Consider the following 45015-nt stretch of genomic DNA (forward strand, 5'->3'; position numbering starts at 1 on the left):
CCCCCGCGCCGCTGCCCCCCCCCCGCCCCCGCGCCGGCGGCCCCCGGCCCCCCCGCGACGGTCGGCCACCCCGCGGCCTGGCCGACCGGGCCGAGACCATCGGCGGCTCCCTGAGCGCGTTTCCCCAGCCCGACGGGGGGACAGTCATCGTCGCCACACTTCCCATGGAGACGTCCATCTCATGAAGGTCATCATTGTCGAGGACGAACGGCTCTACCTCGACGCGCTCGCCGAGACACTGCACAGCAGGTCCATCGAGGTCGCGGGGCGGGCGTCGACCTTCGACGACGCGCTGCGGGTCGTCAACGAAAGCGCCTGCGACGTGGCCCTGCTTGACGTCCGGTTGTCGAAGCAGGAGGCCGACGGGGGGCTTCGCATCGCGGCGGAGCTGCGCCGCCTCTACCCTGACGTCGGCCTGCTCGTCCTGTCGGGGTTCGACGAGGTGGCCTACGTCGAGCGGTTGATGAACCTGGAGGGCGGGCAGGGTTCCGTCGGCTACCTGCTCAAGGAGCGGGTCGGTGACGTTGACGAGCTCGCCGGCGCCCTGGCGCGGGTGGCCGCGGGCGAGGTGGTGATCGATCCGTACCTCATCCGGCGCCTCATGGCCCGCCCGCGGCGACGGGATCCACTGGACGCGCTGAGCCCCTATGAGACCCGGGTGCTGTCGCTGGTCGCCGAGGGCCGGTCGAACCTGCGGATCGCCCAGGAACTCGACATCAAGATCAGTACGGTGGAGAAGCACCTGTCCGCGATCACCAGCAAACTCGGGCTGCGCCCGACCGACGGGCTTGAGCGCCGCAGCGTCAACGTCCGGGTGCTGGCGGCGATGAAGTTCCTGCGCCGCGGCAGCGCGGGCCCGGGCGCCCCCCAGAACCCGCCGCACTGACGATCCCGCCGGGCCGCCATCCGCCCAGCCTCGAAACCGTCCTCACGCTGCGCGACGACCGCGTCTGACGTCTCATGGGTCGACGCCGAGCCCCGTGCGGGTCCCACACCCGCACGGGGGCCGACCGGCGGTGCATCCGGGGCAGGGGTCGGATCAGACCGGTGGCGCGGTGGCGTGGGTAGCGGAGGCGGAGGCTGGCCCGAAGAGCAGGGCAACCTGTTCACCGACAGGCTCGAAGCCGAGCCGCTGATACACGCCGTTGCTGGTCGGATTGGCCAGATCGGCGAACAGCAACACGTCGTGCGCTCCCGCGTCCAGTGCCATCCGGCATACCGCTGCCGTCACGGCCCCGGCGTAGCCGCGACGCCGGCAGACCACGGGCGTATGGACAGGCGCCACCCGGACCATCCCGGCCGCCGGGCGGGTGAGCCCGGCCATCGACACCGGCTCCCCGTCACGTTCCCACAGGGTGCAGCCGCCGTACGCCAGGCGGTCGTCCACGCGCCGGGCCGCGGTGCCGGCGACCTCACCGATCTCCCTTTCGAACGCGGTGAACCAGCGCACCAGCAGGTCGCGGTCGGTCGGGTCCGCCACGCGCGGCCGGCCGGCCGGTGCGGGCCTGGGAGGAACCAGGGTTCCGAGCCGGTACAGCCGTTCCCGCAGCCACAGGCGGGACGACGTGCCGGTCCGTCGCCGCCAGGCCGAGGCGAACGCGCCGGCGACGTCCTCCGGCGCGGCCACCCCGGACAGCGCTCGCTCGCGCGGCCAGGACTCCGCCAACAGTTCCGCTGCCCGCGGCGGAACCGCCGTCAGGAGAACTCCTTTCGGCGGGGTCTGCAGAAACGCGCCCGCGACCGACCCGGAGGCCGACAGCCACCAGCCGAACAGCGGGGCAGCCTCACCGAACGCCGTCAGGCCTCGCTCGCGCAGCGTCTCGACGATGGTCACCAACACGGTGTTCTCCGTCGGCCGCGAGCGGAGAAACTCGCCTGCCGCCGCGAGATACTCCTCCAGGCTCTCCGTCATGAACCACACCATGCTTCATGATCCGGGTAGGTCCGCTTCCGTGCACCTCCTTTTTCGGCGCCGCGCCTCCACCCGCGCGCCGATTACCTGCCCACCTGCCAAGGCGGCCTGACACGATCGGTTTCCGCCTCATCGGCCAGGAACGGGAGACAGGCATGGACTCGGTGCGCCAGGCTGACCTCGACCAGCGAGCCCGGTGGAACGGCCTCGCCGGCCGCGCCTGGGTCGACGCGCGAGAGGTGCTGGACGCGATGTTCCGGACCTTCGCGGACCTGCTCGTCGACTCGGTCACCGTCCGACGGGAGAGCGTCGTGCTCGATGTCGGCTGCGGCACGGGCGGTACGACGCTGGCCGTCGCGCGCCGGCTCGCCCCGCCGGGACGGTGCACCGGCATCGACATCTCCGAGCCGATGATCGCCGCCGCGCGGGAACGCGCCGAGCAGGCACCGGCACCGGTCGACTTCATCTGCGCCGACGTCCAGGATCACCCGTTCGCGCCCGGAACCTTCGACGTGATCTTCTCGCGGTTCGGCGTCATGTTCTTCGACGCGCCGGTGCGGGCCTTCACCGCCCTGCGGCGCATCGCGAGGGACGGCGCCGAACTCAGGTTCGTCTCCTGGCGTCACCCGGACGCCAACCCGTTCATGACGACGGCCGAACGGGCGGCGGCGCCCTACCTGTCGCACCTGCCCACCCGCGAGCCGGACGCGCCGGGACAGTTCGCGTTCGCCGACCGGCACCGGGTCGGCCGCATTCTGGCGCAGAGCGGATGGGCGGACGTCGACATCAGGCCCGTCGACGCGGAATGCGTCTTTCCCGAGCGGGCCCTGGTCGACTACTTCACCAGGTTCGGCCCGCTCGGGTCCGTCTTCGGCCAGCTCGACGAGAACGACCGGGCGGCGGTCGTGGAGACCGTCCGGGCCGCTTTCGACGGCTTCGTGCGTGACGCGGAGGTCCGTTTCACGGCGGCCTGCTGGCTGGTGGTGGCCCGGGCGCCCGCCGCGTCCGACATACCCGAGCAGTGAGGTCGATCCGCCGGCGGAGCGTCCCGCCTGTTCCTGGCGGGTGTCGTGGTCGCTGCGGGCGGCCAGGACCTCGCCCGTCCGCGACTCGGCCCGCTCCCGGACGGAGGCGACCAGTCCGTGGCCCCACCGGGCCTCAGGAGCCGCCGTAGCCGAAAAGGTAGAAGCCCCCGTCGCCAGCCGCGGCGAGCAGGCGGTCGTTCGGATGCCAGCGGCAGGCGCTGAGCGGCTGGGCGGTACGCAGCGCACCGATGCAGGAACGGGACGCGGTCTCCCAGATGCGGATGATGCCGTCGTCCCCGACGCTGGAGATCAGCTCGCCGTCGGCGGAGAAGGCGCAGGAGCGGAACCACCCGGGCTGGCCGTGAATGATTTCCGACTCGTCGGCGAGGAGATCCCACAGGCGGAGTGTGCCGTCGTTTCCAACGCTCGCCATCCTGGTTCCGTCGGGCGCGAAGACACAGCTCCAGACAGCACCGACGTGTCCAGTGAGCGTTGACTGGGGAGCGCCGGTGGTGGTGTCCCAGAACCGAATGTTCCCGTCGTTTCCAGCGCTGGCGATCCGGTCGCCGTCCGGCGAGAACGAACAGGCCCAGACGGCACCTCTGTGTCCGGTGAGATGGAGCGGCCGCTGCTCGGACCCGATGCGCGAGAGCTGGATTCTTGCGTCGTCGCCGGCGGTGGCGAGCAGGGTTCCGTCAGGGGAGATGGCGCAACTGTAGACCGGGCCCTGGTGGCGGGTCCCATGTCGGTGCAGTGAGCCGTCGTGGGTGTTCCAGATGCGTGTCGTCCCATCGCCGCCGGCGGTGACGAGGTGCTGCCCGGAAGGCGAGAAGGCGCAGCACCAGGACTTCACGTTGTGGCCGGCCCAGGTTCGTTCGAGTCGACCTGACGATGTCCACAGGGCAATGGTTCCGTCGTCGCATGAGCCGGCCAGCAGTGTGCCATCGGCGGAAATCGCACAGTGCCGCATTCCACTGGTTCTGCCGGTGGTGACGTAGGTGGTGGAGGGGACGCCGGCGCCGGTGTCCCAGATGCGGATGGTGCCGTCCTCCCCGGTGCTGGCGAGGAATGTTCCGTCGGGTGAGTAGGTGCAGCTCCAGACGGAGTCGGTGTGGCCCGCGAAGATGGCGAGCGGTTCCCCGGTGAAGGTGTTCCAAAGGCGGACGGTACCGTCCCGATGGGTGCTGGCAATGGATTTTCCGTCGGGCGAGTATGCACAGTGATGGGCTTTGGAGTCGGCGGTGAGGATGGCTGTGGTGCGGCCCGTGACGGTCCACCGGCGAACCGTGCCGTCATTTCCGGCGGTCGCGAGCTGACGTCCGTCCGGCGAAAAGGCGCAGCTCCAGACCGAGCCGACGTGACCCGTGAGCGAGGCGGTCTGTTCGGCGGTGGCCGGATTCCACAGCCCCACGGTGGCGTCGGCGCTGGCGGTGGCGAGCAGGCGTCCGGTGGGGGAGAAGGCGCACGCGCGGACGGCGCCGGTATGACCGCGCAGCGTCGCGATGTGCTGCCCGCCGGGCAGATCCCACAGGCGAACGGTGCGATCAAGGCTGGCCGTGGCGAGGAGCCGGCCATCGGGAGAGAAGGCGCAGCTGGTGACCGTGCCGGTGTGTCCGGTCAGGGTGTCGGTCGGCTGCGGCGAGGTCAGATCCCACAGGCGTACGGTCCCATCACCGCTGCCGGTTGCCAGCACTTTGCCGTCGGGAGCGATGGCGCATGCCCAGGCGCCGCCGGAATGGTCAGGCAGGATCGCCTGGGGCTGGCCTGTGAGAACGTTCCAGGTGCGGACGGTTCCGTCGAGGGACGCGGTGGCCAGAAGACGGCCGTCTGGCGAGAGGCTGGAGTCGTGCACCCAGGAGCCGTGGCCGGTCAGCGCGCGTAAGCAGGCGGGATCCGGCGTGTCCGACAACGGCCAGACCGGCCGCAGTGTGCGGCCGGGGAGATGCCGCTGGTAGGCGGCGAGGGTGGCTTCCAGGCCGGGGAGCCGGTCGAGTCGGCTGGCCAGGGTCGGCCCGAGGGAGGTCTGCGGGCTGATGGTGGTGAGCAGGTGAGCGGACTGGCCGAGGGTTCGTCGGAGCATGCGCGCGATGGCGGAGTTGACGAGGGCGAGGTCGGCTTCCGCGGAGACCGTCGTTCCGGTGTGCGTGATCTTTCCTTCGATCCAGCGAAGGTCGGTGACGAGGTCGGCGTGATGGTCGGGGAGGTTGGCCTCTCGAAGGTGATAGGGCAGGGTCCGCCACAGGTAGTCGGAGGTCGCGGGCAGCGACCACCAGGGCGGCATGGCGGTGGAGGCCGAGTGAACGGGGAGCAGGGACCGGGCGTGCGCGATGAAGACCCCGTGGCGGGCGGTCAGGCCAGCGGGGCCCAGTTGGTGCCGGAGGTAGGAACGCAGCACGTCATGTACTCGGACCGCGGGTCGGTTCGCGGCCCAGTGGCCGACGAGCAGGCGTAACCGCACCAGGCGGGTCCTGAGCCGCAGAACGGCTCGGGTGTCCAGACCGCCGGTTCCTTCCCACAGGACTTCGAGGGCGTCCAGGGGAATGTCGACGTCCTCGGGGAAGATCGCGAGGTCGCGGTATCGGTCGCGTTCGTCGGGGGTCAGCATCTCGAGGCTGGCGAGAACCGTGGCCGCCACCGCCTGGTCCCGGCTGTCGGCATCCTCGACGTCGAGCGCGGTCGGACCGTCCGCTTTCAATCGGCCGTAAATCCAGTCAGCCGCCTGTTCGGCGGTGGCGCCGTCGGCCAGATGGTCCACCAGCGCGGCGTTGACCAACCCGAGCAGAACCGGCCAGCGGCCGGTGATGGTGGCGAGGCGATCCTGTGTCTGCTCCCGCATACCGCTGACCCGGGCCGTCAACGCCTGGCGGGCCTCCGCCAGTGTCATTTGATCGACCTGAATCGAGTCGCTGTAGCGGGGAACCACTCCCACATTGCGGGTGGTCACCAGTCGGCCGCTGCGATCCCCACCGAGCAGAAACGGGGCGAGCTGATCGCCGTACCACACGTCGTCGATCACGATGAGAGTCGGCGGACGCTCATCCAGGAGTTTCCCCAGTACATCCCCGGCGATCACGGGATCAGCCGAGGTCACCTTCGTGTCCGACAGCTCCGCACACAGCAGCGCGATGATTCTGGCGAGCTCCGCACCGCGGGCCTGTTCCCCGAGCGCCACCCAGAGCGTGCCGCCGGGATAGCGATCCTCCACCTCGGGACGGCGGCAGACCAGCGCGGCGAGCGTTGTCTTTCCGACGCCGCCCGCACCTTCCAGCCCCGTGACCAGCTCCACGGGTCCGGATCCTGGAGCGGTCAGCCGGCCGAGGAGTTCCGCGGAGATGCCAGGGCGGTCGACGACCGGTCCCAACAGTGCTGGAACCATCCGCGGTGGCCGGGCGCCGGCCTGCCCCGCGCGGCCCGGATTCGCGGGGTCGAGGGTGACAAGCGCGTGAAAGACTGCCGCCCCGAGGTCCGCACAGCTGGAGAATGTCTTGACGATCACGCCGGAGCGCCGGAGGTTCTCCCGGAACTGTTCGATTCGGGTGCGGTCTGCATCAACCAGGATGGGTGGGTGCGGCGTGGTGTCGTCGAGGAGAAACAGCAGTCGGGGCATGCCCGCGGTCGATGCGGTGCGGAACTCCAGCTCGGTGAAGGAGACGTCGTCGCCGGGCACCATCGATCCGTACCGCAGACCGATCAGGCCGACGTAGATGTCACACTCGCGGACTCGTCGTTGACAGTAGGCGGCGGGGTCCTCGCTCCTGGCCGCGAAGTGCTCCATGTCGAGCGGCTGGCTCTCGGCTTTAAGAACCGCCTGGATCGCGGTGTCAACGAACGACTGGTTCGGTGGATATGCCGCCATGTCTGAGGTGTGACTGACGAATACCGAGCCCCGTGGGTGCATAGCCCGGCAAGATAGCCGGTCTGGCGCTGATCTCAGGTTCCGGGCATGTCGGACGGTGCCACCATGACGCCACGTGTCTCCGGGGGGTGCGGGTGACGGCCTCGGCTTCGCGAGTGGCCTCCCGTATATCCGCTGGTAGATGGCATGTCATGTACTGTTCACGGGAATATGGCTGTGCATGTGCAACGCCATCAGATCCCCCGACGGGGTCGTCGTTGTGATAGCGGCAGCGGTCGGTGACGAGGCCGGGTTGGTGGACGACCGTCGCGACCGGACCGGGCGGCGGCGGCATGCTGTCACCACGTTGATCGGCCGCGTCGTCGGTCGAGAGCTCGCAGGCGGGCACCGCGAGGCCTGGCCGCCTGTGTCCAGCCGTGCCATGGGAACGTAATGCGGTCCTTACCTGTCGTGAATACCTGCTGGTGACCATCGTGGGATGGCAGGTCTCGAGTTCCGGTTGCTCGGCCGCGTCGAGGTGTACCGGGACGGAGTACCGGTGGACGTCGGCGGCCCGAAGCACCGTGCCGTGCTCGCCTCGCTGCTGCTGCGGGTCCGCCGGGTCGTGTCGGTCGAGCAGCTCATCGACGACCTGTGGCCGCAGCAGCCCCCGGTGCGGGCGGCGGCCACGGTGCAGGTCTTCGTCTCCCAGCTGCGCCGGGCCCTCGAACCGGGGCGTTGCCGCGGTGAGGCGGCGACCGTGCTGGTCACGGCCTCCCCGGGCTACCTGCTCGACGTCGATCCCGACACCGTGGACGCGCACGCGTTCGCCGACCTGGTCGTGCGCGGCCGGGAGGCGCTCGACGCCGGGCAGCCCGAGCAGGCCGCCCAGGAGCTGCGCCGGGCCGAGGAGATGCTGCTCGGCCCGGCCCTCGCCGACGTCCCGTCCACCCCGTTCGTCGCCGCGGCGGCGGCCCGGCTGACGGAGCTGCACCTCGGGGCGATCGAGGACCGGATCGACGCGGAACTCGCCCTGGGCCGGCACGCCGCGCTCGTCGCCGAGCTGGAACAGCGGGTGCGCCGCCACCCGCTGCGGGAGCGGCTGCGGGCGCAGCTGATGCTCGGGCTGTACCGGTGCGGGCGGCAGGTCGACGCCCTCGCGACCTATCGCCGGACCCGCCGGGTGCTGCGCGAGGAGCTCGGGCTCGAACCAGGCGTCCGGCTGCGTGAACTGGAACAGGCCGTACTGTGCCAGGATCCCGCGCTGGTGTGGCGGCCGTCCGTGCCGGCGCCCACAGCGCCCACCGGGATGACGCCGGGCCATGATTCACCGTCGGCGGAGCGTCCGGGCCGGATTCTGGTTGTCGATGACACGGCCATCAACCGCAGGCTCCTGGCGGCCGCGGTGACCGAGCTCGGTCACGAGGTGGAGACGGCGGAGAACGGCCACCGGGCGCTGGAGGTGCTGCGGGCCGCCGACGACGGTCCGGGTGGGTTCGACCTCGTCCTGCTGGACCTGCTCATGCCGGTCCTGGACGGGTACGCGACCCTCGCCGAGATCAAGGACGACCCCGCGCTCGCCGCCGTCGGAGTGATCATGGTGTCGGCGGTGCCGGAACTGGAGAGCGTGGTGCGCTGCATCGAACTGGGCGCGATCGACTACCTGCCCAAGCCGTACAGCTCGACGATGCTCCGGGCCCGACTGCGCGCCTCCCTGCAGGCCAGACGCTCGGCCGCCGACCGGGAGTCCGCCCTGCGCACGGAGATCGCCACGCTGCGCGCGGAGGTCTGCCGGGCCCAGACCGCCACCAGGCCCGAACACCGGTGAACCGCCGGCCGATGTCCCTGCGCGGCCTGGTCCGGTGCGGCATCGGCATCGGCCTGGTGCTGCTGGCCGCACTGCTGCTCGTCAGCCTGAAGGCGGAGAGCAGCACGCGGCGGGCGGCCGGCGCCGAGGCCCGGCGCTCCCAGTCGCTGCGGCTGGCCTACGAGCTGCGGCAGACCTCCGACGACCTGACCCGGATGGCGCGCACCTACGTCGTCACCGGCCTGCCGCGCTACCGCGGCTGGTTCCAGGAGATCCTGGCGATCCGGGACGGCACGGCGCCGCGACCGGAGAACTACGACAACATCTACTGGGACGTGGTGACCGACACCGGCCGCCGGCCCACGCCGTCCGGTGACCCGGTCGCCTTCGCCACCCTGGCCGCGCGGGCCGGCTTCACCGGCCAGGAGCTGGACCTGCTCGCCACGGCCAAGGCGCGCTCGGACGCCCTCGCCACCGTCGAGAAACAGGCGTTCGCCCTGGCCGCGGCCGGCGGAACGACCAACCGCCAGTGGGCGACGGACATGCTCTTCGACGCGTCCTACCTGCGGGCCAAGGACGCCATCATGGCGCCGATCGGACAGGTGCTGACCCTCGTCGACGCCCGCACGGCCCAGGAGACGGCGCGGGCGACGGACCACGCGCGGGCCTGGTCCGCGGCGGCGATCTCGGCGGCGCTGCTGCTCCTCGCGGGGATGGCGGTGTTCGCCGTCGTGACGCGGCGGGCGGTCCTGCGCCCGGTCGCGGAACTCGACGCCGCGACCGCCCGGATCGCCGCCGGCGAGGCCGACGTGCGGGCCCGGGTCGCCGGCGTCGGCGAGCTGCGGTCCCTGGCCGGGCGGTACAACGAGATGGCCGAACGGGTCCAGGGCCGCTCCGCCGAGCTGCGGCTGCTGCACCGGGTGACCGTCGCGGCGCACCGGGCCGTCGACCTCGCCGCGGCCGCCGCCGACGTGGTCGACCTGGTCCGCGCGCACACCGGCTGGCCGGTCGGCCGGATCCACCATCGCCGCGGCGACCGGCTGGTGCCACTGACGGCGCCCGCCGACCCGCGTGACGGCGCCGACCCGCGCGAGCGCGACGCCTGCGGCGAACCGTCCGCGCTGCCGGGCCGGGTCCTCACGACCGGGCAGGCGGTCTGGCTGCCCGACCTGTCCGGCGAGCACGGGACGGGTCGGGGGACAGGCGCGGGCATTGCCGTCCCCGTCCGCACCGGCCGGGGCGAAACCGCGCGGGTGATCGCGGTGATGGAGTTCCGCACCGCCGAACCCACCGAGCCGGACGCCGCGCTGCTCGCGCTGCTCTCGGACGTGGCGGCCCAGCTCGGGCAGGTCGCCGACCGGGTCCGCGCCGCCGACGCCCTGCGCGCGGCCGCGTTGGCCGCGCAGACCGCCAACGACGCGAAGAGCGCGTTCCTGGCGACCATGAGCCACGAGATCCGGACCCCGATGAACGCGGTCATCGGCATGTCCGGACTGCTGCTGGACGGCCGTCTCGACGCCGACCAGCGGCACCTCACCGAAGTCGTGCACGACAGCGCCCACTCACTGCTCCTGCTGATCAACGACATCCTCGACTTCTCCAAGATCGAGGCCGGTCGGCTCAGCCTGGAACGAGTGCCGTTCCACGTCGCCGAATGCGTGGAGGCCGCGATCGATCTCGTCTGCGCCGACGCCGGCGCGAAGGACATCGAGCTGGCCTGCGAGATCGAGCCCGGCAGCCCGCAGGCCATGGTCGGCGATCCGACGCGGATCCGGCAGATCCTGCTCAACCTGCTGAGCAACGCGGTGAAGTTCACCGAGCGAGGCGAGGTGACCGTCACCGTCGGGGCGTTACCGGTGGGCGACGACGGGACGTACGCGTGGCGCTTCACAGTGCGCGACACCGGTATCGGCATCCCACCCGAGCACCTGGAGACGATCTTCGACTCGTTCACCCAGGTCGACACGTCCACCTCGCGGCGTTACGGCGGCACCGGCCTGGGCCTGGCCATCTGCCGCCGGCTGTGCACCCTGATGGGCGGGACGATCACCGCCGCCGGCTCGCCCGGAGTCGGCACCGCCATGACCGTCACGCTGCCCGCCGCGGCGGCGACGCTGGCCCGCCGGGATCCGGTACCCGCGGACACCTCCGCCCTGGCCGGCGGGAAGGTTCTCCTGGTGGGCGGCGACGCCCGGACCCGCGCGCTGGTCGAGGACCGGCTGGCCCGGTCCTGGCGGATGCGGGTCGCCGCCACGGCATCACCAGGGTCCGCGCTCGGGCGGCTGCGTGCCGGCGCCCGGTACGACGCCGTCGTTCTCGATCATCGACCGCCCGGCATGGACGGCGTGGCGCTGGCCAGAGCGCTGCGTGCCGTCCCCGCCGGCGAGCGGGTACCGATCGTGCTCCTCACCTCCTTCGCCGGACTTCCCGGCTCCGACGTCCCGCCGGATGTCGCGGTGGTGACCCGGCCGATCCGCCCGGCCCCGCTGTTCCGGGCGATGACGGCGGCCCTCACCTGCCCGCCCGCCACCCGGCCGCCGACAGTCGCGTCCACCGGTGCCCCCCCGGCTGCGGGCGGGACCGCGGACCGGGCGGATGCCGGGGCCGGCGCCCTGCGGATCCTGGTGGCCGACGACCACGCGGTGAACCAGCGGCTGGTGCTCCTGCAGCTCACCGGCCTCGGCCACCGGGCGGACCTGGTGAGCAGCGGCGCGGAGGCGGTGGCCGTCGCCACCCGCCGGCACTACGACGTCCTGCTCATGGACGTGCAGATGCCCGACCTCGACGGTCTGGAGGCCACCCGCCGGATCCGGGCCCACAGCGGCGGCGGGCCCTGGATCGTCGCGCTCACCGCCAACGCGCAGCCCGGCGCGCGGGAGGCGTGCCTCGCGGCCGGCATGGACGACTACCTCACCAAGCCGCTGCTGACCCCCGACCTCGTCGCCGCGCTGGCCCGGGCCCGACCGCCGGGCGCGCGGTCCGTCCTCGACCCGGACGCACTCGTCCGGCTGCGGGAACTCGTCGGTGGGAACGCGGCGACCCTGTCCGAGCTGGTCGCCGACTTCCTCACCGACGCCCCGGCGCTGGTGGACACGCTGCGCGCGGCCCGGTCCGATCCCGACGCGGTGCACCGCGCCGCGCACACGCTCAAGGGGCTCGGCGCCACGTTCGGCGCCACCGGCCTGGCCCGGCTCTGCCAGCGGATCGAGACCCACCTCGGCGCCCCCGACGACGTGGACCCGCTGGTGCGGGAGATCGCCGCCGAACATCAGCGCGTCGCCCTCGCCCTGCGCGCCCTCGCCTGACGGCGCCACGGCCACTTGGCCGATGCTTAACGCCTGCTAAGCGGTCCGCTGTTGGCTCATCGGTGGGGGTCAGCGTTGCTCCCCGCCGACCGCTGGTCCGGCGTCCCCGGACCTGCCCGCAGAAGGTCCCGCGCCCGCAGAAGGTCCTGGGACCCGCGCCCGCAGAAAGGCAGGCTGCGTTGAGCACCGTCAGCCCCCCGCACGATCCCGAAACCCAGGACATCGCCACCGGCACCGCGACCAGGGAGACCCTGGAGGATTACACCCTCCGGTTCGCGCCGCGCAGTTACCGGCGCTGGGGCACCGGTGTCGTCGCCATCTCGGCCCTCGGCGGCATCGCCTACCTGGCGGACTTCGCCATCGGCGCCAACATCGGCATTTCCTACGGCACGACGAACGCCCTGTGGGGCATCGCGGTGTTCACCGTCGTGATCTTCCTGACGGGTTTCCCGCTGGCCTACTACGCCGCCCGCTACAACCTGGACCTCGACCTGATCACCCGGGGCAGCGGCTTCGGTTACTACGGCTCGGTCGTCTCCAACGTGATCTTCGCGTCGTTCACGTTCATCTTCTTCGCCCTCGAAGGCTCGATCATGGCCCAGGGCCTGAAACTGGGCCTGCACATACCGCTGTGGCTCGGCTATGCGACGTCCACGCTCATCATCTTCCCGCTCGTGGTCTACGGCATGAAACTGCTCGCCACGCTGCAACTGTGGACGACGCCGCTGTGGCTGGTGCTGATGGTGCTGCCGTTCGCCTACCTGCTGATCCGCCACCCCGGTTCGGTCAACACGTTCCTCGACTACGGCGGTCAGGACGGCAAGGGTGGTTTCGACCTCGGCTCGGTCTTCCTCGCCGCCGGCGTGTGTCTGTCGCTCATCGCGCAGATCGCCGAGCAGATCGACTATCTGCGCTTCATGCCGCCGCGCACCTCGGAGAACTCACGCCGCTGGTGGACCGCGATGGTGCTCGCCGGCCCCGGCTGGGTGTTCTTCGGCGCCATCAAGCAGATCATCGGCATGTTCCTGGCGGTCTACATCATCGCGAACGTCGCGGATGGCGCGGCCGTCGCCAACCAGCCGGTGCACCAGTTCCTGGAGATCTACCAGGACCTCCTGCCGCACTGGGCGGCGCTGGCCCTCGCCGTCGCGCTCGTCGTCATCAGCCAGATCAAGATCAACGTGACGAACGCCTACTCCGGCTCGCTGGCCTGGACGAACTCGTTCACCCGGGTCACCAAGACCTACCCCGGACGGTTGGTCTTCCTCGGCTTCAACCTGCTCGTCGCGGTGATCCTGATGGAAGCCGACATGTTCAGCTTCCTGAACACCATCCTCGCCTTCTACGCCAACTGCGGCATGGCCTGGGTGGTAGCCGTCGCCTCCGACATCACCATCAACAAGTACCTGCTGAAGATCTCACCGAAGAAGCCCGAGTTCCGCCGCGGCATGCTCTACGCCATCAACCCGGTCGGCTTCGGCTCGATGATTCTCGCCGCCGGCATCTCGATCATCGACTTCTACGGCGGCCTCGGCTCCGGCCTCAAGCCGTACTCGCCGCTCGTCGCGATCGTGCTCGCCCTCGTCCTGCCCCCGATCCTGGCCGTGGCCACGAAGGGCAGGTACTACCTGCGCCGCACCGACGACGGCATCGACCTGCCGATGTACGACGAGTACGGCAACCCGTCCGGTGACACCCTCACCTGCCACGTCTGCCACCAGGAGTACGAGCGCCCCGACATGGCGAAGTGCGCGACGCACGACGCCTACATCTGCTCCCTCGACCTGTCCACCGACAAGATCGGTGACCACGTCCTGCCGGCCCAGGTCTGACCCGTCTGGCTCCCGACATTCCGGCGGCCGACCCGTGACCCCGAGCCACGCTGTTGGGGATCGGGTCGGCCGTCGGCTGCGTTACAGACCTTGAACCGCCAGGGTCTGATTGCCTCCGCCTGCCCCGTGCCGAGGGCGCCCCGAGATTGAATCCGGCGCTGACCAGTTGCTGGCGGACCGCGTGGGGAGGCACATCAACCGTTGTGATGGGTTGAGGTGAGCCCTGTTTCTCGGGCACCTGCGTAGCGGGATCTTGTCTGGCTTATGCGGCGTCTGCAATGTTTACGGTGGCTGTGTGGTAGAGGTTTCCGATGGGTTCGGGGGTCTGGTAGCCGAGGGCGGAGTGGAGTCGCTGCCGGTTGTGGAAGACCTCGATGTACTCGGTGATCGCGGTGCGGGCGGTTCGGCGGGTTGGATAGTTCTCGCGGTAAACGAGTTCGTTCTTGAGGGTCCCGAAGAATGATTCGGCGAGACTGTTGTCCCAGCGGACAGCACGAGCCGGTGGTGGCTGACCCACGACCGCCAGATCACCAGGAAGCTGATCGCGAACGCCAGGTACTCGTCCCGGCCGTCGCCGAGGGAGTGCCAGTTCGTGTCGCCCTTCGGCTCGGGAAGGCCAAGGTGGGCGTGCGTGTCGACCCGGTCGGTCACACAGCGGGCGACTCCTCGCTGCTGACCGGCCGGATCGTGGACGCCGACGGCAAGGGATGCCGCAGCGCGATTACGAGGTCAGAACCCGGGCCTTTGCCCGCTGGTAATCCTCCTCGCTGATCTCACCGTTGCGCCGGAGGTCGGCCAGCTTCGCCACCTCGTCGGCAACGCCGTGGGCCTGCACCGCGGACGGACGAAACGCCTGCTGCAAGGCCTGCTGCCGCTGTGCGTCCGCCACCGCCCGCTGACCCATCGAGTCGCCACGGAAGATGGTGTAAGCCAGAACGCCCAGAAGCGGGAGGATGATGACGGCGGTCAGCCATCCCGCCTTCCCCCAGCCGGAGAGGTCGTGGCTGCGGAAGATGTCCGAGATGATGACGCACAGCAGGTACAGCCACAGCATGAATCCGAAGAACAGCATCATCGTCCAGAACGCAGACAGAAGTGGATAATCCATGACGCAGTCTCCTCGCGCAGATCAGTAACGCCTGTCGGCGGTGTCTCCTGGAGAGACCTACCCGAACCGCGCGCCCGGACACGGGTTTGCGGCCCTGGCGACGAGCGGGGTACCGAAGAAGACGAGCAGAATCACCCACGGTGCGTGTCGGCGTATTCCGCGGACCTGGTCATCCGTTACTCCGGATTTTCGTTCAGGATCTCGCTGAGCCCGAGTGCGCGTAGCACGTTCCCGGCCGCCGACACGACCCGGGCACTTCCGACGATCGGTGCGATGGCGGTGGTCACGCCCTGCGCATCGGCGGCGGTCAGGCCGGCCTCCTGGGCGGCGGCGAGGTTCATCAGGTAGGAAGCGGGCGCCGAGTCCACGGCGACGAGCGCCGCCAGCCGCACGAGATGGTAGGTGCGCTCGTCCAGCCCGGACCGCTCCAGCGTGTCCAGGTGCATCTGCACGATTTCCTCGAAGACCGGCGCGTCGCCGTGCGCGATCGCGCCGAGTGTCCGCTCAGGAGTCTGCGTCGTCATTACTTCCCCTTGGGCTGACCATTTGTTTTTCAGGGACTTTTTCCCCGGTTATCGACTGCCCGAGGCCGGTGGTCCACAAACCTGGAACGGGAGTGGATCGAGGTGGCGGAAGTGGATTTCGGTAGTTCTCCTCTTATCTTGGCGCGGTATTTGTGTCTCGCCTGTCGTCGGTTTCGGCCGTTGCTTTCCGGGAAGGACGCGGCGGCGAGACCGTGATGGCGGCGTCGCCGGGCAGACAGCAGGAGGTACCGCGCCATGGTTGCCAGTTCTGGCGGTGGCTTCGACGGTGCGGCGCATGCGGACGACAGACGCCCCCTGTCCGTCGGGGAACGGGCGGAGTACGAGCGGCTGCGTGACGCGGCAGCGGTGCGGCACGACCGGCTGCGGACCGTCGGCGCGTCGATCGTGATCCTGCTGGCCGTCGTACTGGCGCCGCTCGCCGTGGTCGCCACCTGGGCGGACACGACGATCTCCGACGAAGACCGGTACGTGGAGACGGTCGCTCCGCTCGCCACCGACCCCGCGGTGCAGAACATGGTGATCAATCGGCTGACCGACAGGGTTGTCAGCAACGTCAACGTCGATCAGGTCGCCGCGTCGATCGAGGGCGCCCTCGCCCGGACCGGCGCGCCCCCCGTTGTCGTGAACCACGCCCACGCCCTGGCCGGCGTGCTGCACAACGCCCTGACCAGCACGGTGCACCAGGTGGTGCAGGGGGTGGTCACCAGCGACCAGTTCCCCCTGGTCTGGGAGAACGCGAACCGTCGGGCACACGCCACCGTGGTGAAGGTTCTCACCGGTGAGGGCAGCGGTGCCGTGCAGGCCAAGGGCAACACGATCGTGTTGGACATCGGCCCCGTCGTCGACGCCGTGCAGAAGCGGCTGGTCGACGCCGGTTTCGAGCAGGCCGGCAGGATTCCCGCTGTCGACCGACAGATCGTGCTGCTGCAGACCGACAAACTGACCAGGGCTCAGGACGCCCTGCGCCTGCTCGACATCCTCGGCCCCTGGCTGCCCGTCGCCGTGGTGGCACTCGCCGCGCTGGGTGTGTGGTTGGCGCCCTCGCACCGCGCCGGGCTCATGGCCACGGGCCTGGGCATCGGCGTATCGATGATCGTGCTGCTCGTCGGGCTGGCTGTCATACGCCAGAACTATCTGGACTCCGTCCCGTCCGACGTCCAGCCGCGGGACGGGGCCGCGGCCGTCTACGACACGCTGGTCCGTTTCCTGCGGGACAGCGCGCTGACCTGGCTGACCATCGCCGTCCTCACGGTGCTCGCCGGATATCTCTACGGGCCGGGACGTGGTGCCCGGGTCATCCGCTCCGGCGCCGCCCACGGCACCGGCGCCATCGGTCGGGCCATGTCCCGGGTGGGTGTGCGCACCGACGGCGCGGGCCGTTGGCTGACCCGGCACCACCGCCTGACCAGTGGAATCGTCATCGGAGCAGGGGCACTGGCCCTGGCGCTGTGGAACTCCCCGACCCCGTGCTCGGTCGCCCTCGTCCTCCTGCTGGTCCTGGTGATGCTGGCCGTGCTGGGTGTCCTGGCCGCCGCCGGCACCCCGCAACCCGGGCCCGCGAGCCCCGGCGGCAGGCCGTCCGACGGCGAGGGCGGACCGCCGACCGCTCCGATCCAGCAGTCGAAGTCGTGAGCACGATGACGGGGACGGCGGACACCCGCGCCGAGGCCGGACCGGCGCGGCTCAGACCGGTGACCGGCCGGCCGCGATGCCGATCAGCGCGGGGAACATCCGCCAGACACCCGGCCGCGCGGCGGGGACCCCGGGGGAGTGCGGCGGGACCCGAACGCGCACAGCCGCCGGAAGCGAGCGCAGCTCCAGCGGCGGCGACAGGCGCAGCGCCTCGCCGTCCACACCGACGCTGACGGGGCGGGCGGAGTCGATGTGCATCGTGGGGCTGGTCCACTGGCGGAAGCCGCGGAACCGGTCGATGGCACCGATGGACTCGAGCGCGACGAGTGCGGGCAGGTCGCGCGCGCGATCGACGCTCAACGCCACGACGCCGAGCTGGCCGCCGTCGAGCCGTGGCCGGGTACCGAAACCACCGAGGCTGTGCACCCGGTAGGCGTTGTTGGACACGAGCAGAACGTCCGCCTTCGACCCCGCGCGACCGTCCGGGCCGGTGAAGCGAAGATCCGGCGGAGCGCGATCCGCGCCCAGCAGGTCGGGCAGCATCGCGGCCGCCGTGCCCATCTTCGCGCCGCGGTAGCTGTCGGACTGCACGATCTCCGCGTAGACGCCCAGCGAGACGTTGTTGACGAACACGCGGTCACCGAGCTGACCGAGGTCCACGCGCCGCTCGATGGCGCGGCCGAACGCGTCGAGCGCCCCCGCCACATCCTTGCGGTCGAGACCGAGGTCCAGGGCGAAGTGGTTGCGGGTACCGGCCGGGACGCAGACGAACGCCATCCCGCGCCGCCGCGCCACGTCCGCGACCAGCGCCTGCGAACCATCGCCGCCCGCCATGCCGAGCACGTCGGCGCCGCGGTCGGCGGCGGCCTCGGCGAGGGAACGCAGATCGGCGCCGTCCGTGAGGGTGACGACCGAGATTCCGCGCCGGGCCGCCTGCGCGGCGAGATGGTGGCGCTCGGCGGCGCCACCGCCGGAGCGCGGGTTCACCAGCAGGACGCCGCGCCGGGCGGCGTCCACCGGACGACCCCTCGGCCGATGCCGGCCGAACGCGCCGCGGGCCGCGGCTGCCGACGTGCCGAGCAGGCACGCGGTGACCAGCGCGGTGCTCAGGCCGACCACGCCCGCGAAGGCGATCAGGCCGCCGAGTGTGCAGGCCGCGACGACGGCCGCGCTCAGCCGCCGCAGCCCCCGTCCGACCAGCGCCGTCCAGCCCGCGACCAACGCGATCGTCACCGCGGCGATCGAGATCGGCAGGGCGACCGGCCGGTCGAGCAGCCGGGCGAACAGGACAGCGACCGCCGCGGCGAAACTCGCCAGCGCCGCGCAGGCCGCCGCCCGCCGGTAGCGGGACACCGGCGGTCCCGCGCGCCGACTCGGCCGGCGAACCATGCAGGTACGCACGAGCAGCCATCGCCCCCTGATTCCGCACGGGACGCCGTCCTGGTGGCGACTCAGCGCGTCCGAATACCACGGTACCCGTAAGCGCGTGTGGGGTACTTCAGCGGGGAGAGCTACGTGTCGCTGTTGGTCGACGTCGTGGAGCGACCTTGGGGATGGGTGGCGGAGGAGCGGGAACGGGGGCGATCGGCATGGAGGACAGCGCGACAGGTGCGGCGGCCGCCGCCCGATCGGCGACGTCGCCGATCGGGTACGCGTCGAGTCGGGCCGGTCCGGAGACGGCGATCACCGGCGCCTCCGGTTTCCTGGGTGCCCGGCTGGCCCGCGAGCTCCTGGACCGCGGCCACCGGCTGGTCCTGCTGGCCCACGCCGGATCCGGGGACGCCCTCGCCCGGCTGGGGCGTTTCCTGGCGGCCAGCGGCGCGCCGTCATCGATGATCAACGGTCTGCGGGGGCGGGTCCGGGAGGTCGAGGTGGACATCGCCCAGCCGCTGCTCGGCCTGCCCGCGGATGCCTTCCACGAGCTGGCAGGCACCCTCGGGGCGCTGTGGCACAGCGCGGCGGACACCACCCTGGCCGGCGCGTCCGAGCAGCTGCACCAGGTGAACGTCGAGGGCACGCGGCACGTGCTGGACCTTGCCGCCGCCGCGCCGGGCCAGCCCGCCGTGTTCCACGTGAGCACCGCGTTCATCGCCGGTTCCCGTCGCGAGGAGGTGGCCTACGAGGACGACCTCGACGGCACCCAGGGCTTCGAGAACTCCTACGAGCGGTCGAAGTTCGACGGCGAGGTCCTCGTCCGGCAGTGGTCGGCGGATACCGGCCGGCCGGTCGTGGTGTTCCGGCCCAGCCTGCTGCTCACCGACGTTCCGTCCCATCCCGACCTGCCCCCGCACACGTTGGACGCGGTCGCGCGGGCGGTGCTGACGATCGTGTCGATGGCCGCCCAGCTCGATCTGGGCGGTGGCGGAACCGGCGAGGCGGACCGGTCGACGGTGCGGGTGGTCGCCGACCCCCGCGCCCGGCTCAACGTCATGCCCGTCGAGGAGGCCGCTCGGGACATGGTGCACATCGCCGGTCACGCCCCGTCCGACGGTGTCATGACGTATCACATCGTCGGCGACTCGGATCTCACCGTGACCCAGATCATGCTGCTCTTCGAGGAGTTCTTTCCCGCGCATCTCGTCGCCGTACCGGAACCCCCCCGAGACCAGACGGAGTTGGAGCGAATGGTCGACCTGGTACCCGGATTCGTCAGCTACCTGCTCCACCGGCACGTCTTCGACGACACCCGGGCGCGCACGGTGCTGGGCGAGCGTCAGCCGTCCCGGTCCATCGACCGGCAGTACCTGCTCGCGGCGCTCGGGGTCGGGGAGCTGGTCGACCGGGCGGTGCTGGACGGGCCGCCACCCACGCCGGCCACCGGCGGGCGGGAGGCGCTCGACCGGGCCCGGGCGGTCCGGGAGCGCCGCGACGACCAGCAGCACCGGTTCCGGGAGCCGTCCACGGCCCGTCCGCACGCGGTGGAGGCGTCCTGATGGCGATCTCCTCGAGCCCGGCCCGCCGGCCCCCCGGCCGCGGCGTCGGTCCTCGTCGTGGTCCCGCGCTCGCGGGCGGCACCGGCCTCGCCAGCCGGGCCCGTCGGGCCGACCGGACCACCACCGCGGGGGACACCCCGCCCACGCCGCTGTGGCGACCGGGCCGGCACCCGGCGGTGTTCGACGAACCGGGGCTGAGCGCGTGCGCCCGACAGATCCGGGAGCCTGTCCACCTGCTGGCGGTTCCCGGGCGCGGGCTGGGTATCGGCCTCGGCGGCGCGGTCGTGGCGCCGGGCGGCGTCCCGATCCCGCCCAGGGCCGACGGAGCCGGGGCTCGGGTCCTCGGCGTCCTGCCGCCGCTGTACCCGGAGTGGCTCGGCGACCGCTCGTTCGGCGCGGCGCATGGGGTTCGCTTCCCCTACATCGCCGGTGAGATGGCCACCGGGATCGCCACCACCGAACTGGTGACCGCCATGGCCCGGGCCGGCATGCTCGGCTTCTTCGGCTCCGGCGGGCTGCCTGTGGCCCGCATCGAGCAGGCCGCGGCCGCCCTCGCCCGGGACCTCGCCGGCATGCCGAACTGGGGGATGAACCTGCTGCACTCGCCGGGTGACGCGAGCCTGGAGAACGGGACCGCCGAGCTGCTGCTGCGCCACGGGGTCCCGTGTGTGTCCGCGTCGGCGTTCATGACCCTCACCCCGGCGGTGGTGCGCTGTTCCGCGGCGGGGCTGCGGCGTGGACCCGACGGCGGGATCATCCGTCGGACCAGGGTGTTCGCGAAGATCTCCCGGCCGGAGGTCGCCCAGCTGTTCATGTCGCCGCCGCCGGCGCCGCTGCTGCGGACCCTGGTCGAGCACGGTCAGCTGACCGCCGAGGAGGCCGAGCTCGCCGCGGGACTGCCGGTCGCCGAGGACATCACCGTCGAGGCCGACAGCGCGGGGCACACCGATGGCCGTCCGCTCACGGTGCTGCTGCCGTCAGTGCAGGCCACCCGGGACGCGGTGGCCGAGCGGTTCGGGCTGCCCGGCCGGATCCGGGTCGGCGCCGCCGGCGGCCTGGGCACCCCGCAGGGCGTCGCCGGGGCCTTCGCGCTCGGTGCCGCCTACGTGCTCACCGGTTCGGTGAACCAGGTCAGTGCCGAGTCCGGACAGTCGAGCGCGGCGAAGGAGATGCTGGCCGGCGCCGACATCGCCGACGTGGCGATGGCGCCCGCGGCGGACATGTTCGAACTCGGCGCCAAGGTCCAGGTGCTGCGCCGGGGCACGATGTTCGCCACCCGGGCGGGCGCGCTGTACGAGGCATACCGGCTGCACGACTCGTTCGAACAGATTCCCGGCCGCCAGCGGGCGAAGCTCGAACGCGACGTGTTCGGGATGGCTCTGCCGGAGGTCTGGCGGCGTACGGCCGAGTACTGGCAGGCCCGCGACCCGGCCCAGCTGCGCCGCGCCGAGCAGAACCCGAAACACCGGATGGCCCTGCTGTTCCGCTGGTATCTCGGTAACTCCGGACGATGGGCGCTCGCCGGCGACAGCTCCCGGCGTACCGACTACCAGATCTGGTGCGGACCGGCGATGGGAGCGTTCAACCGCTGGGTCGCCGGCAGTTTCCTGGCCGATCCCGCGAACCGCACCGTCGTCCAGATCGCGCTGAACCTGCTGGAAGGCGCCGCGGTGGCAACCCGTGCGCAGCAGCTGCGCAGCTGTGGACTGCCGATCGCCGCGTCGCGGTTCCCTCCCCGGCGCCTCGCGCCCGCGTCCGGTTGACCCCGTCCCGGGCGATCCGCCGCGGCGGGCCCGTTTCCGGCGGATCCGTTTCCGGCTGACCCGTCCCGTAACACCTGATCCGGCCGAACCGCCGGAAACCCGCACCAGCCGGCCCGCCCGCCTACCGCCCCGACGGCGGGCCGGTCAGGAGAGGAGCGCAGGAGACATGGCAACCAGCGACCTCACCAGGACGGCCACCGGTCCACCGGGAGCGGGTCACCAGCCGCCGATCGCCGTGGTCGGCGTCGGCGCGATCATGCCCGGTTCCGACACGGCGCCGGGGTTCTGGAACTCGATCGTGCGCGGCGAGGATCTGATCACCGACGTCCCCCGATCGCACTGGCTGCCCGAGGACTACTTCGATCCGGATCCCACCCTGCTGGACAAGACCTACGTGCGCCGAGGGTCGTTCCTGCCGGTGATCAACTTTGATCCGACCGAGTTCGGCATCCCGCCGGCCGTCATCCCGGCCACCGACACCGCGCAGCTGTTCGCCCTCCAGGTCGCCGACCAGACGCTGCGCGACGCCCTCGGCGAGCGCTACGAGGAGGCGCCCCGGGACCGGTTCGGCGTCATTCTCGGCAGCGGGAACCTCGAGCTGCTCAGCGAGATCTACATCCGGCTGGGCCGGCCGATGTGGTACCGGTCCCTGCGCGATCTCGGCTTCTCCCACCAGGATGCGGATCGCATCTGCGAATACCTGATGAAGGACTATCCGCGCTGGCAGGAGGCGACCCTGCCCGGCGGCCTGGGGAACATCGTTGCCGGCCGGATCGCCAACCGCCTCGATCTGCACGCGGTGAACTACACGGTGGACGCGGCCTGCGCCAGCTCGCTCGCCGCGGTCTCCGCCGCGGTCAACGAACTCGTCCTCGGCCGCGCCGACATGATCATTGCGGGTGGGGTGGACGCCCTGAACAACCCGTGCACGTTCGTCAGTTTCTGCCGGACACCCGCACTGTCCCGCAGCCAGGACTGCCGGCCCTTCGCCGCGGACGCCGACGGCACCCTGCTCGGCGAGGGCGTGGCCATGGTCGCGCTCAAGCGGCTGGCCGACGCCCAGCGTGACCATGACCGGATCTACGCGGTGATCCGCGGCATCGGCACGTCCTCGGACGGCCAGGGCTCCGCGATCTACGCGCCGACGCCCGGCGGGCAGATCCGGGCGCTGCGCGCGGCCTACGCCGACGCCGGCTACAGCCCGCGGACCGTCGACCTGGTGGAGGCGCACGGTACCGGCACCGTCGTCGGGGACCGTACCGAGGTCACGGCGTTGACCGAGGTGTTCGGCGCGGCCGGCGGGGACGACGGCCGCTGGTGCGCGCTGGGCTCGGTGAAGTCGCAGGTCGGCCACACCAAGTCCGCGGCCGGGGCGGCCGGCCTGCTCAAGGCCGTCCTCGCGCTGCACCATCGCCTCCTGCCACCGACGATCAAGGTCGTGGAGCCGAACCCGGATCTCAACCTCGACACCAGCCCCTTCTACCTGAACACCGCCGGGCGGCCCTGGGCCGAGCCCGTCGAGCACCCGCGGCGCGGCTCGGTGTCGAGCTTCGGCTTCGGCGGCATCAACTTCCACATCGCCCTCGAGGAGGCACCCGAACCGCCCCGGTCGCCGAGCCACGCCGAACCTGCCGGGCGGGTGGCCGCTGCGGACGGGAACGCGGTGGCGGGCGGGAAGGCGGTGGCGGGCGGGAAGGCGGTGGCGGGCGGGAAGGCGGCGGACCGTCCCCGCGCGCCCGGCAGTGAGCTGCTGCTGTTCAGCGGCGACAGCGGCGAGCAGGTCCTGGCCGCGGTCCGCGCCGTCGACACCGCCCGCAGCTCAGCCAGATCCGCCCATTCCGGCCGGGTCGCCGCCCTGGCCAGAGCCGCGCAGCAGGACTACGACCCGTCCCGGCCCGCCCGGCTCGCGGTTGCCGCGGCGAGCCTCGACGAGCTCGCCGCCCGGCTCGACCAGGCGGCGAACCTCATCGCCCGCCGTCCCGACACGTCGTTCACCAACCCGGTCGGGGTGCACTACCAGGTCGACGACCCGCGGGCGCCGGGCGCCGACCGGTCGCCCGCGTTGCTGTTCCCGGGCCAGGGCAGCCAGTACGTGGGTATGGGCGCCGACGTGGCGATGCGTCATCCGGCGGCCCAGCAGGTGTGGGACCGGCTCGGCGGCCACAGGTTCGGCGCGGGGAGGGACGCACGCAGCATCCACGCGATGGTGTTTCCCCCGCCGGCGTTCACCGCCGCCCAGCAGGCCGCCCAGCAGGCCGCGTTGACAGCGTCCGAATGGGCTCAGCCGGCGCTCGCGGTCCATTCCCTGGCCCTGCTGGCCACCCTCGACGACCTCGGCGTGCGCCCCCGCGCGGTCGCCGGGCACAGCTTCGGTGAGCTGACCGCGCTGTGTGCCGCGGGCAGCATCGCACCTGATGACCTTGTCCTGCTGGCCCGCCGCCGTGGCGAACTCGTCCGCGGCGCCGCCGACACCAGCCCCGGGCGGATGCTCGCGGTCAGCGCGGGAGCCCCGGACGTCGGTGCCGCGCTCGGCGAGGAGTCGAACGGCGCGGGCCGCGCGGTGTGGGTGACCAACCTGAACGCGCCGCGCCAGACCGTCCTGTCCGGTACCCCGGAGGGGTTGGCGGCCGCGCAGGGCCGTCTCACCGCCGCCGGCCTCACCTCCCGCTGGCTGGAGACCTCCACCGGATTCCACTGTCCGCTCGTCGCCGATGCGCGGGAACCGCTGCGTCGTTTCGTGGCCGGCATCGAGATCCGTCCGCCACGCCACGCCGTCTACGCGGGCGCCAACGGCCAGCCCTATCCGACCGATCCGGACGCCATCCGGGACCGGATCGTCGATCAGCTCACCACACCGGTCCGCTTCATCGACCAGATCGAGCGCATGTACGCCGACGGGGTGCGGACCTTCGTCGAGGTCGGTCCTGGTGGGGCGCTGACCGGCCTGGTCGACCAGATCCTCGACGGCCGTGACCACCTCGCCGCCAGTCTGGACCGGCGCGGCCAGGACGGCGACGCGATCCTGACCTCGGCGCTCGGGCGGCTCGCCGTCCACGGTGTCCCCCTCGACCTCAGCCGGTTCTGGGCGGCGCGACCGGAGCCCAGGCCGCGGAAGCTGGTGATGAGCGTGCCCATCGACGGATCGAACTACGGTCGGTATTATCCGGCGCCCGAACTGCTCGACGGCCCGGCCGAGTACGAGATGTCCGACGCGCCCTCCTCGAACGGCTATGTCTGGGCCGAACCCGCGTCCGGGAACGGCCAGCCGCACGATCCGCCAGCCGCAGGCCCCGGCAGCCAGGCCAGGAGCGGGTCGAACGGCCAGGTGACGGCGCCCGCCGGCCGGCCGGCCCCGGCGGACACCCCGCCTCCGCCGGCCGTCCCGTCCGTCTCGGTTGGACCGTCCGTCTCGGCTGGACCGGCTGGACCGGCTGGACCGGCCGAGTCCGGGATCGCGGGTGGCGCGGGCGAAGCGATGCCGCCTCCCGCAGCCGACCGGTCGGTGCCCGGGGAGTTCGTCCTGCCCCCGGCGCCCACCACCGGTGTGGCGGAGCACGAGGCGGGTGGCGGCGAGCACGCGATGATCGTCACCGCGCCGCCGGCCTCGCCGGGGGAGGTTCTGGGGGCGCACGTGGCCGCGCCCGGCGGCCGGGTGGGATGGATGTCCGCGCTCGAGGCCGCCCACCGGCAGACCACCGAGGCACACGTCGTCTTCCAGCAGCTCCTGACCGAAGCGCATCTGGAGTTCCTGCGGATGTCCGGTGCGGTGTGTTCGGGACTGGCTGGGATGCCCCCGGAGGACACCGGCTACCACCAGGAGCCCCTGGCGTCGCGGGACATCGCGTCCGTGGGCGGTCCGCCCGCGGCGGTGGACAGCCGCGAGCCGCGTGCCGGGACCGCCCAGCAGCCGGTGGCCCTGACCGACGACCAGCTCGGGCCTGCTCCGGTCACCGCCACCGCACCCGCCCCGGTTGCCGTCACCGCCACGGCACCTGTTCCCGTCACCGACGCCGCCACCGCACCTGCTCCGGTCGCTGAGTCCGGGACGGACACCGCACCCGGGGCGGGCGCGGCACCGGAACCGGCCCCCGCCCTCGGCGGGGTGGACGTTGCCCAGATCGAGGACCTCCTGCTCACGGTCGTGGCGGAACGCACCGGTTACCCGCGGGAGGTGCTGACGACGGACATGGAGCTCGAAAGCGATCTCGGTATCGACTCGCTCAAGAAGGTGGAGATCCTCTCCGCGCTGCGCCAGCAGGTGGGAGACACGGCCGTGGAGGTCAGCGAGGCCGACGGGATCGCCGAGCTGGCCGCCATGCGGACCCTCGGCGAGGTGGTCGAGCTGATCCGCCAGCGCCTGGATCCCACCGGCGACGGCGATCCCAGCGATCAGGCCGGCGGACCCGGGACGGCCGGTGGTGCCCCCTTTCGAGCCGGCACCGACTCCGACGTCCGACCCGTCACCGACAACCCGGCCGGCGCCGCGCCCGCCCGGTCCCGGGGCGTCGGTGACGGCAACCGAACCGGCGCCAGCGAGCCGCCGCTGAGCAGGTACGTCCCTGCGCTTGCGGCCGTGGCGGCACCCGGCCTGGCCCTGCCGGGGCTGGGTGCCGGGTGCCTGGCCGTCGTCGACGGGGGCAGCGGGATCGGGCAGCCACTGGTGGACGAACTCGCGCGGCACGCAATCGCGGCCGAGGTGGCCACGGCCGACGCCGCCATGACCGACGCCGCCACGGCCGGGGCGGTCGTCCTGCTTGCCGGCCTGGCCGAGGTCGACGCCGTCGACACCATGCTCGACCTGCAACGCGACGGGTTCCGCTGGGCGCGTGCGGCAGCCCGGTCCGGCCCTCGCCTGTTCGTCACCGTGCAGGACACGGGGGGAGACTTCGGACTCGGTGGCCGGCAGGGCGATCGTGCCTGGCTGGGCGGCTTCACCGCGCTGGCCGCCACGGCGGCCGCGGAATGGCCCGCCGCGGCGGTGAAAGCGATCGACTGCGCACGGGCAGGTCGCGGACCTGCGCAGATCGCGGCCGCCCTTGCGACGGAGCTACGTCATGGCGGCGCGGCTGCGATCGTCGCCCTGCGCGCCGACGGAGGACGGTTCGTCCCCCGGGTGGAACCGGCGCCGCCCATCTCCGACGCCGTGGCTGCCACCGGCCCCGGGACGGCGGACACCCCGGGGAACGTCGAGGGCCCGGCACCGGCGATCGGAACGGACTCCGTGCTCGTCGTCACCGGCGGTGGGCGCGGGGTGACCGCCACGGCCGTGATCGAGCTGGCCCGCCGCTGCCGGCCGAGGCTGGTGCTGCTGGGCCGGACGCCGCTCGTGGACGAACCACCCGGTCTCGCTGCGGCCACGGACGAAGCGGGGCTCGTCCAGCTGCTCGCCGAACTGCGTGGCACCAGCGGGGGGCCCGCACGGCTGCGCGGGCAGGCACGGGAGATCCTCGCGGTCCGCGAGGTGCGGGCGACCCTGGCCGAGCTGACGGCCCTCGGCATCCCGGTCCGGTATGAGCCGGTCGACGTGCGCGACGCCGCCGCGGTCAGGTCGGTCCTCGACGAGGTGCGGCGCGCCTGGGGACCGGTCACCGGCGTCGTCCACGGTGCGGGCGCGCTTGCCGACAAACTGATCGTGGACAAGGCCGATGACGCCTTCGCCCGGGTCTTCGACACGAAGGTGCGCGGCCTGCGCAACGTGCTCGCCGCGCTCGCCGGTGCACCACCGGCGCTGTTGTGCCTGTTCACCTCGATCGCCGGCTGGTTCGGCAACGCCGGGCAGAGCGACTACGCGATGGCCAACGCCACGCTCGACCAGGTCGCCTCCGCCTACCAGGCCGCCCATCCGGACTGCCGGGTCCGTTCGATCGCCTGGGGTCCGTGGGCCGGTGGGATGGTCGGACCGCTGCTCGCCGAGGTCTTCGAGCAGCGGGGGATCACCCCGATTCCGCTCGGGCTCGGAGCGGCGGCGTTCGCCGACGAGGTGGCGGCCGGGCCGGCCGACCGGGACGACGCGCCGCAGTCCGCGCGGGTGCTGATAGCCGGCCCGGGGACGGATGTGTGCCGCGGGGCGGATGCGTCTGCCGGGGAGGAGCCCACGGGTGCGCGCCCGCTCGGGCAGCTGACCGTGCACGTCCGGTCCCAGCCGTGGCTGGCGGACCACAGCCCGGCGGGGACGGCCGTGCTGCCGCTCGCGATGGCGCTGGACTGGCTCGCCCGCGGCGCGGAGTCCTACCTCGGCGCGCACCCCGGTCGGGACGCAACCGGGCGGGAGGACGGACTGGTGCTGTGGGACCTGCGTGTCCTGCGCAAGATCGCACTGCCCGAGCTGGCCGGGGATGGCCACCGATTCCTGGTCAGGGGCGCGGCCGCGGGGCCCACGGGCGGCGAGCCGACCGAGCTGCGCCTGCGCCTCGAAGGCGCCGATGGCGTCCCGTACTACAGCGCGCGGCTGTGCCTGGACGACGCCCGCCCGCGCACGGCCGCCGACTGGCCGACGCCGACCGGGCTGGTCGAGCGGCCCGAGGAGGCGGCGAGGTACCGGGAGCGGATCTACGGTGTGGGCGCCCTGTTCCACGGCCCGCGGTTCCGCGCGATCAGCTGGCTGCGGGGGATGGCGCCCGACGGCGCCGAAGGGACCATCGTGGGCGTGGACGCGCTGGCCTGGGGCGGCGGCGACTGGTACTTCGACGTCGCCGCGCTCGACGGCGGCATGCAGCTCGCCGGGCTGTGGGCATGGCGGGCACTGGGCGGCGCGATACCTGTCGCGGTGCGGGAGTGCCGGATCCACCGACCCGGCCTGCTGCCCGGCCCGGCGCGGGGGGTGGTGCACGCCCGCGGGATCAACGGCGTCCATGCCAGCTGCGACGTCGCCGTCCTCGACGGCGGGATGACCGACGCCGGGGTGACCGACGCCGGGAGGAGCGTCAGCGGCGAACGGCCCAGGATCGAACTGCTCGGGGTGGAGCTGGTGCTGCGCCCGGACCGGCTGGACCGTCCGCATTGACGTCCTCCCCCGCGTGAACGCGGGGGATTCCAACTCCTACACACCCACCAAGGGAGGTGCGTAGTGTTGAGGTTCGCGGTTCACCGGCACCGGCAGTCCGGCGCCTCCCCGCGCAGTCACGGCCTGTCCGGCCGCGATGTTCATAGCTGCGTTCACGTCAGCGTTGGCCGTGTGTCCGCAGGCGACGCACCGGAATCGCGCTTGGCTCTCACGCGATCCGGCGGCCACATGCCCGCAGGCCGAGCAACGCTGACTCGTAAAAGCGGCCGGGATTCTCTCGACCCGGCCAGGGGCCTTCTGTTCCAACCGCTGGACGAGCAGGCCCCAGCCGGCGGCGAGGATGACCCGGTTCAGCCCGGCCTTTTGCCGTACGTTCCGGCCCGGCTCGGCGATTGTGCCTCGCGCCGACCGGGTCATGTTCGTGATCCGCAGGTCTTCGACGCGGATCACGTCGTATTGCCGGGCGAGGTCGGTGCTGGTCTTCTCGATCCAGTCCTTCCGCCGGTCGCCTTCCCGGGCTTTCACCCGAGCGATCCGAACCGTCAGCTGGGCCCGCCGGTTACTGCCCCGCTTGGCGCGGGCGAGCCGGCGTTGCAACCGGACCCAGCCGACTTTCGGGATGCGGACTTCGGACCAGCGACGGTTGATCTGCCGGACGTCCCGAGGGTTTCACCGCAACGATCCGGAACCCGGGCTTCCGGTGGGAACCCCGGAAAAAGTTCGCCATGGCAGTGGAGAAATCCCGCAGGGCCTGCTGCTGCACGATGATGCTGCCCGCTGCAAGCCAGTCGAACTCTCGGCGGGCTTCGGTCACCTGCCGGTTCTGCTCGGCATAGCCGGGCGCCGGACCGCGCCGAGGTTTCCACCAGGATCGCTGTTCCACGGCAAGGTTCCACACATAGCGTGCGTGCCCGCAATGCTCGGCCATCATCGCCGCCTGATCGGCGGTCGGATAGAGCCGGTAGCGGGGCATGCACCCTATTCTAGGGAAGGGATATCTACCAGTGGACAATGTGAGGCGCTGTTTCCTCCCCGGCCTGAAGGCCGGGGCATCCACGGCGCAAACCCGGTGACCAAAGTGCCCGCTGAACCTGATGATCTCTTCCTGATGATCTCTGCCCTGGCGGCCGGAGGGGGAGGGGTACCGAACGGCGCGGCGGGTCAGTCGACGACACGCAGCGTCGCCGGCACGTCCATCCGCCGGACCCGCCGCGCGCTCAGCAGCGGCGCGACCGCCACGGCGCCCACACCCAGCAGCACCGTCGTGAGCAGCGTCGACCATGACAGCACCGCCCGTACCCCGAGGTCGGGCACGGCGTCGGCGAGCAGTACCTCGACGCTCCACCGCAGCGCCCAGTAACCGGCCACCAGGCCGAGCGCCGTCCCGAGCAGGCCGATGAGCGAGCTTTCGGCGACCGCGAGGGCGAGCACCCGCCGCGGCGGCAGGCCGAACGCGAGCATGGTCGCCTGTTCGCGGCGCCGCTCGTCCAGCGTGATGCTCACCGCGTTGTAGGCGATCAGCAGCGCGAGCAGCAGCACCGTCACCTCGGCGATCCGCAGGATACCGACGAAGGTCTGCAGCAGCGAGCGGATCTCCTCGATGGTGGCCGTGGCCGGCGCGACCGAGCCGACGCCCGGGATCGCGGCGAGCGTCCGGATCGCCGCAGCCTGGGAGTATCCCGGCGCCGGGCGGACGGTGAGCGCGTTGGTCAGGCCGGCGAGGCCGAACGAGCCGGCGTCGGCGCTGTTGAGGAACGCCACCGACCGGACCGCGAAGTTGTGGATTCCGGCTACCCGGACAGGGGTGTCGACCGTGCGGTAGCCGGTGCCGACGCGCCGCGGATGCCGCAGCACGACGTAGTCGCCGACCCGCACGCCCAGATCGCGGGTGGCCTTCGCCGCGAGCAGGAGACCCCCGGTCGTGGTCCCCTCGCTCACCCGGGGCGACCACCCGGCGGAACGGGTGTCGAGGATGTAGGTCAGCACCTCGATCGGTGGGTGCGCTGAGGAGCCTGGCATGTCCAGGATGCGGGCGGGCAGCGCCAGCTGGGTCTCGGTCGCGGCCACGGCCGGCGAGTCGCGCACGGCCCGCACGGTCGGGGCCGTCACCGGCTGCACGCTCGGCAGGACGACCTGCAGCCGGTCGGGCATGCGGTACGTCAGCTCCGCCTCCGCGGCGTTCGTGGTGCGGGTGAACGTGTCGAGCTGGCCGGTGAACACCACCAGCGCGATCACCGCGGCGGCGATGCCGAGCGCGGTCAGCAGCGCCCGGCGCGGTGCCCGCGCGAGGTTGCGCACCGGCATCCGAGCCTGGCTCCCGCCGGGCAGCACCCGGCCCAGGATGCCGTGCCGCGGCGGCCGCCGCGTCCGCCGCCGGCGCGTGAACCGCGGCCCGCGGCCGGCGATCGCCGTCGCCCGGATCGCCTGGACCGGCTCGACCCGCAGGGCCCGCCAGACCGGCTGCACCGCCGCGACCATCGGCAGCAGCAGCCCGATCGCGGCCGCCCGGGCGAACACGCCGGTCTGGAAGCCGGTCCGCCACACGGGAAGCGGCCAGTCGCCGCGCAGCAGCGCCCCCATCGCGGCCGTGATGACCAGCCCGGTCCCGATGCCGACGAGCACACCCAGCACGCCGATCTGCAGGCCCAGCAACAGCGGGCGCAGCGCCAACAGCCGGGACGGCACCCCCAGCGCCATACCGATGCCGATCTCCCGGCGCTGCGCGTCCACGACCCTTCCGACGAGGTTGAACGCCGCGAACATCGCGCCGATCAGAACGAGGAGCGCCAGCGAGTCGAACAACGCCTGGTTGCTGTCGATCGAGTTGTACATGATCTGGCGCGACGTGATGTCCGCGCGATCGGTGACCGTCGCGCTCACGCCGGGCAGCCGTGCGGCCAGCGCGTCGGTGAGCTGGCGCCGCAGGGCGCCGGTGTCGGCCCCCGGCCGGACCGTGAGGACCAGGTCGTTGACCGCGTCCGGTTTCCCGGCGAGAACCTGCGCGGTCGCCAGCGAGGTGTACAGCACGCCGAAACCCGAACGGGTGATCAGGCCAGGCTGCTCGCCGGGCAGCACGAAGAACTCCGGGCTCTGCCCCTGCCCCGCGTACCGCACCCGAGTTCCGCCGCTGATGCGCACCGTGCCGGTGCGTGGCAGGTGGTTCGCGGCCGCGAAGGTGCGGTCGAGGATGCCGACCGGCCGTCCGCTGTCCGCCGGTGCGAGGCCCCGGCCGGCCGCCGTGGAGATCCCGTCCACGAGCGGTCGGGACGTCAGGTCGACGCCGACCACCTCGCCCCGGGCCAGGACGTCGCCGTGGCCGGGCCGGGACGCGTCGATCTCGGTCGGGATCAGCAGGCGTTCGGACGCACCCCGCACCGCGGCCGCGTCCGGCAGCACGGCGACGAGGGCGCGCAGCCGGCCCTGCGCGACGGTGCTGCCGGCGTCGAGGCTGACCCGCAGGTCGTGCACGTTCAGCTGGGCGAAGCTCGCGTCGTAGGACTCGTGCCGCCACCGCGACGTGCTGGTGAGCCCGGCGTACAGGCCGGTGCCCTCCCCGACGACCGCGGCGAGGGCGAGTACCAGCAGCAGGCGTCGGCGCAGGTCACGCCAGGACCAGCGCAACCACAGCCCGGCGGAGCCGGCCCGTCCGGTCTGTGCCGCGACCCGCGGGCCCCGGACCGGCACGTCAGGGTCGACCGTCCTCACCAGTGGAGCTCGCTGACGGCCCGCTGGCCACCCGGTGGCGGACCGTCCGCGACGATCCGTCCGCTCGACAGTTCGATCACCCGGTCGGCGATCCGGGCGATCTCCCGGTTGTGCGTCACCACCAGGACGGTGTGGCCCACCGCGGGCTGGACCCGCAGCAGACCGAGGATCGCGACGCCGGAGTGGAAGTCGAGCTCACCTGTCGGCTCGTCGGCCAGCAGGATCGGGTTTCCGGTTGCCAGCGCACGGGCGATCGCCACCCGCTGCTGCTCACCGCCGGAGAGCTGATGGGGGAAATGGTCGCTGCGTTCCGTGAGCCCGACGCCGTCCAGCACCTCCTCGGTGACCTCGGCGGCCCGGGCCCGCCCGGCCACCTCCGCGCCGAACTGCACGTTCTCCCGGGCGGTGAGCGCCGGAAAGAGGTTGAACGACTGGAAGACGAAACTGACCGTGTGCCGCCTGATCTCCCGGCGCTCCCGCGGCGACGCGCGGGTCAGGTCCGCACCGCCGAGGCGGACCGTGCCCGCGGTCGGGGTGTCCAGCGCGCCGATCAGGTTGAGCAACGTCGTCTTGCCGCATCCGGACGGCCCCAGAATCACCACGAACGAGGAGTTCGACACGCTCAGGTTGACGTCCTCCAGCGCGCTGACACCCGTTTCGCCCGTCTCGTACCGTCTGGTGAGGCCGCTCAGCTCGATGAGTGTCCTCTGGTCGGCGCTACCGGTTCCGGGCGTCGCCGGATCCGGGGAGGCGGCCTTCGTCATGCGTCCCTCCTGCAGGTGTCCCGGTGCGTCGTGTCCCGGTGCGTCCGGGTCGGGTCCCGCGGTCCGTGCTCCGCGGCAGCCATGCCTCCACGGCCGGGTCACGGCGACGGCCGGTCACAGTCTCGACCCGCGCGGGCGCCGATCGGCGCACCTGACCGCGGTGACTTTCGGGGTGCCGGGCCCAGCGCCGGACGGACAGTCCTCGAGGGTGCCACCGGCCAACACCTCGCGCACCTGCACCGCATGCGGGCACGTCGACACCGCCGGGCTCAGCCGATCACGGCCCCTCACTCAGAGCTCCGCGACGGGCGTGTTGCCGCCCTCCGCGGGGCGTCGGCGGGCCACCATCAGGCCCGTGGCACGACACCCTTACCTGCGCCTGGGCATCCTGGCGGGCCTGCCTCTGCCCGGGCTGATCGCCCTGTCCACCATGTCCTGGGCGGCGGCGCCGCCCATCCCGGTCGACTACCTCACCGGGCCTGGCCCGGTCGCCATGGCGACCGACGACCTGACCGGGGACGGTGTCGGCGACCTGGCCGTCACCAACACCGGCAACAACACGCTGTCCGTACTGATCGGCAAGGGTGACGGAACCTTCCGACCCCCGCTCATCTACCCCACCGGCTCCGGACCGTCCGGGGTACGGGCCAAGGACCTCGACGGCGACGGCCGGATGGACCTGGCCGTGACGAACAGGTACGACGACACGGTCATGGTGTATCTCGGCTTCGGTGACGGTAGGTTTCGATTCCCGGTGCCCTATCTCGCCGGAAGCGGACCGGCGGGCCTGCGCGTGGAGGACCTCAGCGGGGACGACGTCCCCGATCTGGCGGTCAGCAACGGCTTCGACGGCACGATCTCGCTGCTGCTGGGCAACGGCGACGGAACCTTCCAGCTTCCCGTCCCGTACGTCAGCGGGCCGAGCCCGTCGTCGCTGGGAGTCGGCGACTTCACCGGGGACGGCATCTCCGACCTGGCCGTCGCGAACACCGCCAACGGCACGGTCTCGGTGTTTCTGAGCAACGGCGACGGCACCCTGCGCGGCCCGCAGGTCTATGTCACCGGGCCCGGGCCCTCCGGGGTGACGGTGGGGAAGATGAACGGAGACGACACCAACGACCTGGTCGTCGCCAACGCCGGGAACGCCACGGTGTCGGTGCTGCTGGGCAATGGCGACGGCACCTTCCAGCCGCCGATCACCACCTTCTCCGGCCCGGGCGCCTCGGGGGTGGAGACCGGCGAGTTCAACGGCGACGGGGAGCGCGACGTGGCCGTCGCCAACCAGGGAAACCAGACCGTGTCCGTGCTGCTGGGCGACGGCAACGGCAGGCTTGAACCGCCGAAGGTCTATGTCGTCGGTCCGGGCCCGTCCGCGGTGAAGGCCGGCAACTTTCGGGCCAACGAGGACGACCGTGACGACATCGCCGTCACGAACAGCCGCGGCGCCACGGTGTCGGTCCTGCTGAACCGCAGTGGCGACTGCCCCCCTTGACCAGGGCAGGTCCGACGCTGCCAGCAGGCGGCCTTGGCCCGCTGGTCCTTCCGTGGCAGACCCGCCAGCATCCGCGCCGCGGACTCCCACAACCGGACGCACCCGCACCATCTCCTCCGGCGCGGTTCGTTCACCGCATCAGAGCGAGGGAGGTTTGGGCCTGAGGGCCGGATCTGGGAGCGCCGACGGCGGCGCGGAGGACGGCGGCGATTCGGTCGGAGTCACCGTGCCAGCGCCAGGACCATTCCCCGTGAGGAGGGGGTCCTTCTTTGCGGAGTCGGAGTTGTCAATGGCCTTCTTGAACTCATTCACGGTACTGAGGATCGAGGTGGCGATAAGGCCCAGGAAGACCTGGGTCTCGATGTCCATCTCCTTCAGGTTCGAGGTGCCGAAACTGACCTCGGAAGCGAAGTCGGTACGTGCCGCGAGCATGATGGCCCCGATGCCGGCAACCCAGGCGATCACCTGTGTCAGGACACCGTTCCAGCGACGTGCACGTACATAGGTAAGAAAGTTCACGAAGGTGAAGACAAGCGTTCCGACGGCGACCAGCGGCGCAAAGGACATAGGTGTTCCTTCCTGCTCCACTGCTGTGCTCGATCTGGTCGGGGCACAGTGACGGCCAGCGCTGGACAAGTGATCCGCTCTACTGTCGAAGCTGGCGTCTGATTGAAACGTGGAACCGCGAACCGGTTCGCGGCGGCGCCGGCATGCAAGCAGCTGCTGCTGCTATTCAACTAGCGGCGTTGCGGAGCGCAAGACGATCTCAATTGGAGGCGGTCTGAGGGAGGTGCCCGCCGCCGCGCTCATCGCCGCGATCCTTCTCGAGATCGCCACGGCGCTCGCACCGCTGCTGGCCCTGTGAGGTCTGCGCGGACTCAGGGCGCCAGCTCGATGCGAACATTCGGGTCGGTGTCGTGGATGAGGGCGACGTAGTTGCTGTTTCTTGACCGCCAACCGCGTGGCAGCAGAAACCACACTCCACCGTTGTGCAGCAGGACCCGCAGTCCGCTGTAGCGATAAGCATAGGCGGCGTCGTGCAGGTCGAGCTGTTCGCGGGTCACGCCCGTTCCGTGGATCGCGATCCTCTGGTGGGTGTAGACGATGGCATGCGGCGCTGCGGGCAGATTTCGTTCGAACGACCGGGCCGCGGTCCGTCCGTAATGGTGCCCGACGGTCGAGGTCCCCCAGAACACGGCGACGATCGCGAGTGACACCAACGTCGCCGTGTGTGCGACCCGGCCGGACGCCCGGTTTGGCCGGACGTTCCCGGAAGCGCCGAACCCATACCCCGACGTGAGGAGATACGCCACCGCGGCCACCGCACCACCCAGCGCGACCGGCGCGAGCAGGTCGGAGCCCACCCTCTTGGCCGGTGAGAGGAGCCCGGCGACGGCCACCCCGAAAAGGACGGCCGCGAGGACGGCGATCCCGTTCGCGACCGCCTTCCTGGTGCGGGCGCCGGACCGGGCCAGGCGAGCGTCGAGGAGCGGTCGGACCGTGAGCGCGGCCGCCGCCACCGTCAGCAGGGTTGCCAGCGGCGCGAAGGCGACCTGGCCGCCCTCGAGCAGGTAGTCGGTCGTGGTGAAGTCGACCGTGCCGAGATCGATGCCGAAATGGTTGTAGTACGCCTTCTCGCGGGTGTACCCGAAGAAGTACAGGACGGCGGTCAAGGCCGTGGCTGGTGCGACCACCCGACCCAGCAGCTCGACGGCGCCGCCCAGTTGCGAGTCCTCATCGCCGGTGTGGTCGTCGCCGGTGTGGTCGTCTTCCCTCTGGTCGTCTTCCCTCTGGTCGTCTTCCCTCTGGTCAGCCATGGCCGCTGCCGGCCTCGCCGGGGGGCTGCTCCGGATGAGTGCCGCCCGGCGGCGGTTCCGTAATGGGCGGTTCCGTAACGGGCGGTGGTGTCGTGGGCGTGACCACGGTGGGCGGCGACTCGATGATCGGCGGCTTCGGCGGTGGCGTGGTGGACGGCCCGGCGGGGGATGGCGGTGTGGTGATCGGCGCCGGCTTCGACGGCGGTGGCGCGGACGGGTTGCCAGCTGGCGATGTCGGCGGTGTGGGTGGACGGGGTGTCGTCGCCGGCAGTCCGCGAATCTCGGGGACTGCCGCGGGGGCGACGGGCAGGACGAAGCAGAGATGGTCGGGGTGGTCCCCGCACAGCGGACTCCCGGGACGATCATCGGTGATCCAGACGAGGTAGCGCAGCCCACTGCTCATGGCGACGGGGCTCATCCGTCCGATGGCTCCGCGGCTGTTGCGCCCGTCGGCGGCCGCGAGCACGCCTGTCCGCAGACAGAGATCCTTCTCCCCGCACGCGGGTGCGTGCGCCGCCACCGCGATGGCCTCTGTGCAGGCGCTCCCTGGGACGACCTCGCTGGCGTCCTCGCAGCTTCTGGAGGCACTGATCGCCTGCTGTTCGGTGAGCAGGTTCCCGACGACATCCTCGGGCGGTGCGCCGACGTCCTCGCCGATCGCCGGCGCGTTGGACTGCAGGGGCAGCTGGGTCGGCTCGGTGGGAAACTGCGGGTCCGTGGCGTCCGCGCCCTGCATGGAACCGCAGGAGGCGAGACCGAGCACCGCCGTGAGTACAAGCGGGACCGCGCGCACGAACGGCACCGCGAGCTGACGCACGTCTGCCATGTCCGCCAAGGTTCCTTCCGTGCACCCGAGCCGTCGCCCTCGCCGGCGCAGGGCGCGGTGTGATCGGTGACAATCATGCCGGTCGGTCAGCGCGATTTTGTGCGATGAAATCCGGCGGTGGTACCGGTTCTTCTGCTGGTACAGCATTTTCCGGCGGCACGCCGATCGCTGGCTGAACAATGCGCTCCCCACGCCGATCACGCAACCCCTGGGTTCATATGCCGGGCAAGGGTTGCCCGGACCGCACCAGGCGGCGGGCAGAGTCAGGGGGAGTTCGGGCGTTCCGGACACTCGGGGAAGTCGCCGCGCACCGGCTGATGTCCGGCGGTGGCAGATTTTCCCGGCTGGAAACGACCGCCCTGCTGTCGTTTGTCGCCGGAGCTGCCGGGTAGTCACCTCATTGGCTCCAGATGCATGTACGGGTCGGGATAGGCGTTCCAGCTCTGCCTTTCGTTCGACACTGTGATCAGCCTGCCGTTGTCCGGACACCCCGCGATTGCGCGAGCTCGGCGTCCAGGTGATGAACTTCTTGTGATCGTCGAAGGCACCCGGCTCGGTCGACCGACTGTGGAGGGCTCATGCCTGCGACTCGCTATTCGTCTGCCACCTATCGTCCGGTGCGTAACAGCTCCGGGACCATGACTTCTCCGACCAAGGGCCTCATCCCGCATGTGCAAGTCGGCAAGGGATCATTGTTTGGCTGGTTTGACAATCCGGCTTCCCAGGTCAGCTCCCATCTGTGGCTGTCGAGGAGCGGCACCCTCGAACAGTACGTGCCGTTCGACAAGAAGGCATGGGCCGAGGCCGCCGGAAATCCGTTCTGGATCAGCGTCGAGTGCGAGGGATTCCCGAACGAGGACTACACGCCCATACAGCTGCAGCGGCTCGGTGAGCTGTACGCCTGGGGAATGCGTGAGTTCGGGTGGCGCCCGCAGGTCGCCGATTCGGTCGACGGCTTCGGGATCGGCACCCACCGGATGGGCGGCCCGAAGTGGGGCGGCCATTCCTGCCCGGGCGATGTCCGGGCGGATCGGCGGCGCGACATCCTCGAGATGGCCCTTGGCAACAAGCCCGACGCCAGAGGGGAGGACGTGCCGGAGGGGAGCGATGCGCGCCAGCGCTACGCCGGCATGCCCACCTTGCAGGAAGGCTCGCGGGGCGCCGACGTCGCCGAGCTCCAGAATGCGCTGAACATCGTCTTCCACCATGAGACGACGGCGGGTGACCTCGCCCGGCTGGCTCCCGACGGCGAGTACGGGACGCTGACGACCGCGCGGGTCGCCTCCCTCCAGCGATATGCCTCACCCTGGTTCGGCCGGATCGGGGACGACGGAGTGTGCGGCCCCGATACCTGGCGAAAGATCGGTTACATCCTCACCGGGCTGGACAGGACGGTCTGACCGGGCCGCCGCCTCCGCCTGGTCACCCCATGCAGTCGGTGGCACTACACGATGACGGTCTCGACGAAGACCAGGCGACCGTCCGGATCCGGCGGGCCCGGGAGCCGTCCGGGCGCTGCTCGCGGGTCCACGCGAAGGTGGGCAGCACCGATACCAGGCTCGGTGGGGCCGGGCGGCTGGAGCTCGGGATCTCCACCTGAGCCGCGGTCCCGGCCAGGGTCACCCGGTCGGCGTCCTGGGCGACCTCCGGGGGACACCCGCTGGGTGACATCGGTCGCGTCGTCGCGGCGGAACATGTGTCGCGAGATCCGGGTAAGGACGCCTGCAGTGCACTCTCGTCGGCCTGTGGCTCGGGCCGCAGGCTCGGCACCACTCCTCCACGATGTCGAGGAAGTTGATCGCGAAGTTGGTCAGCGTGCCTCGCACGCTCGACTGTGGTTGACCGCCGCCGCGCGTCGCGTGCAGCGTGCTGGAGAGCGTGAGCGTGGCGCCGGGGCGAAGCACCAGCGGGCCGGCGCTCTGCAGGGGCGGTGACCAGGTGAACGTGACCTCCACGCCCTGCGGCGTCACCTGCTGGCGCACCTGCGGGAGCTGGTCGAACCCGGTGATCGGGCCCACGACCGTGTCCAGTCTGATGCTGCCCGGCAGCCGTGCGTCCCCCAGCTCGGCGAACAGCCGCGACCTGATGCTCGCGAGGTCGTCGAGCCCGGCAGGCACGGCCCCGAGCGACCGGGACAGCGCTCCGATGGCGACGTTCGGCCGGGCCAGGCCGCCGGCCTGGCGGGCGGGCAGGTCGACGGGCAGAGCGCCTTCCAGTCGAGCGAAGACGTCGCCGGCGCCGGTCGCCGGGTCGACCAGCGTCACGACGGCCGCCGGTAGCGGGTTGGTGGCCGTGGCGCCGATGAGGTGGTCGACCGCGGGAATCGAGACCGCGGCCCGCGTGACGAACGGCAGGGCCGAGGACGCCGGCGCCGTGGCGACGAGGCCGGGCCCGTCCGGGTCGGGGACGGTGGCCGAGCCACGCGCCGCGCCGAAGGTGAAGGACTGCACGGACAGGACGGTCGCCACCGGGTCGCCGGGGGCGAGCGCGACCCCTTGGCCCCCGAGCTCGACGGTGCTCACCGGCTGGTAGAGCGGGGCCGGGTCGGCCGGGTCGTCGGCTGGCACGAAGACCAGCGGCATGTGCAGGTCCACCGGTTGACCCGCCCAGTCCTCGCCGACCACATGAAACCGCAGCGGTGTGCCGTCAAGCCCGGACACGACGAAGGCGGTCCCGCCGGCCGCGGCCTGCGGCGGCGTCACCAGGGTCTCGATGCGGGCCCGGCGCAGCGGGAGGGCGTGGTTCTGCGGGTGAGTGGTGCGGGACGCCTCGTAGTCGCGGGTCTGCTCGCGCACGACGACGCCGGACTCGGTGCGGACCAGGAGGTCGGCGACCCCGTCCGGGCCGAGCCGGCGTTCGAACGGCACGCAACCCGGGAACCTGGGTCTCGTCGACGCGGTCCGGGTCGCGCAGGCCGAGACGGGTCTGCCACAGCTCGCTGACCCCGCCGTGCGTCACCGGTTCCGTGGGGTGGCTCCACCCGGCCAGTTCGTTCGGTGACAGCACCAGCCGGTAGGGCAGCTCGATGGCCGTCTCGGTCGGGCCTGGTTCGGTCGGGGCCAGGATGGTGCCGTCGGCCTGCGGATGCGCGATCGCGTTGGCGGTGATGCTCGGCGTGTGGGGGGTCCGGTCGAGCAGGCCGCGCAGTGTGAAGTCGGGCGGGTCGGCGCCGTCGCCCAACCGGAAGACCAGCCGGCTCGGGTCCGCGGCGACGAACAACCGCGCCCCCCGGTGTGCGGGTCGCTCTGGGTCTGCTCGGCGACATGCTGGGGTGCCAGGCGCACAGCGAGGTACGCGGGTTCGGTCGGGACGACCCGGATCAGGCGGCCGGCAGGCCCCTGGGAGGTGTCGAGCTGGAGGTTGAAGAAGTCGAACGTGAGCACGAGCAGGTCGTCGGCGCGGATCACCGTCTGGGTGAAGACACCTGTTGGATCACTCACGCGCGGCTCCTCACGCCAACGTGGCCTCGACGAGCACGCAGGGGCCGAGCGGCACTCCGCATAGTATTCGATCAACTGCGGTGGGTGAAGTTTAGTCTTCGAACTGCACGCGCATGAAGAAGCTCTGCGTGCCGGCGTCGCGGAACTGCTGGCACCGACGCCCAGGCGACCAGGGTCGTCGCCGCCGAGAACCCGAGCTGATCTCCCTGGCCAGGGGCCTCGCCCGACGGTTACCTTGTCAACGGCTGTGACGTGGGGTGCAGGGCGCGCTCCGTGGCCATCCCGCGGCGTCGGCCACGAACGGCGGTGCGGTGCGCGCCCCGGGAGGCCCGACCGACACCGACGTCGGCGGGCGAGGTCTCCTTGCGGACCTGGTAGACCCAGCTTCTGCTGACCGCGATGCCCTGGGCGGCGAGCACCGCCACCGTGGCGGTGACAGATCCGCTGGTCTCGTCCAGGGCACGCGCGATCGCCTCGCGTTTCGCGGCCGGATCCGCCGCACCGTCCATGCCGGCGGACGACGCGGCCTGCGACTGAACGGCCTCCGGCAGGGCACTGTCCACCTGATCCGGGATCGCCCGATCGAGGGTCGCCCGATCGGACCCCGCCTCCTGGGGAACTGCCCGGCCAGGACCGTCGTCCACCCGGAGGACGGCCCCAGGGCTTTCGGCCCGGACTGGGTCGTCTCCCACGCTCGGTGCCGGCACGGGAGTCGGCTGTGTGGTCGACGGCTGTGGGGCGGACGGCGGCGGAGCGGTCCTGGCGGCGGGGACGGTGTCCGGGGCGGCGGGCGTCGGGTCACGCTGCTGGGGGATCGACGTGACGGGTTGACCCGGCCCGTCGGCGTTGCGGCGACCGGCCGGATGGATCTGACGCATGAGCAGCTCGTAGGAACCCAGCAGCGCCAGCGGCGGCCAGCCGGCGATGATCCGGGCGGTGACCGTGGCTTCGGCGTGCAGCACGTTCGCGACCAGGGAGGCGCAGGCCCCCAGTGCCAGGAGAAGGTAGGCCAGCATGGACCGGCGCCGCCCGGCCCGGCGGTCCGCCAGCATCGCCATGGACGCGGCCACGATCAGCCCGTCCACGCTGAACGGCAGCACGGTGGCGGTCAGTGAGTCCTCCCCGTGCACCATCGCGACCCCGCGCATGTGCCGATAGGACACGAAGGCCGCTACCGCCGCCACCGTCGCCACCGCGACCACCGTCGTGATGCGGATCGTCCGCTCGGCCCGGGTGCCGGCGGATCGACCCCCGCTCGTCGGCTGACCACCGTCCACAAAGCTCTCCTAGCTCGGTCCGGAAAAGTCCGTATTCCTCGCTATCGTGCGCCGACGCTGTCGGCTTCCTTCGCACCGCCCGGCCGGCGAGGAACGTTCGTATCCACCCTGGTGCCTACCGTGAGGGGCCGGCTCGCCGCCGCAGGTGGCGGGTCACGGCCCGCGACATCCGTACCTCGGCACGACTCCCCTTTTTTGTTGCCCGGGTACCCGGGTGGGGGCGGCAGCGGCTCCCCGGTGGCGGCACCCGCCGCGAATTCGCCCACGCCGCGCGGGCGCCGCGCCGCGGAGGGCTCGGCGCGCCGGCAACGCGCCGCGGAACAGCGGTGACCACCAACCCGCCCGCCGGCCGGTGGATAGCGGATGTAAATGGCCCGATTGGAAGATCGGGGCGGAGGGTTGTGGCTGCCGGAAGGCCCGCCTACGGTGGGCACGGAATAGTCTGCGAGGAAACGCAGGAGGAGTTCATTCATGTCGACTGTCGCGCCGGAAAGCGCCCACAGTTTCGAGGTTTTCACCCACTACGAGCGCCTCCAGTGGAAGGTTTCCGACCTCGACCTGGACAACATCAGGCGGGACCTCGTCCAGCCGTCCTACATACCCCTGGTAAAGGGCGTCGTCATGGGGGAGGCCACCTCGCTCCCCGGCCTGCACGGCTTCCTCAGCGAGTTCGACGACGACTACGACTGCTCCGCCTTCGTCGCCGTCTGGGCGTACCAGGAGCTGCAGCACCACTACGCCTTCCGGGCCTGGCTGCGGGGCGTCGACGTGCACATCGACCAGGCCAAGATCGAGTCCCTGCGCGAGCCCTACGAGGCCGGTGTCACGCCGAGCGCCACGCTGACCACCAACGTGATCTCCGAGATCATCGTGAACACCGTCTACCGGGCATTGTCGGAATGGGTCGAGGAGCCGGTCCTGGCCGACCTGTTCCTGCGCGCCAGCCGGGACGAGGCGGGTCACGCCCGCGAGTTCCTCTACTACCTGAAGCGTCGGCTGGAAACCCACCCGCACGAACTGAAGTCCGTGTTGGAAAGAATTCACTTCTACGTCACCAGCTCGCGGCTCAACCACCCGGTCGGTGTTTACAAGCACCAGCGGGTCGAGGAAATGCGCGGCTACGAAACCGTGGACGACGTCATCGACGTCTTCATCCAGATCTCGCCGCCGGACGCGCTGGACAAGCTGCAGGCCAAGCTCCGCCGCATGCTCGGGACGGCCGTCGGCCACGACCTCAGCCGCAACGCCGCCATCCGGCACGCGATGGCCGACCTGGCCGGCTGAGTACCCGACGATGCACAGCCATTCGGCCGAACCCCAGCCCGCCGAGCAGACACCCGAGGGCGCCGACGGGGAGTACCTCCCGGTGCCCTGGTCGGTGCTGGCGGACTACCGCTGCTTCGGCTGCTCACCGCACAACCCGAACGGCCTGCGCCTGCGGTTCGCCGCCCGGCCGGACGGCGAGATCGACACCCGCTTCCGGCTGGGCCGCGGCTTCGAGTCGTACCCGGGGATCGTCCACGGCGGCCTGATCGGGGTCATCTGCGACGAGACGATGGGCAACCTGATCGTGCTGCGCACCGGCCTCACCGCGCTCACGACCGGGATGCGCATGCGGTACGTCACCTCGATGCGGATCGACGCGGACTACCAGTGCGTCGCCCGGCTGCTCACCACCGAGGCCGACGCGGGCTCGACTCCGGTGGGGGCGGGCGGCCTGGTGCGCGCCGAGTCCGAGATCCTCGACTCCGCCGGCGGCCTGGTGGCCTCGGCGAGCGCCACCTACCGACCGATCTCGATGGCCAGCGCCCGCGAGCGCCTTGATCTGCGCTCGGACGAGTTCGACCAGATCGAGGCGGCCCTCGCGGCGACTCAGGTGGCCGGCCCGGCGCCGGTCGCCGGCGGCCCGAACTGACCTCGCTCCACCGCCCCCGCCCTGGAAATCCCGCCCCGGCCGGCGAGACAGCTGGCCGGGGCGACGTCCAACCGAAGCCGAAGGAGTCACGATGACACCGTCCCGCGACGAGATCGTCCGTACCGTCACCGAGATCGTCCACCGCGAGATCGGGATCCCCATCGACCGCCTGGCCCCTGACCTCGACCTGCGGGGCGCCGAAGGCGCGGACTCGGTGAAGGTCCTCGTCATGATTTCGCGGGTGGAGCGCACCTACGGCATCGAGATCGACGACGAGGACGTCTTCACCCTGTCCTCCATCAACGACGTCGTCCGCGCCGTCCAGACCGGCCTCACCGCGGCGACCACGGTCTGAACCACCGCTCCCACGCACGCCGGCCACCGGCCACCGCGGGGTGGTGGCGGTCGGGTCAGGTGGGGGGTAGACGGACGAGGCCGAGGTAGAAGTCGTCGATGCTCTGGACGGTGGCGAGGAAATCGTCCAGATCGGTGGGTTTGCAGACGTAGGCGTTCGCGTGGAGTTCGTAGCTGCCGGCGACGTCCTCAGGCGCGTCGGACGTCGTGAGGATGACCACCGGAATGCGCGCCAGCGCCGGATCGGACCTGATCGCGGAGAGTGTGCCACGGCCGCCCAGCCGGGGCATGTTCAGATCGAGGATAATCAGATCTGGCAGCGGGAACGACGGGTCGCGCAGGTATTCCAGCGCCTGCACGCCGTCGCCGACGGTGTGCAGTTTCTGGCCGAATCCGCGGGAGAGAAATGCCTCCTCGACGAGCAGGACGTCGCCGGGATCGTCATCGGCGAGCAGGACACTGTAGGGGCGGCTCGGTGCTGCGGCGGTCATCAAATTTCGAACTCCATCAGCTTCACGCTCGCACTCGGTCGAGTGCACCGCAATCATCGCACACGCCCTCCCCGCCGATTGTGATCATACGGCGAGCGTCGGGCCCGGCGCGCTACGTCGCGATCCGGCCGAACGAGCCACCTCACCGCCTCACCGCGTAAACATTCACGTGGTTTGGTGATCTTGCTGTGAGTTGCTGGCGGGTCAGCCGGGTGTGGATGTTGTTCGGCGTGC

28 protein-coding genes and 4 pseudogenes are annotated in these 45015 nt (G+C 71.5%); 16 read left to right on the top strand and 16 right to left on the bottom strand.

Annotation, left to right across the window (positions count from 1 at the left end):
* Both MXD60_RS14220 and MXD60_RS14225 read left to right on the top strand, forming a co-directional pair.
* A pseudogene (locus tag MXD60_RS14220) lies at window positions 1–185 on the top strand (hypothetical protein); the annotation flags it as partial.
* Window positions 182–886 carry a response regulator transcription factor gene (locus MXD60_RS14225; RefSeq protein WP_248819535.1) on the top strand — a complete coding sequence of 235 codons (705 nt, stop codon included), beginning with the start codon at window positions 182–184 and terminating at the stop codon, window positions 884–886. The pseudogene MXD60_RS14220 and the gene MXD60_RS14225, both read left to right, overlap by 4 nt.
* A gap of 153 nt (window positions 887–1039) precedes the next feature.
* Here the strand turns inward: MXD60_RS14225 and MXD60_RS14230 are convergent, their stop codons facing one another.
* Window positions 1040–1912 carry a GNAT family N-acetyltransferase gene (locus MXD60_RS14230; RefSeq protein WP_248819536.1) on the bottom strand — a complete coding sequence of 291 codons (873 nt, stop codon included), beginning with the start codon at window positions 1910–1912 and terminating at the stop codon, window positions 1040–1042.
* 155 nt (window positions 1913–2067) lie between these two features.
* On the opposite strand from MXD60_RS14230, the gene MXD60_RS14235 reads away from it, so the two are divergent.
* Window positions 2068–2937, top strand: coding sequence for a class I SAM-dependent methyltransferase (locus MXD60_RS14235; protein WP_248819537.1), 870 nt, complete (start codon window positions 2068–2070; stop codon window positions 2935–2937).
* A gap of 133 nt (window positions 2938–3070) precedes the next feature.
* Here the strand turns inward: MXD60_RS14235 and MXD60_RS14240 are convergent, their stop codons facing one another.
* Entirely contained in the window at window positions 3071–6793 is a 3723-nt protein-coding gene (locus MXD60_RS14240; protein ID WP_248819538.1) for a DUF4062 domain-containing protein, read from the bottom strand.
* A 478-nt stretch (window positions 6794–7271) separates the two neighbouring features.
* On the opposite strand from MXD60_RS14240, the gene MXD60_RS14245 reads away from it, so the two are divergent.
* The 3 genes from MXD60_RS14245 to MXD60_RS14255 all read left to right on the top strand — a co-directional run bounded on the left by MXD60_RS14245 (window position 7272) and on the right by MXD60_RS14255 (window position 13716).
* Window positions 7272–8600 (top strand): BTAD domain-containing putative transcriptional regulator, encoded by a 1329-nt coding sequence (locus tag MXD60_RS14245; RefSeq protein WP_248819539.1) that lies wholly within the window; start codon window positions 7272–7274, stop codon window positions 8598–8600.
* Window positions 8597–11884: a hybrid sensor histidine kinase/response regulator gene (locus MXD60_RS14250; RefSeq protein ID WP_248819540.1), complete on the top strand. Its 3288-nt coding sequence runs from the start codon at window positions 8597–8599 to the stop codon at window positions 11882–11884. The genes MXD60_RS14245 and MXD60_RS14250 overlap by 4 nt, the downstream gene beginning before the upstream one ends.
* A 179-nt stretch (window positions 11885–12063) precedes the next feature.
* Window positions 12064–13716 carry a purine-cytosine permease family protein gene (locus tag MXD60_RS14255; RefSeq protein WP_248819541.1) on the top strand — a complete coding sequence of 551 codons (1653 nt, stop codon included), beginning with the start codon at window positions 12064–12066 and terminating at the stop codon, window positions 13714–13716.
* Window positions 13717–13978: 262 nt separating this feature from the next.
* On the opposite strand, the pseudogene MXD60_RS14260 reads toward MXD60_RS14255, so the two are convergent.
* From MXD60_RS14260 to MXD60_RS14270, 4 genes and pseudogenes are all read right to left on the bottom strand, one after another.
* Window positions 13979–14200, bottom strand: a pseudogene (locus MXD60_RS14260) (IS3 family transposase); the annotation flags it as partial.
* Between the two features lie 65 nt (window positions 14201–14265).
* Window positions 14266–14367 (bottom strand): annotated as a pseudogene (locus MXD60_RS29890) (hypothetical protein); the annotation flags it as partial.
* A gap of 70 nt (window positions 14368–14437) precedes the next feature.
* A complete protein-coding gene (locus tag MXD60_RS14265) occupies window positions 14438–14824 on the bottom strand; it encodes an SHOCT domain-containing protein (protein WP_248819542.1) in 387 nt (128 codons plus the stop codon).
* A gap of 176 nt (window positions 14825–15000) precedes the next feature.
* Window positions 15001–15348: a carboxymuconolactone decarboxylase family protein gene (locus tag MXD60_RS14270; protein WP_248819543.1), complete on the bottom strand. Its 348-nt coding sequence runs from the start codon at window positions 15346–15348 to the stop codon at window positions 15001–15003.
* Between the two features lie 255 nt (window positions 15349–15603).
* Here MXD60_RS14270 and MXD60_RS14275 point away from each other — a divergent pair, with 255 nt between their 5' ends.
* Complete coding sequence (locus MXD60_RS14275; protein WP_248819544.1) at window positions 15604–17001, top strand: hypothetical protein; 1398 nt, start codon at window positions 15604–15606, stop codon at window positions 16999–17001.
* Window positions 17002–17052: 51 nt separating this feature from the next.
* Here MXD60_RS14275 and MXD60_RS14280 read toward each other — a convergent pair whose 3' ends face one another.
* Complete coding sequence (locus MXD60_RS14280) at window positions 17053–18354, bottom strand: diacylglycerol/lipid kinase family protein (RefSeq protein ID WP_248819545.1); 1302 nt, start codon at window positions 18352–18354, stop codon at window positions 17053–17055.
* Window positions 18355–18590: 236 nt separating this feature from the next.
* Here MXD60_RS14280 and MXD60_RS14285 point away from each other — a divergent pair, with 236 nt between their 5' ends.
* From MXD60_RS14285 to MXD60_RS14295, 3 genes are all read left to right on the top strand, one after another.
* Window positions 18591–19934, top strand: coding sequence for an SDR family oxidoreductase (locus MXD60_RS14285; RefSeq protein ID WP_248819546.1), 1344 nt, complete (start codon window positions 18591–18593; stop codon window positions 19932–19934).
* Entirely contained in the window at window positions 19934–21697 is a 1764-nt protein-coding gene (locus MXD60_RS14290; protein ID WP_248819547.1) for a PfaD family polyunsaturated fatty acid/polyketide biosynthesis protein, read from the top strand. The genes MXD60_RS14285 and MXD60_RS14290 overlap by 1 nt, the downstream gene beginning before the upstream one ends.
* 166 nt (window positions 21698–21863) lie before the next feature.
* Complete coding sequence (locus MXD60_RS14295; RefSeq protein ID WP_248819548.1) at window positions 21864–28700, top strand: type I polyketide synthase; 6837 nt, start codon at window positions 21864–21866, stop codon at window positions 28698–28700.
* A 36-nt stretch (window positions 28701–28736) separates the two neighbouring features.
* On the opposite strand, the pseudogene MXD60_RS14300 reads toward MXD60_RS14295, so the two are convergent.
* The 3 genes and pseudogenes from MXD60_RS14300 to MXD60_RS14310 form a co-directional block, all read right to left on the bottom strand.
* Window positions 28737–29673: pseudogene (locus tag MXD60_RS14300) on the bottom strand (RNA-guided endonuclease InsQ/TnpB family protein).
* A 188-nt stretch (window positions 29674–29861) separates the two neighbouring features.
* Entirely contained in the window at window positions 29862–32405 is a 2544-nt protein-coding gene (locus tag MXD60_RS14305) for an ABC transporter permease (RefSeq protein ID WP_248819549.1), read from the bottom strand.
* Window positions 32402–33169 carry an ABC transporter ATP-binding protein gene (locus MXD60_RS14310; protein WP_248819550.1) on the bottom strand — a complete coding sequence of 256 codons (768 nt, stop codon included), beginning with the start codon at window positions 33167–33169 and terminating at the stop codon, window positions 32402–32404. Before MXD60_RS14310 ends, MXD60_RS14305 begins: the two co-directional genes overlap by 4 nt.
* Window positions 33170–33524: 355 nt before the next feature.
* Between MXD60_RS14310 and MXD60_RS14315 the strand changes: the two genes are divergently transcribed.
* Window positions 33525–34661 carry an FG-GAP repeat domain-containing protein gene (locus tag MXD60_RS14315; RefSeq protein ID WP_248819551.1) on the top strand — a complete coding sequence of 379 codons (1137 nt, stop codon included), beginning with the start codon at window positions 33525–33527 and terminating at the stop codon, window positions 34659–34661.
* 138 nt (window positions 34662–34799) lie between these two features.
* Here the strand turns inward: MXD60_RS14315 and MXD60_RS14320 are convergent, their stop codons facing one another.
* The 3 genes from MXD60_RS14320 to MXD60_RS14330 all read right to left on the bottom strand — a co-directional run bounded on the left by MXD60_RS14320 (window position 34800) and on the right by MXD60_RS14330 (window position 37304).
* Window positions 34800–35228, bottom strand: coding sequence for a hypothetical protein (locus MXD60_RS14320; RefSeq protein WP_248819552.1), 429 nt, complete (start codon window positions 35226–35228; stop codon window positions 34800–34802).
* A 311-nt stretch (window positions 35229–35539) separates the two neighbouring features.
* Window positions 35540–36478 (bottom strand): hypothetical protein, encoded by a 939-nt coding sequence (locus tag MXD60_RS14325; protein ID WP_248819553.1) that lies wholly within the window; start codon window positions 36476–36478, stop codon window positions 35540–35542.
* Window positions 36471–37304, bottom strand: coding sequence for a hypothetical protein (locus MXD60_RS14330; RefSeq protein ID WP_248819554.1), 834 nt, complete (start codon window positions 37302–37304; stop codon window positions 36471–36473). The genes MXD60_RS14325 and MXD60_RS14330 overlap by 8 nt, the downstream gene beginning before the upstream one ends.
* A 578-nt stretch (window positions 37305–37882) precedes the next feature.
* Between MXD60_RS14330 and MXD60_RS14335 the strand changes: the two genes are divergently transcribed.
* Window positions 37883–38704 (top strand): peptidoglycan recognition protein family protein, encoded by an 822-nt coding sequence (locus tag MXD60_RS14335; RefSeq protein WP_248819555.1) that lies wholly within the window; start codon window positions 37883–37885, stop codon window positions 38702–38704.
* A 38-nt stretch (window positions 38705–38742) separates the two neighbouring features.
* On the top strand, window positions 38743–38904 hold the full coding sequence (locus tag MXD60_RS14340) for a hypothetical protein (protein WP_248819556.1): 162 nt from the start codon (window positions 38743–38745) through the stop codon (window positions 38902–38904).
* Between the two features lie 19 nt (window positions 38905–38923).
* On the opposite strand, the gene MXD60_RS14345 is transcribed toward MXD60_RS14340, so the two are convergent.
* Both MXD60_RS14345 and MXD60_RS14350 read right to left on the bottom strand, forming a co-directional pair.
* Complete coding sequence (locus MXD60_RS14345) at window positions 38924–40171, bottom strand: hypothetical protein (protein WP_248819557.1); 1248 nt, start codon at window positions 40169–40171, stop codon at window positions 38924–38926.
* Window positions 40172–40974: 803 nt separating this feature from the next.
* Complete coding sequence (locus tag MXD60_RS14350; RefSeq protein WP_248819558.1) at window positions 40975–42021, bottom strand: DUF2637 domain-containing protein; 1047 nt, start codon at window positions 42019–42021, stop codon at window positions 40975–40977.
* 471 nt (window positions 42022–42492) lie between these two features.
* Here MXD60_RS14350 and MXD60_RS14355 point away from each other — a divergent pair, with 471 nt between their 5' ends.
* The 3 genes from MXD60_RS14355 (at window position 42493) to MXD60_RS14365 (ending at window position 44291) form a co-directional block, all read left to right on the top strand.
* Window positions 42493–43305, top strand: coding sequence for a ferritin-like domain-containing protein (locus MXD60_RS14355; protein WP_248819559.1), 813 nt, complete (start codon window positions 42493–42495; stop codon window positions 43303–43305).
* A gap of 10 nt (window positions 43306–43315) precedes the next feature.
* Window positions 43316–43936 carry a PaaI family thioesterase gene (locus tag MXD60_RS14360; protein WP_248819560.1) on the top strand — a complete coding sequence of 207 codons (621 nt, stop codon included), beginning with the start codon at window positions 43316–43318 and terminating at the stop codon, window positions 43934–43936.
* Window positions 43937–44027: 91 nt separating this feature from the next.
* The gene (locus MXD60_RS14365; protein ID WP_248819561.1) at window positions 44028–44291 is read left to right on the top strand and encodes an acyl carrier protein; all 264 of its coding nucleotides are present in this window, start codon (window positions 44028–44030) and stop codon (window positions 44289–44291) included.
* 55 nt (window positions 44292–44346) lie between these two features.
* On the opposite strand, the gene MXD60_RS14370 is transcribed toward MXD60_RS14365, so the two are convergent.
* A complete protein-coding gene (locus tag MXD60_RS14370) occupies window positions 44347–44781 on the bottom strand; it encodes a response regulator (protein ID WP_248819562.1) in 435 nt (144 codons plus the stop codon).
* Between the last annotated feature and the right edge of the window lie 234 nt (window positions 44782–45015).

It is taken from the genome of Frankia sp. AgB32 (assembly GCF_023243045.1).
Classification (GTDB): Bacteria; Actinomycetota; Actinomycetes; order Frankiales; family Frankiaceae; genus Frankia.

Excerpts from the sequence above, each read along its gene's own strand:
- MXD60_RS14335 (WP_248819555.1), top strand. The coding sequence starts at position 37,883 with ATGCCTGCGACTCGCTATTCGTCTGCCACCTATCGTCCGGTGCGTAAC.
- MXD60_RS14235 (WP_248819537.1), top strand. The coding sequence starts at position 2,068 with ATGGACTCGGTGCGCCAGGCTGACCTCGACCAGCGAGCCCGGTGGAAC.
- MXD60_RS14290 (WP_248819547.1), top strand. The coding sequence starts at position 19,934 with ATGGCGATCTCCTCGAGCCCGGCCCGCCGGCCCCCCGGCCGCGGCGTC.
- MXD60_RS14370 (WP_248819562.1), bottom strand. The coding sequence starts at position 44,781 with ATGACCGCCGCAGCACCGAGCCGCCCCTACAGTGTCCTGCTCGCCGAT.
- MXD60_RS14245 (WP_248819539.1), top strand. The coding sequence starts at position 7,272 with ATGGCAGGTCTCGAGTTCCGGTTGCTCGGCCGCGTCGAGGTGTACCGG.
- MXD60_RS14325 (WP_248819553.1), bottom strand. The coding sequence starts at position 36,478 with ATGGCTGACCAGAGGGAAGACGACCAGAGGGAAGACGACCAGAGGGAA.
- MXD60_RS14225 (WP_248819535.1), top strand. The coding sequence starts at position 182 with ATGAAGGTCATCATTGTCGAGGACGAACGGCTCTACCTCGACGCGCTC.
- MXD60_RS14275 (WP_248819544.1), top strand. The coding sequence starts at position 15,604 with ATGGTTGCCAGTTCTGGCGGTGGCTTCGACGGTGCGGCGCATGCGGAC.
- MXD60_RS14240 (WP_248819538.1), bottom strand. The coding sequence starts at position 6,793 with ATGGCGGCATATCCACCGAACCAGTCGTTCGTTGACACCGCGATCCAG.
- MXD60_RS14320 (WP_248819552.1), bottom strand. The coding sequence starts at position 35,228 with ATGTCCTTTGCGCCGCTGGTCGCCGTCGGAACGCTTGTCTTCACCTTC.
- MXD60_RS14360 (WP_248819560.1), top strand. The coding sequence starts at position 43,316 with ATGCACAGCCATTCGGCCGAACCCCAGCCCGCCGAGCAGACACCCGAG.
- MXD60_RS14355 (WP_248819559.1), top strand. The coding sequence starts at position 42,493 with ATGTCGACTGTCGCGCCGGAAAGCGCCCACAGTTTCGAGGTTTTCACC.
- MXD60_RS14310 (WP_248819550.1), bottom strand. The coding sequence starts at position 33,169 with ATGACGAAGGCCGCCTCCCCGGATCCGGCGACGCCCGGAACCGGTAGC.
- MXD60_RS14265 (WP_248819542.1), bottom strand. The coding sequence starts at position 14,824 with ATGGATTATCCACTTCTGTCTGCGTTCTGGACGATGATGCTGTTCTTC.
- MXD60_RS14295 (WP_248819548.1), top strand. The coding sequence starts at position 21,864 with ATGGCAACCAGCGACCTCACCAGGACGGCCACCGGTCCACCGGGAGCG.
- MXD60_RS14270 (WP_248819543.1), bottom strand. The coding sequence starts at position 15,348 with ATGACGACGCAGACTCCTGAGCGGACACTCGGCGCGATCGCGCACGGC.
- MXD60_RS14365 (WP_248819561.1), top strand. The coding sequence starts at position 44,028 with ATGACACCGTCCCGCGACGAGATCGTCCGTACCGTCACCGAGATCGTC.
- MXD60_RS14285 (WP_248819546.1), top strand. The coding sequence starts at position 18,591 with ATGGAGGACAGCGCGACAGGTGCGGCGGCCGCCGCCCGATCGGCGACG.
- MXD60_RS14330 (WP_248819554.1), bottom strand. The coding sequence starts at position 37,304 with ATGGCAGACGTGCGTCAGCTCGCGGTGCCGTTCGTGCGCGCGGTCCCG.
- MXD60_RS14230 (WP_248819536.1), bottom strand. The coding sequence starts at position 1,912 with ATGACGGAGAGCCTGGAGGAGTATCTCGCGGCGGCAGGCGAGTTTCTC.